Here is a 55,955-nt window from a genome sequence, read left to right on the forward strand (position 1 = left end):
CGCGGGCATTTCAGGATGAGTCAACGACTAGGTCCAGGCGGGCATCTGGGATGAGTCAATGCGCGGACACCCTCCACGTGCTTGGGGAGCATATGCTTTTATCGGACGAGGAACGCCGCCAACAGGCTGTTGACTCGCTTCACATCCTTGACACTCCGCCCGACGAAAGGATCGACAGAGTAACCAGGCTCGCTCAGGAGCTCTTTCAAGTTCCCATGGTCAGTGTCACTCTGATTGACCGGGAACGTCAGTGGCGTAAATCAGAAATTGGTTTGGGGGGTCCTGAAGCTCCGCGCAAGGATTCCTTCTGTGACGCGACTCTCCGCCGAGGCGGAAGTCTCGTCATCGAAGACGCTTCCCAGGACAGTGAATTCTCCACCAATCCTTTCGTGGCCGGCGATCCTCACTTGAGGTTCTACGCAGGCAACGCTCTTCACGCTCCCTGTGGCGAACAGGTCGGCACACTGTGCATTATGGACACTGCGCCCCGCGTTCTTGACCAGCGCCAGCGGGGCCTCCTTCAGGACCTCAGCCTATGGGTCCAAACCGAAATGGCCCGACAGTCTGAGCTCGATGACCTGGCTGTCATCCAGCGGACACTCAGACCACGAAGCATCCCGCATATCCCTGGTTACACAGTGGCCGCCGGGGCGCGCTCGGCCGGGGATATCGCCGGGGACTTCCATGACCTACACCGCTCCGACCGCGGGTTGCGTCTGACAGTAGCGGACGTCATGGGCAAAGGGATGGGCCCAAGCATTGTCGCCTCAGCTGTCCGTGCCGCACTGCGCACAGCACCGGACCGCCCACTTTCACGCGCTGTGAACGAGACCGACAAGCTCCTTGAAGAGGAAATCGGGGACTTGAACATCTTTGTTACTGCCTTTCACAGTGAACTTGACATTTCGACTGGGCAACTGACCTTCGTGGACGCAGGCCACAATCTCAGTTTCGTTTTACGAACCACGGGCGACCAGGAGCGGATCCGCACCGATGGTCTACCCCTGGGGATGGGCCTGGAAACGGCGCATCAGGAAGCCCAAATTCAGCTCAATCCTGGTGATCTTTTCATTTGCAGCAGCGACGGACTGCTGGACCTCATTGATCTCGAAGCCGGAGAGGATGAGATTGAACGTCTCTTCCGCGATACCGAACCAGAGACGGCAGTACAGCGGGTTCTCAACCTCGCAGAGGCGGCCAAAGCTACCGATGACGTCACCATCGTAGTTGTCAGGTGCGATTCATGACCCGGCGCATGATCATCATTCGCATCCTTGCTGTTCTCGCTGTTCTCACAGGTGTTAACTACGTCACGTGGCGGTGGCTTGAGTCTGTCAACTGGGAGGCGTGGTGGATAGCTGTTCCGCTGATCGTCGCGGAGACCTTTAGCCTGATAGACACTTTCCTCTTCGCGGCAACTATGTGGAAGTCTAAGGAGAGAGAGGGCCCCAAATCTGCTCCTGAGGGGACGGTGGATGTGCTCATCACCACATACAACGAACCGATCGAGATGGTGATGAAAACTGCCTCCGCGGCCCAGAAGATCACCTATCCGCATCAGACGTGGATTCTGGATGACGGTAACCGCTCGGAGATGGCCGACGCAGCGAAGCAAGCGGGAATTGGGTACATCACCAGGTCCCAGGACTGGAAGAACAAGCCTCGCCACGCCAAGGCGGGCAATCTGAACAACGCTTTGTTCCAGACGGACGGTGAGTTCCTCCTCATCCTGGATGCTGACCAGGTTCCCGACCCGCTCATTCTTCACCGGACCTTGGGTTACTTCGCCGACGACCCCAAGGTGGCTCTGGTGCAGACACCGCAGTGGTTCGTCAACGTTGATGAAGCTGACCCTCTGGGAAGTCAAGCACCGTTGTTCTACGGACCGATCCAGCAGGGCAAAGATGGGTGGAACGCAGCGTTCTTCTGCGGATCCAATGCTGTCCTGCGTCGGGATGCTTTGATGCAACTGGGAATCGTGGGATATGTCCACGACGTCCAGGAATCCACCAGACGCACCCTGCGCGCTGCCGAGAAGCTTCTAGGTCGTGAGGCAAAGCGCCACAGGGACGTCCCTGAGCTGAGCGAAGAGCTTCGACAGCTGCACGCCCTCACCGCGGATGCTCTTGCGGACTTCCGCCGAGGAGAGCCAGCAGCCGAAGTGGTCTACCGGGTTCAAGAAGCGGCCAAGGCAGCGTCTCGTCGCCTACTTGAGAACGACCTGGCCACTATGTACGCCGACCTGGAGTCTCTAGGTCACGTTCCTGTTCAGCGTGATGAGGTACTCGGGGCGGTCGTGATTGATCAGGCATCTCTTGATGCACTCACTGCTCAGGAACATTCACCGCTAGGGGCAGTGGAATCCGTCATGGCATTGCTCGAGCAGCTTAGAGTAGACCGGCCTGACGAAGCACAACCAGTCCAGCCGCTGGCCACTATCTCTATCACTGAGGATATGGCCACTGCAATGCAATTGCATTCGATGGGGTGGCGCAGCGTCTACCACCACGAAATCCTCGCCCGCGGTTTAGCGCCTGAGGACCTCAACACCATGCTCAAGCAGCGGCTGCGCTGGGCCCAGGGAACGCTCCAAGTCATGTTGCGTGACAACCCTCTGGTCAAGAAGGGGCTCTCCGCAGGTCAGCGTCTGATGTACTTCGGAACAATGTGGAGTTACCTCGCAGGATTCGCTGCCCTTGCCTACATGGCGGCGCCCATCCTATATCTGATGCTCGGTGTGATGCCGGTCAACGCGTGGAGCGTGGAGTTCTTCGCCAGATTCCTGCCGTACTTCCTGATTAATCAAGTGCTTTTCATCTACGTAGCCCGAGGTATGCGAACCTGGCGTGGCCAACAGTACTCTCTGGCGCTCTTTCCGCTGTGGATCAAGGCCTGCTGGACGACTTTCGCCAACGTCGTTCTCGGCAAACCCCTGGGATTCGTGGTCACGCGAAAAGACGGCAAAGCTGAAGGAGGCGTGCCGTGGCGCGAAATATGGCCGCAACTGACCGTGATGGTCCTTCTGGTCATTTCGCTCATCATCGGGGTGACACGTGTCATGCTCGGAACTCTGGACGGCACGGGTACTCTCATCAACACGGTATGGGTCATCTACATACTGATTGCCCTCAGCGTCATCATTCAGGCCGCCCGCTACCGTGGTCCGGCTGCGGCCCTCGAAAACCCAGAAGGAGACTCATGGATCTCAAAGTGAACACAATGCGCAACTACGCGGTGATCGCACCCCAAGGTCGCCTGACCGCGGTAGGCGCGCCTTCGTTGCGAAAGGCACTGAACCACCTTCTGGAGCAGGGCAATGTTCGCATTGTTGTGGACCTTTCAGAGACGGCGTTCATCGACTCATCGGGGCTTGGCGCACTCATCGGCGGACTGAAGGCTGCCCGTCTGGCGCAAGGGGACCTGCGCATCGCAGCTCCCACGCCAGCAGTCAGCAGTGTCCTAAAACTGACTAACCTCGACAAAGTTCTCAGGGCATATCCCTCCGCGGAGACTGCCTACCATGGCGGGTGAGTCCCAGAACTGCGTCGAGGTGATGGGACCGGCAGAGTTACAGATGGTGGAAAAAGTCCTCGATGCCTTTGATCGGTTGTGTGAGAGCACAGGCCGAGTCGCGGAAGAAGACCAGATGCAGTTCGCGCTAGCGGTCAGCGAAATCCTCACCAATATGATCACATACGGCCAGTCAACATCCGGTGCGGACCCTGTCAGTATTCACGCAGAGATCTGCGTGAATGATCACGAAATGTGCGCCTCCCTACGCGATACGGCAGAGCCTGTTCACGTTGCGCTTGATGATCTGTCACTGCCGGATGATCTGTTGGACGAATCCGGCCGGGGTCTCGCCATATCCGCAATGGTTCTGGACCGGCTCGAGCGTCAGACTGATTCCGGCAATGTATGGAGTTTGCAGCGTTCTCGACGGACCTAGGCTCACAAGCAGCACGCGAACCTGTCGCTCAGACGGTTTACCTCACCGTGACAGTCGGTTGGTGTGCTGCAAACGGCGCGGTGGCGAAGAACGGTTGACCCGATCTGGCTCAGACCCACAACGTGACGACGACAACACACCCACCGGCTAAAGCACGCAACGCCGTGGGCAGACAATCAACCACGCATGCACGGTCAATGATCTCAGCTCGGTGAGTTGCAGCGATGACAGTCGCCCCCTCATTCGCGAGGGACTCCACTTTCTGGATGAGCTCTTCCACCCGTTCGGTGTCCAGAGGGCGCTCTGGTTCATCGAGCAGGAGCAATGAGAAGGAACGGCTCAGGGCCAGCGCCAGTCCGAAGAGTCGCGACATCTCCTCGGAAGGGGACCAGACCAGATGTGGCGAAGAAAAAGGTCGCCTCAGGGAGAACGACAGAATCCTCAGTCCAGACGCCGAGACGTCGGCACTCAACAGTGACTGTCATCAGCCCATGAGCGGGCTGCCGACGAATGGGTCGATCCAGAGTCCGATGAAAAGCATGGTGAGGTAAAGAATTGAGAGGTGGAACAGCTTCATGGCGCGCTTATCCGTCAGTGACTCGTTCTGAGCACGCCGGTACAACACATGAGACTCGTAGATGAACCATGCTCCGGCGACGACTGCGAATGCGGAATAGGTAATACCCGCCCATCCGAGCGGGATGAGCATCAGTGAGCATGCGACGGTTGCCCAGGAGTACAGCACGACTTGGACCGAGACCGTCTTCGCAGAGGCGACGGCTCCCAGCATAGGAACATCCGCGTTTTGATAGTCCGTCCGGTACTTCATCGACAGGGGCCAATAGTGTGGAGGTGTCCAGAGGAAGATGATGAAAAATAAGACCACAGCTGGCCATTCGACCGCTTCGCGAACGGCGGCCCAAGCGATGAGGACGGGGAAGCAGCCAGCAAGTCCGCCCCAAATGATGTTCTGTTCGGTCCGCCGCTTCAGCACCATGGTGTAGATCACCACGTAGAAGAACATGGCCGTAGCGCCTAGGCCGGCGGCCAGAGGGTTTGCGCCAAACCACAGAATCGCTATGGCGGCGACTCCGAGCAATGAAGCGAAGACCAGCGCTTCCCGCGGAGAAAGTTCTCCTGTGACGAGCGGGCGTTTCTTGGTCCGGTTCATCAGCCGGTCCATGTCACGGTCGAGGTAGCAGTTGAATGCGCCGGAAGAACCTGCTGCGAAAGCCCCACCAACCATGGTCGCCAGAGCGAGCCAGAAATCTGGAAGCCCACCCTGGGCAAAGAACATAGTGGGAAGAGTCGTTACCAGAAGCAACTCGATGACCCGGGGCTTGGTCAGCGACAGATAGGCTGCGGCTTTGCGCTTGAAACCGAGTCTCTGCCCTGACGCTGGTGCCGCTAAGGCGGTCTTGTCGCCAGAGGTACGAGTGCTCAAATCGGTCACTGGGACAGTCTACCTTGTTCTACCGGCTGTAGAAATTGGTGCCATCTGCGTTACGCGTCGATCTTCTCGCGGTCCAAGGCAGCCGCTCCGTCGATAATGAATTCCTTGCGAGGCGCGACTACAGAACCCATCAGGAGGTCGAACACTCGCTCTGCAGCTTCAGCGTCCTGCACTCGAATCCTACGGAGCGATCGGTACACCGGGTCCATCGTAGTTTCGGACAGCTGGTCAGCGTCCATTTCTCCTAATCCCTTGTACCGCTGAATGGGCTCCTTATAGCGCTGACCCGACTTTTCAAGGTCCGCCAGAAGCTTGACGAGCTCAGTTTCGGAATAGGTGTATCGAACCTCGTTCGGCTTCTTGCCTGAGTGGATGATTTCCACCCGATGGAGTGGAGGCACCGCGGCAAAGACTCGACCGGCCTCAATCATGGGCCGCATATACCGGAAGAAGAGCGTCAGCAACAGAGTCCGAATATGGGCTCCGTCGACATCGGCGTCGGTCATGAGGACAACTTTTCCGTACCTAGCTGCATCAAGATCGAAACTCCGACCCGAACCGGCTCCGATGACTTGCAGCAATGCGGCACATTCGGTGTTTGACAACATGTCGGAAACTGAGGCTTTCTGCACATTGAGGATTTTTCCTCGGATAGGCAGAAGCGCCTGGAAGTCTGAGGAACGAGCAAGTTTCGCTGTACCCAGTGCAGAATCACCCTCGACGATGAAGAGCTCACTGGAGTCAACATCCTTGTTCCTGCACTCAACTAGCTTGGCCGGCATAGTGGAGTTCTCCAGGGCGTTCTTCCGCCGCTGAGTTTCCTTATGCTGCCGTGCCGCGATTCTGGACTTCATCTCAGCCACCACCTTTTCCAGAACTGCGGTGGCTTCTTGTTTGTCGGCCTTCTTAGGGGAGGTCAGGCGTTGCTCGAGCGCATCAGAGACTACTTTGTTAACAATCTGTTTGGCCGCTGGTGTGCCAAGAATCTCTTTGGTCTGACCTTCGAACTGCGGTTCCGCGATGCGGACGGTCATGACCGCTGTCAGACCAGCGAGGACATCATCTTTGTCCACTTTGTCATTCCCGGCCTTGAGTCGGCGGGCATTGGAGTCGATGACTTTGCGGAAGACTTTGACCAGTGCTTGTTCGAATCCCGTCACATGAGTGCCGCCTTTTGGGGTGGCGATGATATTTGCAAAGGATTTCACCGTGGTGTCATAGCCGACTCCCCACCGCAGCGCGATGTCGACTTCACAGTCTCGATCAACATCGGTCATCACACCCTCAACCGAAATGCGCTCGGTGAAGGCACCGTGACCTTGGATCCGCCAGATGTCCGTCACAGCTGAATCGGTAGCGAGGTGGTCGACGAACTCGCTGATGCCACCGTCGTACTGAAACACCTCTTCCAGATGCTCCACGCCGCGCTGATCATGGATCACAATGCGCAACCCCGGCACCAAGAAGGCGGTCTGTCGGGCGCGGTTCACCAATTCCTGCTCCAAGAACTGCGCCTCGGGGGAGAAAATCTCCCGGTCAGCCCAGTAGCGAACCGTTGTCCCTGTCAAACCTCGCTTCGCCTTCCCCGACACCTGCAACGGGGAGCCCTTCTCTGCGGGGGTAAAAGCGTCCGATGGCTTGTTTCCTGCAAAAGTTCCCGGCTCGCCGCGCCTGAAGCTCATCGTGTGGATCTTGCCGCCTCGGGTCACATGCGCGTCGAGGCGGGCGGAGAGCGCGTTCACCACCGAGGCTCCGACGCCGTGAAGGCCGCCAACAGCGTTGTAGGAGCCGCCACCGAATTTGCCGCCGGCGTGGAGCTTGGTGAACACCACTTCGAGTCCAGAGAGTCCGGTGCGCGGCTCGATGTCTACCGGGATCCCGCGACCGTCATCTGAGACCTCCACCGAATCATCGGCGTGGAGGGTGATGTGAATATTGGACGCATGACCGGCCAGCGCCTCGTCGACGGAATTGTCGATGACCTCCCAGACGCAGTGCATCAATCCACGAGAGTCGGTTGATCCGATGTACATTCCGGGACGCTTGCGGACAGCTTCGAGCCCTTCAAGAACCGATAGGTGCCGGGCGCTGTACTCGTCGCGCTGAGCCAACAGGTGCCTCCAGTGATTGGCGGAAAGAACTGAGTACCAGGCTACGACGATCTCCTGGTGCTTCCGCGCAGAAGCGCCGCTGACATTACGCCCTGATTCGCCGGTGGCGAAAGCCACGCCTTTGTCGGCGAAATCGCGAATGCGCAGCCCCATGACGTGGTTGTATAGGTGACACCATCACGTAACGCTAGGAGGCGAGAGCATGACAGCTACATCCGGCACCCTCGAGGCCACTCCCACGCTGACTGCCCTGGACCGCTGCGACCGCTGCGGAGCTCAGGCATATATTCGTGCTGTGCTCGCTTCTGGCGGCGCGCTTCTATTCTGCAACCACCATGGTCGCGATGTGGAGCCTAAGCTTCGCCCGCAGACTACCGAGTGGACTGATGAATCTGAAAGAATCAGCTGACTCACTCACCATTAGGGCACTGCCCTCATCTCGGTGACCTGTGATTCACACCTTTTCTCAGTTCAGATTTCTAGATGCATGAAAGATTCCCCAGGGGCAATCCCCCTGGGGAATCTTTCATTTGTGGTGTATTCAGTTGTTCGGGCCTATTAAGCCGGTGAGGTGCTACCCCTCACCACGACCATGGGGTGATTAGTCCAGGTAATCCCGGAGGACCTGGCTGCGGCTTGGGTGCCGCAACTTCGACATGGTCTTGGACTCGATTTGCCTTATACGCTCACGAGTCACCCCATAGACTTTTCCGATTTCGTCTAAAGTCTTTGGCTGTCCGTCAGTCAGTCCGAATCGCATCGCGACAACTCCGGCTTCACGTTCTGCCAGGGTGTCCAGCACTGAGTGGAGTTGTTCCTGCAGCAGGGTGAAGCTCACCGCGTCAGAGGGCACAACGGCCTCTGAGTCTTCGATGAGGTCCCCAAATTCGGAGTCCCCGTCTTCACCGAGTGGCGTATGCAGGGAGATCGGCTCCCGACCGTACTTCTGAACCTCTACGACCTTCTCAGGGGTCATATCCAGCTCGGCAGCGAGCTCTTCCGGTGCAGGCTCACGACCAAGATCCTGGAGCATCTGACGCTGCACACGAGCGAGCTTGTTGATGACTTCCACCATGTGAACCGGAATACGGATGGTTCGAGCCTGGTCTGCCATTGCGCGAGTAATCGCCTGGCGGATCCACCACGTGGCGTATGTCGAGAACTTGAAACCCTTTGTGTAATCGAACTTCTCGACTGCACGAATCAGACCCAAGTTTCCTTCCTGGATAAGGTCCAGGAAAAGCATGCCGCGTCCGGTATAACGCTTGGCCAAGGAAACAACGAGCCGGAGGTTAGCTTCCAGCAGGTGGTTCTTGGCCTTTCTCCCGTCAGCGACAACCAGCTCGTAGTCGCGCCTTAGCCGCTTGTCCTTCACCGTGTCGTTCTTGAGCTTATGCTCTGCGAAAAGCCCGGCTTCAATACGAAGTGCAAGGTCCACTTCTTGTTCGGCGTTCAGAAGCGCGACTTTGCCGATCTGCTTCAGATAGTCCTTGACTGGGTCTGCCGTTGCCCCGGCAGAGACGACCTGCACGGCAGGAGCGTCGTCATCATCAGCATTCGAGATGACGAAGCCGCGGCCAGAGCCGTCGTCCTCATTTGCGCCGGACTTCGGCTCCATGATTTTTTCTGCGTCCTCGCCGGACTCTTCTGCTTTTGCAACCGCCGTTTCCAGGGCCTCAGTCGGCGAGGCGGCTTCTTCTGCCAGGATCTCGTCGACTGGGTCAGCGGCTTTCTTGCGGCCTCCAGTCTTCTTGGCGGGGCCGGACGTTGATGCGGTGGACTTCTTGGCTGTCGATGTTGGACTGCTCTTATTTGCTGAGGAGGACCGAGATTTACCGCTTGCCTGGGAAGTCGTCTTCTTAGCCGTCGTCTTGGCAGACGAGGATCGAGTTGACTTCTTCTTGGTAGCGGGTTTCTCGGCTTCCTCAGCGGCGGCAGTCTCTTGTGTGGACTTCGACGCAGTAGTGGGCACGATGACCTTCCGTCTCGTTTACTGAGGTTCAAGCGCTCAACGCGCCTATGACCCTGTCAAGTCCCGATTCAGAGCAAGATCCTCCTCGGGCTGCAGGGTCTTACGGGGTCCAACAGTGCCATAGTCCGATACATTCCCCGGTCTGAGAAAAAATTATCTTCGGCCTAACCACCACGAGTAACTGGACTCTTTGACCCGCGCCAAGGGACACACGCCAAGGACTCTAATGCAGTGCAATACCCTGTGTGCCACAGGGGGAGCTGTCCGGCTGGCCCACAGTTCTGGGTGCTGTTGACGGACTGCATCAGCAAAGACGGTAGCCGTGCTTGCGCTTCCTCGGAGCCACTCCACCCAGGACCGTATGCCCAGGATCTCAGCGCGTTGGAGGTCTACAGCGTAGGGCAGCAGGTGATGGAGTAGCGCGGAGAGAGATTCAACCCGTTCCCACTGAGGGGGGTGGGATGACAATCCCCAAGCCAATTCCATGCGCATACCACTCGCACTTTCAGCTCCGAGTATGTCGCAGGTATCCCCCACAGTATCGAGGCTGCTCACAGTCACGGCCATCAGGAGTTCGACGTTCTCCGGCTTCTCCAGAGTCCGGAGAAGAGCTGAGGCCTGCTCTGGTGCCTGGTGAATCCAGGCTGCCTCAGTTCTGCTTCCATCATGGGCTTCTCGCATACATCGGCGCAACGCGGCGTCCCAGAGAGTGATCACTGCTTCTTCTCGGCTTGGTGGCGGGGCCGAGTGTTCTCGAACAACTGACTGCTGAGCCTCAGTTGCCAGCGGTGGAGTCGCCAGGAACTGTGCGAGAGACTCCGCGGGGCTGGATGCACGATTCCTGGCGAGTTCTGGGATGCGTTGAAGCGTGGCTTTCAGAGCCGAATCGGCGTCTTCTCCAGGAAACGATGTTGTCTCGCCAGTATCGGAGCATTCATAGTCACGAATGAGCCCTTGTCCTACACGCCAGATTTTAATCAACGCGGCCCCAGCCTGTTCGAGCAGTCCCTGTTCAAGTCGAGCCATCACAACGTCGTACTGATCCGGCGAGTCAGGATCGGGCCGCTCGGAGTCGAAAATGACAGCCATCGCCGCCTCAGGGGCTGGAGCCGCCTCGGGTCCAGCGATCCACGCCGCGCACTGAGCTCCCATGCGCTCTGGCTGTTCCAGAACTGGGGCGAGGTCCACCCGCAGATGTCCGCCTGTTGCTCCTGGACTGAGGCCAATGACAACTAAAGAGTCTTTGGGCAAATGACCGAAGGTATGCTGAACGAGCGCCAGTGCATCCCCGGGGCGGTCGATGCTCAGTCTTTGCGCCGAAGAAGACTCCGAGGGCTTTTTCGCGTTTGCTTGATCGGGTCTGTGGGACTTGGATGAATCGCTCATGCCACCAAGCTCCCGAATACTACGGGTCCACCGCTGGTGCCCTACCGGCGATTGGGGACCAACCGGCGTGTCAACACTGAACCTGGTGCGTTGGGGAAAACCTAATCCGTGGACTCCTCGGGCTGAGTGTCGTCGTCGGCTCCCGGCGCCTCGGGCCCTTCTGCTGAGCCAGGAATCACCTCATCGGGGCGGCTTCGGAGAAACTCCTCAACGGCTGCTCCCAACTCCTCGGCATCCGGCACCACATCATCCTGCCCGACGAGCAGGGAACGCTGAGCCGTGGAGGAATACTGGTCAAAGTTGGCCTCGAGCTTCTGGACCAGCTGCGCGATCTCGGGAGCCTGCTCCACCTGCCGTGACACATCGACCTCCACCGAACGTGCAGCCTCTCGCAGCTCATCAGTCGGCAGCATGAGTTCACAGGCGGCTCCTGCGTACTCGAGAGCCGCTACGGCTACCTGGGGATACCGCCCTGAGGCGAGATAGTGCGGCACGTGAAGGGTGTAGCCGACGACGTCTCGGCCAGCCTCATCGACCCGCAGCTCAAGCATCTGAGACAAGCCAGCCTCTATCTGTGCATTGGGTGACCACGTGGACATACCTTCGATGAGATCGCCTCGGTTGCCATGGGCAGTCACTCCCACGGGGCGAGTATGCGGAGTAGGAAGCCCTAAAGAGTCGACTGCCACAACCAGCTTCACATCCAGCTGTTCGATGAGATTCAACACCGTCTCTGTGACACGCTCCCACTGGAAGTCCGGCTCATCGCCAGTCAGGAGCAGGAAGGGACGATCCATGGCATCGCGGACTTCGTAGAGATCAAGCCGAGGTCCCCGGAAGTCGGAGAACCTGTTGTCCGTAAAAGTGACCTGAGGTCGACGTGAGCGGTAGTCAAACAACTCGTCAACATCAAAGCTAGCGACCTGCCGATGCGGAAGGGCACCCAATAGCCCCTCTGCGAGCTGCTCAGACAGTGAACCAGCATCCGTGTGACCGGCGACGGAGATCACCATGGGGCGGCGTGGTCCGCCACCGTGCTCACCGTGGAGAACCAGCTCCTTCTCGGATGACGTCTCCCCCGGTTCGTTATCAGGGTCCTCAGTATGGATGTGCAGCAGATCAAACTCATAGGGATTGCTCACCGGCTGTGGATCCTCCCTCCGGTGTTGTTGGGTGCCCATGGCACATGGATAAGTCTTCTGTGGAGTAACAGTTTCTCCATAGCATCCCATTCCCGCCGACGATGACATTCAGGCGGAGAATGTGGATAGGATCAGAGTTGTGATTAGTGAATTTGCTCCCACCGTGACCGCCGTTTCCTCCGCAATACAGAAAGTCGACGCCGACGCACTCGTGCTTGGTGTGGCAAAAGGTCCAGACGGACCGGTGCTGCTGCCCAACCCACTGGCTGAGAAGGCCGCTAAGGGAGTTTCCGACTCACTGACCGCGCTCGGTGCCTCCGGCGCCGCCGATCAGCTGCTGAGGCTGCCCGGCGTCGACGGCTACCAGTCGGAAACGCTGGTGCTGATCGGTGTGGGCAAGCTGACAGGTGAACCTGATGGTGGAGTGTCTTCGGAAGCACTGCGCCGAGCTGCCGGTTCCGCTGTGCGGCAACTGTCGTCTGCACAGTCTGTAGCACTTGCGCTGCCCGCCGCGACCGTAGAGCAGGTCGCCGCCGTTGCCGAAGGTGCAGCACTGGGTGCCTATAACTTCCCTCACTTCAAGGGCTCAGAGAAGGCCAAGTCGAAGACGCCAGTCTCAGAGATCGCGGTACTCACTGAGCTGCGTGACAAGCACACAAAGCCAGCAGTCGCTCGAGCAAACGTGGTGGCTGCGGCCGTGCGGGCGACTCGGGATCTGGTCAACACGCCGCCAAGCCACCTCTACCCTGAGTCTTTCGCTGATGTCGTGAAGACCAACGCAAAAGGAACCAAGCTCAAGGTCAAGGTCTGGGATCACAAGGACCTGGAAAAGGAAGGTTTTGGTGGACTTTTGGGGGTCGGCAATGGTTCGTCCCGCAAGCCGCGCCTGGTGCGCGTTGAGCACTCTCCCTCCCGCCCGGTGGCACATGTGGCGCTCGTCGGAAAGGGCATCACCTTCGATACCGGCGGGATCTCACTGAAGCCTGCCAACGCCATGACGACCATGAAACTCGACATGGCGGGTGCTGCCACTGTGGCAGCAGTTGTCCGAGCTGCCGCAGACCTAGATCTCCCTGTGAAGGTCACCGGTTGGCTATGCCTCGCCGAGAACATGCCTTCATCGACCGCCCAGCGCCCTGAAGACGTCATCACGATCTACGGGGGAAAAACGGTTGAGGTGCTCAATACAGATGCCGAGGGCAGGCTGGTCATGGCCGACGGAATTGTCGCCGCAGGCGAAGAGAACCCCGACGCGATCATTGATGTTGCCACCCTGACAGGCGCGCAGATGATCGCGCTCGGCTTGCGGACGGTCGGCGTGATGGGCCAGGAAGCACTCCGCGACAAAATCGTTGAAGCCTCCAATGACGCTGGAGAATCGCATTGGGCCATGCCCATCCCCGAAGAAGCCCTCACGAGTTTCGAATCCCCCATTGCCGACCTGACAAACTTGGGTGCCAGGGAAGGCGGGATGCTCAACGCAGCAGCCTTCTTGCGTGAGTTCGTTCCAAACCGGGCCGATTCCGATAGTGATGCTCTAGACCCGGAGGCCAATCGGATCCCTTGGGCGCACATCGACCTCGCCGGTCCAGCATTCAATGAAAAAGGCGCATACCACTACGTTCCGAAGGGCGGAACGGGTGTGACCGTGCGCACCCTCTTGTCATACCTCGAAGGCCTGACCCGCTGATAGTCTGACGATCAAGCAATGAAGCGACAAACGTCTCACCCCAAAGGAGCCTGACTCGTGGCCGAAGAATTCGACGTACTGGTCCTCGGAGGTGGCAGTGCTGGTTATGCCGCAGCCCTACGCAGCGTCCAGCACGGCTATTCCGTAGCACTTGTAGAAAAGAGCAAACTGGGCGGCACATGCCTACACACCGGGTGCATCCCGACAAAGGCCTACCTTCATGCGGCGGAAGTTGCCGACGAAGCTCGATCATCCGAGAAGTACGGCGTCAATGTCGACTTCAACGGTGTCGATATGGCCAAGATCAAGGAGTACAAGGACGGCATAGTCGCCGGAAAGTACAAGGGCCTCACCGGGCTGTTGAAGATGCGCAAAGTTCAGGTCATCGAGGGAGAAGGCAAGCTGGTCTCCCAAAATGAAGTCGAAGTCGACGGCACGAAATACAAGGCGAAGAACATCGTGATCGCCACAGGCTCCACGTCGAAAACCTTCGGTCTGCCTCTTTCGGACAAAATCATCACCTCAACAGAAGCGCTCGAGCTTGACTACACACCGAAGTCAGCCATCGTGCTCGGCGGTGGAGTCATCGGCTCAGAGTTCGCCTCTGCCTGGAACTCCTACGGCGTCGACGTCACCATCATTGAAGGGCTGCCCAACCTCGTTCCGAACGAGGACCCTTCGATCATCAAGATCATGGAACGCACTTTCAAGAAGCGTGGCATCAACTTCAATGTAGGCACCTTCTTCAAAGACGTCGAAGAAACTTCCGATGGCGTCAAAGTCACTCTCGAAGACGGTAAGACCTTCGAGGCTGAGATTTGTCTGGTCGCTGTCGGACGTGGCCCCGTCACGGAAGGGCTGGGGCTCGAGGAACAGGGCATCACACTCGACCGCGGCTTCGTCATGACGGATAAGCGACTGCACACCGGCGTCGGCAACATTTACGCCATAGGTGACATCATCCCCGGCCTGCAACTAGCTCACCGCGGCTACCAGCATGGGATTTTTGTGGCTGAGGAGATCGCCGGGAACAACCCGATGATTGTTGAGGACATCAACATTCCCAAGGTCACCTATTCCGAGCCTGAAATCATGTCTATTGGGTACACGCAGCCCATGGCTGAAGAGAAGTTCGGTAAGGATGACATCGAAGTTATCGAATACAACCTTGCCGGCAACGGAAAGTCCTCTATCCTGGGCACTTCCGGAATCATCAAGATGATCTCCGTCAAAGACGGTCCGATCGTTGGAGTTCACGGCATCGGAAGCCGCATTGGGGAGCAGATCGGTGAGGCTCAACTCATCGTCAACTGGGAAGCTTATCCAGAGGACGTCGCGACGCTCCTCCACGCACACCCAACCCAAAACGAAGCACTCGGAGAGGCCGCCATGGCTCTCTTCGGTCACCCCCTCCACGGCTGAGAAGCATCCAAGAGAATTCATGAGTAGGAGCCGGACCTATGTCTGAGACCATCAATCTTCCCGCACTAGGTGAGTCAGTCACCGAAGGCACTGTCACCCGTTGGCTCGTTGAGGTCGGAGAGGAGGTAGAGGTCGACCAGCCGATCGTGGAGGTCTCCACTGACAAAGTGGACACTGAGGTCCCTTCACCGGTCGCCGGCACCGTCGAGGAGTTGCTCGTCGCCGAGGACGAGACCGTTGAGGTCGGCGCACCGCTCATCAAGATCGGAGATGGTTCCGGCGGGGGTGGAACAGATTCAGACGAAGGCGACGCCGCAGCGGAAGAGGCCGCTTCTGAGGCTGAGCAGCCCGAAGAGACTCAGGAGGCCGTTGAGGAAGAAGCCCCTACTCCCGCAGCCGGTGAGTCCGCCGGTGGTGAGGCAACTCCGGAGGAAGTAAGCCCTGCTGAAGACACCGGAGGCGAAGCTCAGGAGGTCACTCTTCCTGCGTTGGGCGAATCTGTCACCGAAGGAACTGTCACGCGGTGGCTGGTCGAAGTCGGCGACGAGGTCGAAGTCGACCAACCACTTTTGGAAGTGTCCACCGACAAGGTGGACACTGAGGTCCCCTCTCCGGTCGCCGGCACCGTCCAAGAACTGAAAGTCTCGGAAGATGAAACGGTCGAAGTCGGCGCTGTGTTGGCACTAGTCGGTTCGGGCGCTGCAGGCTCCACCACATCAGAGGAGCCCACACCCGAGGCTGAGGAGGCCTCAGAACCTGAGCCAGAAGCTTCAGACCCCGAACCCGAACCTGAGGAGCCTCAGAGCACTGAAACTTCCTCGGAGCAGGAGCCCAAGGAGAAGAGTGGCAAGGCCGAGCCACAGTCCGAATCGCCGGCTCAACCGAAGTCTGAGGCTGAAGAGGACACTTCAGCTGAAGGGTACGTCACTCCCCTAGTGCGTCGTCTGGCAAAGAACGAAGGCGTAGACCTCTCCACCGTCAAAGGCACAGGTGTGGGCGGGCGGATTCGGAAACAGGACGTCCTCGACGCGGCAGAAGCGAAGAAATCAGAAGCTCCGGCCGAAGCCACAGCGAAGTCGTCCAAGGACACTCCAGAAGTAAAGGTCGATACCACCAAGCGCGGCACCACGGAGAAAGCTCCGCGCATCCGCCAGGTCATCGCCCAGCGCATGAACGAGTCACTGGACATTTCGGCACAGCTGACCCAGGTCCACGAAATCGACATGACTCGGATCGTCAATCTGCGAGCCAAGGCGAAGAACGCATTCAAAGAGCAGAACGGTGCGAACCTCACCTACTTGGCCTTCATCGCGGTAGCGGTCACCGAAGCCCTCAAGCAGCATCCGGTGCTCAACGCTGAATACAACCAGGACCAGAAGCAGATCACGTACCACGATTCGGAGCACCTGAGCTTCGCAGTCGACACTGAAAAGGGACTCATGGTCCCGGTGATTGCTGATGCAGGGGACCTGTCCCTCGCTGGTATGGCCAAGAAGATCTCGGATGTAGCCAAGCGGACCCGCGAGAATAAAATCAGCCCGGAAGAGCTCTCCGGAGGCACTTTCACCATCACGAACCTCGGCTCCTTCGGCGCCCTGTTCGATACTCCGATCATCAACCAGCCACAGGTCGCCATCCTCGGACCAGGTGCCATTGTGAAACGCCCCATGGTCGTCACAGACGCTGACGGGCAGGAAAGCATCGGCATCCGCCACATGATGTATCTGTCACTGACCTACGATCACAGAATTGTCGACGGGGCAGACGCAGGCCGGTTCCTGCAGACCCTAAAGGGCCGTCTGGAAGAAGGCAGCTTTGAGGCACAGCTCGGCCTGTAGAACCGGAGCCTGAGCAAGCACTACGCTCTGCGACTGAGGACTCTATGTTTGGGGATCCGCCTTCGGGGGGATCCCCAAACATGTTTGCGCAGACGCCGAACCATACGCTTCAGGGCACCGGGCTCTGGGCTGCTGAGCCTCGCCCCAGGAAGTACCGTTGGCACCTCGGTCAGGGCGTGATCATCCACTGCCGAAAGTATGTTGAGCGGTGAGGGTGTGGCACACTCGTAGAGATCTGCCGCGAACTCTCTGGCTAGCGGTCGCTGGGACGCAGAGGGGCTCAGGGCCGCTTCGAGGAGCTCTGTGAGCTCATCAGATATTTCAGGGACCAGACTTTGCAGTGGGGCCCTTCGCTCAGCATCCTCGGGTTCCCTGCCCGTGAGACAACGCCATGCCACAGCAGCCAAAGACTGCACATCCGATTCAGGGGTTCCGTGAACGCTGTCCATACCCAGGAGTATGGAATCTCCGAGGTCTCCCAAGGCCGGGCGACCCTCTGGAGTCAGCAGCACATTGGCCGCAGTGACGTCGCCATGGGCTGCGCCAGATTCGTGAAGATGAGCCAGCGCCTGGGCGACCGGGCTCAGAGCAGTCACACACTCCCCCGCGCTGAGCACACCCACAGACCGTTGCAGTTGGGCTAGTGACCCTGCGGTGAAAGGCTGCAGCAGCAGTCCCGCTTGGCCGGCTGAGGTTCGCCCCACTCCCCAGGGCCGAACGAGATGCCCATGCATCAGTGGAAGCATCGCTTCCAATTCACGCTGCGCCGAACGCAGCGGCGGTGCGCTCCGGGCAACCTTCAGGGGCACTTTCAATGCAAGAGTTCTCGGAGGATCTTCGCCGACCCACGTAACAGTTGAAGGCCCCGTGTTTCTGCGGTGCACCAGCCAGACTGAGCTGCGGCCCCCTACTCCGAGGAGTCGATCAACAACCAGACCCTCGATATGTGGCGGTTGTTGGGGCACAAGCGAGAGTTCTCGCCGCGAGGCAGCGTCGTCGTCCTGATGCATAGTGTCAGCATGCACTGAATCCTCATCGCGTGCAGAAGTTATCCACAGGTGGCATCTGAGGACCCATGGCTGTCATGTTCGCAGCGAGAGGCTACGCTATTGAGATGACCGTTTTGCATACCCGGTACCTTGGGTTCGACCCAGAGCTCGTCGACTACTCACAAGCCTGGGAGCTCCAACGCCGGCTCCATGCCCAGATCCTCGCCGGAGAATCCGACTCCACGCTTCTTCTTCTGGAGCACGCGGATGTGTATACAGCTGGCAAACGCACGGAGCCACAAGACCGTCCCGCCGACGGCACACCCGTCATTGACGTTGACCGCGGCGGAAAGCTCACCTGGCACGGTCGCGGTCAACTGGTGGGGTACCCCTTGCTGCACCTGCAGGATCGAAGCTCAGTAAAGGACTACGTGTGCACCCTTGAGAATGTGATCATCAAAATCTTGGCCGAGGACTACAGCATCAGCGCCACGCGCGTCGAAGGGCGCTCCGGTGTTTGGCTGACGGACAATCACAATGTCCGGAAAATTGCCGCAATAGGCATCCGGGTGCACCGTTCAGTGACAATGCACGGCTTCGCGCTGAACTGTTCTAATGAGCTGGCACCCTTTGGGAATATCATCCCCTGCGGCATCAGCGACGCTTCTACGACGACAATCAGCGCCGAACTCGGACGGACCATTACTCCCGCCGACATAGCCCCCCGAATCGCGGAGGAATTACAGGCAGTACTGCCGCGTTATGTCTCATCACGAGCAGATGCGGCCAGTCCCGATGCCACCGACTTGCTCGCTGCCAGCAAAGAGTCAACGCTCAAGGAAGAGGTCTCACGGTGAGTGGATGCGCCCCAGCAGCTGCAGGAACTGGAACTATAGCCCCGGAGGGCCGCAGGATGCTCCGGGTAGAGGCCAAGAATGCCGCCGTGCCGGTGGAACGCAAACCTGAATGGATGCGCACCAAGGTCAAGATGGGACCTGAATTCGCTGATATGAAAAAAAGGGTGGGCGGAAAGGGACTCCACACGGTCTGTGAAGAAGCAGGCTGCCCCAATATCTTCGAATGTTGGGAGGACCGAGAGGCAACATTCCTCATAGGCGGTTCCGCCTGCACCCGGCGGTGTGACTTCTGTGAGATCGATACTGGCAGGCCTGCCGCCCTGGATGAGTCAGAACCGCTGCAAGTTGCCGAGTCAGTCCGTGAGATGCAGCTGCGCTACGCCACGGTCACCGGTGTTGCTCGTGATGATCTCCCTGATGAGGGAGTCTGGCTCTACGCAGAGACCATTCGAAAGATCCACGAGCTCAACCCAGGTACTGGAGTTGAGATTCTCATTCCTGATTTTTCTGGCCGGCCCGAAAACATCGCTGGTATCTGCGAGGCTAAGCCTGAGGTCTTCGCGCACAACGTCGAAACGGTGCCGCGTATTTTCCGTCGCATTCGGCCGGCCTTCCGTTACGAGCGGTCGATGGATGTGCTGACGCAGGGACGTAGCCACGGCATGATCACCAAGTCCAACCTCATCCTCGGTATGGGTGAAACCCGCGACGAAATATCAGAAGCACTTCAGGACCTGCACGACGCCGGCTGCGACCTGCTCACCATCACACAGTACTTGAGGCCAACCCCGCGCCACTTGCCCGTGGATCGATGGGTGAAACCCCAAGAATTCTTGGAGATATCCCAAGAAGCTGAGGAGATCGGATTCCTCGGAGTAATGTCCGGCCCACTGGTTCGTTCCTCCTATCGCGCAGGCTCCCTGTGGGCAAAAGCCATGCAGAAAAAGGGCTGGCCAATTCCCGAAGAGCTCTCCCACATCGAACCTTCCGGTCAGACGAAACAGGAGGCCGCGACCCTGGTCGCCGCCGGTTTCTAACGGTACAGAGCGCGGCTGCACGGTGATCAGCACGCCCCGGCACCGGCGGAATTGACCCTGAGAACCACGGCGAATACAGATCTCCCCTGCGGTAGACTGGACGTATCATGGCAGATTCCAGAATTTCCAAACAGCAGGCCAAGGCTGAGCTGAAGAAGCTCCGCGAGCAGCAGAAGACCGAGAAGAAGCAGCGTAAAGCGTCCCGGAAGGCCAAGAAGGCCTCAGGGGAAGGCTTCTTCTCCCGCATCAAGCAGGTCTTCAATATGACCCGCACCTACGACCCAAACATCGCGTGGTGGATGCTGCTTGCCGCCGTCATCACCTTCGCGGTGTCATTCGTGGTCACACAATTCCTGTTCCACTGGATTGTGTCTCTGATTGTGTCACTGCCGTTCGCACTGCTGGCTGCGATGATCATCATGAATCGACGCGCAGAGAAGGCCGCCTTCTCGCGCATCGAGGGACGGCCCGGTGCGGCGGCGGCAGCACTCAACACGCTGCGCCGCGGATGGGTTGTCACCGAAGAGCCCATTCAGATGGACCCTAAGACTCAAGACGCGGTGTTCCGGGCAATCGGCAAACCAGGCGTCGTGCTCGTCACCGAAGGTCCGCCGGCGCGAGCTAAGAAGTTGGCCAGCAAAGCCCAGAAGCGGCTCCGCCCGGTCCTCAGAGATGAAGTGCCCGTGCATATTGTTCAGAGTGGACGCGGACACGACCAGGTCCCGCTATCCAAGCTCACCAAGCACATCAAGAAGCTGGACAAATCACTGAACAAGCATGAAGTCCACGAGGTAGAGCGGCGACTGTCCACTCTCCCCATTGGCAAACCGCCAATTCCCAAGGGCGTGGACCCGTGGCGCGCTCGTCCTGATCGCAAGGCATTGCGCGGCTAACACTGTCTCATCACGCCCAGGTTGGACGACCAGCTCCGCTATCTTTGATAGACTCACTGTTTGTCTGGCAGGCGAATGTGAAACATTCGCCGTAGTTCACGAGCACCCGGCAGCTCGGACTCTCCTCAGTTTTCCTTCGGAGGCCAGGTCATGTCATGCCACTGCCATGACAAAGAATAAATACACATGCCGAAAGCAGAAAGAAGCATCGTTTTATGCCAAAAACTCCTTTGCGTGCGCGCCGCACAGTCAAGGCCTCCCGGGCCCTTGGCATTGCGCTGACGCCCAAGGCCCAGAAGTACCTGGACCGCCGCCCCTATGGCCCCGGCCAGCATGGCCGTACACGGCGTCGCACCGACTCTGACTACGCAGTGCGTCTGCGTGAAAAGCAGAAGCTGCGCGCCCAGTACGGTATTCGCGAGGCTCAGCTGACTCGTTACTACGAAGAAGCCAAGCGCCAGAGTGAAGGCCTGACCGGTGAAAACCTGATCGAGCTCTTGGAATCCCGCCTGGATGCCCTTGTGCTGCGTGCAGGGTTCGCCCGCACCATTGCCCAGGCGCGCCAGTTCGTGGTGCACCGCCATATTCTCGTCAATGGTAAGCGCGTGGACCGTCCGTCGTTCCGCGTCAAGCCCGGCCAGATGGTGCACGTTCACGAGCGCAGCGAGAAGTTCGAGCCATTCCAGATCGCCGCCGCAGGCGCTCACCAGGAAGTTCTCCCGGCAGTGCCGGGCTACCTGAAGGTGGACCTGGATTCTCTGCAGGCAACTCTCGTCCGCAAACCAGAGCGCGCCGAGGTTCCGGTCACCTGCGAAGAGCAGCTGGTCGTCGAGTACTACGCACGCTGACCGGTTCGGGGCCAAGCGCCCACGGAGCGTGGTGTGATCTGCTCTGCGGATCTACACACTCCACAGAACCAACGCAGAGCCCGTCGTGTCCCCCGGTGGATGCGGCGGGCTTTCTGCGTACTCCACCTCACGTAAACTGAGCCGGGCGCCAAACGCACTTGGCGCACCCCGTCGTCGTTTAGTCTGACCCGCAGGAGAGAACCACCGATGAAGTCGCAGGACATCACCCGCACCTGGTACGACTACTTCAGCGCGAAGCAGCACACCCCCGTGCCGTCAGCCTCGCTGGTGTCCCCCGAACCCTCCCTGCTGTTCACCATCGCAGGCATGGTGCCGTTCATTCCCTACTTCACCGGTGCTGAGACCCCTCCCTACCCCCGAGCGGTATCGGTCCAGAAGTGCATCCGGACTGAGGACATCGAAGAGGTGGGCAAGACGGCGCGCCACGGAACGTTCTTCCAAATGTGCGGCAACTTCAGTTTCGGCGACTACTTCAAAGAGACGGCAATCCCCATGGCATGGGAACTGCTCACCACCCCAGCAGCAGGCAACCCGGAGACGGGTCTGCGCGGATTCGGTTTGGATCCCGAGCGGCTATGGGTCACTGTCTACGAGCACGACGACGAGGCCTTCCAGATCTGGCGAGACACAGTAGGTGTGCCGGAGGACCGCATCCAACGGTTCGGCCCAGAGGACAATTACTGGACCACCGGCCAACCAGGTCCTGGGGGACCCTGTTCAGAGATCTACTACGACAGGGGCCCGGCGTATGGCGCCGAAGGCGGGCCAGCCGCCGATGAGGACCGCTATGTGGAGATCTGGAACCTGGTCTTCATGCAGTACCGTCTCTCAGCTGTCCACTCGAAATCCGAGTTTGAGGTAGCTGGGCCGCTGGAGAACAAGAACATCGACACCGGACTCGGGCTCGAACGTCTCGCGATGATCCTTCAGGGCGTCGAGAACATGTACGAAACTGACCAGGTCCGCCCCGTGCTGGACCGAGCTGCCCAGATGGCCGGTGTTACTTACACATCCACTGAAGATCCCGCCGATCCCAACCACGCAACTGATGTGCGGCTGCGAATGATCGCTGACCATACCAGAAGCGCACTCATGCTCATCTCCGATGGTGTCCGACCATCCAATGAGGGTGGCGGCTATATCCTGCGCCGACTCATCCGCCGTGTCATCCTCGGCATGCGCCTTCTGGGTGTCGAGAATCCAGTATTCGGTGAGCTCATCTCGATGTCCAAAGACGCCATGAAGGGCGTCTATCCGGAGGTCGCCGAACGTTTTGACATCATCCATGCGACTGCGGTGAAAGAGGAGCAGGCTTTCCTGCGAACGATCAGTGCTGGCACTGCAAGGCTGGAGTCAGCTGTGGCAGCCGCGAAATCAACAGGGACTCCTCTTGCCGGTGATGACGCTTTCGCTCTGCATGACACCTACGGCTTCCCCATTGACCTCACCCTGGAAATGGCTGAGGAGGCGCAGGTTCAGGTAGATCAAGAGACATTCCGCAAGCTGATGGCGGAGCAGCGCAAACGTGCTCAGGCTGATGCGAAGGCCAAGAAGTCAGGACATGCGGATACTGAGGTTTACCGGCAGCTGTTGGGTGATTCACCCACGCACTTCACGGGGTACACCGAGCATGCCACAGAGGCCAAAGTTCTCGGAATACTCGCCGCTGGCCAGCCTCGGTCAAGCGCAGCAGCCGGCCAAGAGATTGAACTCGTACTGGATGCCACGCCCTTCTACGCTGAGGCTGGCGGCCAAGCAGCCGATACCGGTCGAATCACCGGCGACGGATTCGTCATCGACGTCCAGGACGTTCAGTCACCCATCAAGGGTCTTTCAGTTCATCGAGCGAAAGTCATCGAAGGTGAAGTGTCAGTAGGGGCACGGGCGCTGAGCTCCATTGATGTGAGGCGGAGGCTTGACGCGCAGAAAGCCCATACCGCCACACATATCGTTCATGCGGCCCTTCACGATGTCCTAGGGCCCGACGCCGTCCAGGCTGGGTCCTTCAACAAGGAAGGCTACCTGCGCTTCGACTTCACCCACGATGACGCCCTCTCCCCCGGCGCCCGCCAGGAGTTGGAAGAAATATCGAACCTCTCGATCAGGGATAACCATGCCGTGGAGACCAAAACGATGGCACTGGAAGAGGCCAAAGCACTGGGCGCCATGATGCTCTTCGGTGAGAAGTACAGCGATGAGGTCCGAGTCGTGGAGGTCAATGGACCCTGGTCCCGCGAGCTTTGCGGCGGCACTCACGTGACATCAACCGCCGAAATCGGCACGCTCGCCCTGCTTTCGGAGGCCTCTGTCGGTTCCGGCAACCGTCGTGTTGAAGCCCTGGTGGGGCTCGATGCATTCAAGCACTTCGCAGCGGAACGGACCCTGGTGAACCAGCTGACTGAAATGCTCAAAGTCCCCGCCGATCAGGTACCGGATCGCATATCCTCCACACTTCAGAAGCTCAAGGAGGCCGAACGAGAGCTTGAACGGCTCCGATCCGAGCAGCTTCGCCACCAGGCAGGACAGCTCCTCGATCAAGCAGTAGATGCCGGTGGAGTCCGAGTGCTCACCCATCATGCGGGGTCAGCAGACAGTGACGACCTGCGGCAGCTCGCCATGGACCTGCGTGGTCGTTTCGGGGCACAATCGGCAGTGGTGGCTGTCGCAGGTGAGGCCAAAGGTCGACCGGTCATCGTCGTGGGCACAACGGAAGCCGCACGCAGCGAGGGCCTGTCTGCAGGTGATTTGGTTAAGCAGGCCTGTGCCGTGCTCGGCGGTGGCGGAGGTGGAAAACCGGACCTGGCCCAGGGCGGCGGACAGGATCCAGCCAAGATCACGGACGCGTTGGATTCCGTACTGTCCTCCGTTCAGAACCGGTGAAAGCCCTCCTATGAGCTCCGAACGCGCAGGCGTCCGCCTTGGCGTTGATGTCGGTGACACTCGAGTGGGACTGGCGGCCTCAGACCCGGACGCCTTACTGGCAACTCCAGTGATGACACTTCGCCGAGACAAGAACCAGGGCTCTGACCTGCGGATGATCACTCGCATCATCAAAGACCGTGGGTGCAGGGTGGTCTATGTGGGACTTCCGCTCTCACTCTCAGGCGTGGAGACCGCTTCCACTCAGAAGGCACGCGACTTTGCCCAGTCGCTGGCAGTCAGCTGTGCTGAAGAACTGCCCGAAGTGCAGGTCAGACTCATCGACGAGCGCCTCTCCACTGTTTCCGCCTCAGAGAAGATGCGCGCTTCGGGCGTCGAAGCACGCCATCAACGCTCAGGCATAGATCAGGCCGCGGCAGTGGAGATTCTCACGCACGCCCTGGACATGCGCGCCGCTTTGGGAACAGAGCCCGGCACCCCAGTTATCCACAGCTCCACGTAGGCCCTTGTGGCCATGCCCGGGCGAAGGCCATGCTGGCACTATGAAAGCAACCTCAGAAGTGCTGGACCACTTGTACCGTCCCGGAGGCACCTTTACTTCTAGCGAATTGCAGACGATGACCCACCAAGGAGTCATGCGGCACCTGATTGCCGATGTGTATGCAGAGGTTTTTGTCCCTGACTCGCCCGCGCTGCGAGCCGCAGGAGCACGAGCTCTGCTGAACCCCTCCTTGGCCGATACATCGACGCTCTGCGGTGAGAGCGCCGCCTGGGTTCACCTGGGCACCTCTCCCCCAGAGCGGATCGCCGTCATCGCCGGGCGAAGTGGTGTGTGCCATTCGTCCCCATTCGGGGTGCAGGTACATCGGGCTGCGCTCACGGAGGATGAGACACAGGTCTGCGGTCCACTGCACTGCACAACGCCGCTCCGCACCGCTGGAGACCTCTTTTGTGGGATCGGGGTGCGCCACCTACGACGAGCAGTCGACACCCTATTGGACGTCAAAGCCCGCCCTGAGCGGATCCTCCAGCAATGGCCAGCAGCCCAGGACCCTCTTCTGGGCAGAGACGATGACGTCGTCACCCTTGGGGCCGAAGATGAGAGCATTCTGCATCAGCGCTGGCATCTCATTGCCCAGCTGATGCAGAAGAGCGGCTCCAGCGCTGACGAGCTGGCGGATCTGGTGATGCAGATCGTCTCCCGCACCAGTTGGGACCATCACCGCAGAGAAAGAGTCCGGCAGTTAGCGGATCAGTGCGTTTCGCGCCGTTTGCCGACGGTTCGGTAGACGTCATAGACCCCGTCAATGCGCCGCACCGAATTCAGCACGTGGTTCAAGTAGCGCGGATCGCCCATCTCGAAGCTGAAACGCGAAACGGCCACCCTGTCTCGTGAAGTTTGAACGGTCGCGGAGAGGATATTCACCTGAGACTCCGCCAGCGTCCGGGTCACGTCTGATAGTAGGGACTTACGGTCGAGAGCCTCCACCTGGATCTCCACCAAAAAGACCGAGGATTTGGTGGGCGCCCAATCAACTTCGACGAGACGACCGGGCTGTTCCCTGAGCTGTTTGACGTTTCGGCAGTCGGCGCGGTGCACCGAGACTCCCTGGCCCCTTGTGACGAATCCTTCGATGTCATCTGGAGGAACCGGGGTGCAGCATCGCGCCAGTTTGGCCAACACATTGCCAGCACCTCTGACCGTCACACCGGCATCGGAATACTCCGATGGCCGCGTGGAGGGCGATGTGATGGGCGTGATGTCATGTTCCTCAGACTCTTCCTCGTCTGTGTCGAACAGCGAGCTCAGATGATCAAGGACGTTTTGGATGGACACGTGCTCTTCGCCGATTCCAGCGTAGAGGCCGGAAATGTCGGTGTAGTGAAGCTCTTCAGCAACTGTCAGCAGCACATCAGGATTCATGACCTTCTGCAAGGGAAGGTTTGACTTCCGAGTAGCCTTAGTGAGCATTTCCTTGCCGCGCTCAATGGATTCTTCGCGGCGTTCTTTCGAGAACCAATGACGGATCTTATTCCGAGCCCTGGCCGATTTCACGAACATCAGCCAGTCATTTGAAGGTCCTGCCCCCTCAGCCTTTGAGGTGAAGATCTCGACCCAGTCACCATGGTTGAGCTCGGAGCTCAGGGGAACCAGTTTGCCGTTAACGCGGCCACCAATGGTCTTGTGTCCAACGTCAGTATGGATCGCGTAGGCGAAGTCCACCGGAGTGGCCCCTGCCGGAAGCGAAATGACCTCGCCCTTCGGGGTGTAGACGAACACTTCTCGGGTGTTGATCTCGTTTCGCAACGATTCCAGGAATTCGTCTGGATCGGTGGTTTCGGACTGCCAGTCCACCAGGGAGCGCAGCCAGCCGATGTCCTCGGTCGCTTGTGACTGCTGGGTGGCTCCCTTTGCCATGGAAGCCGAGACGGCGGCGTCGTCCTGTTTGGCTCCCTGGCTGGGTCGCTGGTCTTGCTTGTACTTCCAATGAGCCGCAACGCCGTACTCGGCTCGCCTGTGCATCTCATGAGTGCGGATCTGCACTTCTACAGGTTTACCTGCCGGGCCCAGCACCGTGGTGTGGAGCGACTGATACATGTTGAACTTGGGCATGGCGATGTAGTCTTTGAACCTGCCCGGCAGTGGGGACCACCTGGCGTGAAGCGCACCCAGAGCGGCATAGCAGTCCCGGACGGAATCGACGAGGACTCTGACGCCCATGAGGTCGTGGATGTCGTCGAATTCCTTACCCCGGACGATCATCTTTTGGTATATCGAGTAGTAGTGCTTGGGTCGGCCCGTGATGGTCGCCGCAATACTTGACCCATTGAGGTCATCGGCAATGGTCTCGCGAACTTGGGAGAGGAACTTCTCCCTCTGAGGGGTTCGATCACCGACTAGCCGGACGATCTCCTCATACACTTTCGGGTAGAGGGCCGCGAAGGACAGATCCTCCAGCTCCCACTTCAGGGTGTTCATGCCGAGTCGGTGGGCCAGTGGGGAGAAGATCTCGAGGGTCTCTTTTGCCTTGCGCGCACTCTTCTCCGGCGGCACATAGCGCCAGGTTCGTGCATTGTGGAGCCGGTCGGCGAGCTTGATCATCAGCACCCGTATGTCCTTGGCCATGGCCAGGACCATTTTGCGCACAGTTTCTGCCTGAGCGGCGTCACCGAACTTCAGTTTGTCGAGCTTGGTGACCCCATCCACCAGTTGACTGATCTCTTCACCGAATTCCCGGGTGAGCTCTTCCAGGCTGTAGTCGGTGTCCTCGACGGTGTCGTGAAGCAGAGCGGCAGCAAGGGTGGAGCCGTTGAGGCCTAGTTCGGCAAGGATAGTGGCTACTGCCACAGGATGGGTGATGTAGGGGTCGCCCGATTTGCGCTTCTGACCTCTGTGGTGGTGCTCTGCGGCTGCGAACGCCCGACGAATCAGGGGGAAGTCGTTCTCTGAACGGTTTGCCCTTACCGCCCTGAGCAGGGGTTCCAACAGCGGGGAGTCCTCAGACTGGGCCAGTGATCCGACAGCGCGCGACCGGCGAACGGGTGCCGTGTGGCTACCCGCTGCTGTGGTGGGGTCCTGTGCGGAGGTTGTGGCCGCCGTCCCCGTAGCCGGTGCGCTGTTACTGTTCACGCTCGTGGTGCCTGCTCCCTCATGACAATTGGCATGCAATGTGGAGTCAGTCTAACGCTGTTCATCGCCTGAAGATTCCGGCGTGTCGCCACTGACGACCAAGTCCCAATCCAGGATCTCCACATCCTCCGCTTCATCAGGTTCATCCGCCTCGGGCAGCGGGGGAAAAGCGACTGGTCTTCCGTCCTCGTCCAGCGGAGTACCCGAGTACGTGACAACACCGACACCGCGCTCTTCGCGCAGGCTCAGGACAAGGTCTGTATGGGCCACGACGTCAGCGTCACCACGCCGCATTCGGGCATACAGCGGAGCCTGGACAAAAATGGTGGCAATGGTGCCGACAATGATGCCGGTGAACAGCGCAAGCGCAATGTCCCTCAGTGTGCCGGCTCCGAGCAGCCAGGAACCGATGAAGAGGATTGAGCCGACCGGCAGGATACCCACCACTGAGGTGTTGATCGATCTGACCAGTGTTTGGTTGATCGCCAGGTTGACCCGCTCCGTGAACGTCTGGTCCTTCTGATCCTGCAGCGGGCCCACGTTCTCGCGTATCTTGTCGAAGACGACCATGGTGTCGTAGAGAGCGTAGGACAGGATGGTCAGGAAACCGATGATCGCACTTGGTGTGACCTCGAAACCGGTGGCTGCGTAGATACCGACCGTGACCACCACAACGAACGCGAGACCAGCAATGGCCGCCACGGACATCTTCCACGTTCGGAAGTACAGGGCCATATAGACCGAGACCAGCAGCAGGAAGACGCCTAGGCCAATCATCATCTGTTGGGAGACATGCTCACCCCACACCGGGCCAATGAAAGTTGAGGAGACCTGGTCGGGGCCAACTCCGTAACCGTCCTGCAGTGCTTGACCGACCTCTAGAGTCTGGACGTCATCAAGCTCTTCGGTCTGAACACGGATTGTCTGATCAGTGATCTGGGTCACCACTGCGTCCTGGCCTGAGGCCTCTTGGACTGCGTCTTCACCAATCCCGATGTCAGTGTTCTCTGTCTGCGAGATTGTGAACTCACTGCCTCCGGTGAATTCGATTCCGAAGTTGAATCCCCCGCGGAAGAAAGGGACGGCGATGGCAATGGCCACCAGCAGCGCGGCGATGAGGAACCACAGGTTCGAGCGCTGCACGAACGGGTACGACCGTTCACCGGTGTAGAGCTGGTTGCCTGCTGTGGCGAATCCGGCGGCCATCAGCGATCAGCCCCTTCCGTCAGTGACCGTTCTTGGGCTTGGCGGCGATCTTCTCGAGCTTTGCGCCGCTCAGCGATCGTCATACTTGCCCACTCTTCGTCGGGGATATCGGGAACGTCACGTCTTGAATCGGACCGGGCATCATTTCCGGCGGCCCCGGGCGGAGCGGAATCGGATTCACCTACACTGCCGACGACGGCGGCAGCAGCATGGTCGGAGTAGACCACCTGAGAGCGTGCGAAACGCCCGGCCCCCTTGTACAGAACGTCCACGCCGAGCTCTCTTGCGCTCAGTCCAGAGAAGCGTTTACCGGCGGCGAAGAACTTGCGCCGGGCAAGTAGCTGCATCAGCGGGTGTGTGAAGAGGAAGACGAGAATCACATCGATCAGTGCCGTGAGCCCAAGGGTGAATGCAAAACCGCGCACATTTCCTACAGCCACCAGGTAGAGAACCACGGCGGCGATGATATTCACAGCCTTAGAAGCAAGAATCGTCCGACGAGCTCGGGACCAGCCCGCTTCGACCGCTCCTGCGAGAGACCTGCCCTCACGCAGTTCATCTTTGACGCGCTCGAAGTACACCACAAAGGAGTCCGCGGTCAGACCGATCGAGAGGATCAACCCCGCGATACCTGCCAGGGAGAGTCGGTATCCGTCTGACCACCCAAGGAGCGAGATGGCCCACCACGTGATGAGACCCACCACAATGAGAGAGGGAATGGTCACCGCCAGGGCCAGTGTTCGGTATTGATAAACAGCGTAGGCGGCCGTGAGGATCAGACCGATGATGCCGGCCAGAAGGCCCATGCGGAGTTGTTCGGAGCCGAGGGTGGCGGAGATTTGCTGCTCAGACTCAATTTGGAACGAAATTGGCAGTGAACCGTAGCGGAGCTGCTCAGCGAGGTTTCGGGCTTCCTCGTCGGTGTAACCGCCCGTGATTCGAGCATTTCCGTCGGTGATGGGGCTGATCATATTGGGGGCCACCACCACCTGGCCGTCCAGCACAATGCCGAATCGGTTCTGGGGGCTTCCCTGCTCATAGCCGAAGAGCCGTGTGGAGGACTCCCGGAACTGTTCAGTACCGTCGGCGTCAAAGTGGATGACTGTCTCATAGGCGCCCGTGGGGGTGCCGTCTTGGCGAGACTCGGTGCCCCAGCTGGCGTCGTCTATATTGTCACCATCGACGTCAACCGGACCCAGCAGCAGCACTTCGCCCGTGTCTGGGTTGCAGGTAATCAGTGGTTGATCAGGCTCCTGAGCTTCTCGCTCGGCAAGAGGCAGATCTCGCGTGCATTCGTAGTTCTGAAACTCAGCCGCGAGCTCGGGGGTGATCCAGTTCAGGTCAGAGTTGTCCTCCGGCTCGGCACTGGGCTCATCGAAGTCTTCAGGCCGAGCCTGCTCGTCTTCAGCGAAATCCTCATCCTCCTCCAGCGCCTCGACCTGGCTGAGGATCTCTTCACGCTCTTCATCTGTCAGATCCGGGTTCTCGGAGAGCTCTTCGATGCGCATCTCTTCGACGTAGCTTGTGTCGAACCGGGCATCCAACAGAGGCCTGAATTCCATAGCAGCACTGGCCTGGATAAGCTCGCGGGTCTCCTCATCGGGCACCCCGGGCATACCAACAACGACGTTCTCAGCGCCCTGGACTGCGATTTCTGCCTCGGCCACACCTGTGCCGTCAACGCGTTGGCGGATGATCTCCACGGCTTGCTCGAGCTGGTCGTCGTCGATCTCCTCACCGGTTTCCACCTGAGGTGAGAGCACCATTTGGGTCCCGCCCTCCAAGTCGAGGGCCAGTAGCGGGGCCCACTGGGCCTGTCCCTGCTGGACCCCATAAGCGAGTCCGCCGCCCATGCCGATGAGCAGCAGAAAGAGAACGACGAGTGCGGCCCGAGCCCTCCGCACGGGTTTGGATGCGGCCATAAGGTGTGCTGCTACCGAGGATCGGAGTTGTCAGGCGCGGTGGGGTCAGTATCGGTCTGATCCTGATCCAGCGCATCAATGTCAGACTCCTGGCCGGGAACAGGCTCGACGACCTGCTGGACGGCCTGAAGGAGGAAGTCGATGCGGTCTCCATTGGAGAATTCCAGTGTGATGCGCTGACGTTCGTCATCTCGGCTCACCACACGGCCCACGATGCCGCCTGCGGTGACTACTTCAGCGCCGACTACGGCTCCCTCATTGGCTTTGCGGACGTCCTCACGCATCTTTCGGCTACGCCGCCAGGTCGCGAAGATGAACAGGGCCAGCAGGCCGAACATCAGGAGCATGAAGATGGCGCTACCGCCAGTTTCACCGGCTTCTCCGCCGGCGACGGGGGCGTTTGCGGCCACGGTGAACAGGTGCAGTGTCAGGGAGTCAATCACAACCGGCTACCCTAACAGCACAAGCTGGACATTCACTCATCCCAGAGCGGGGAAGTCTTCTCATCAGTCTGCGGCGGAGGCGTGAGTCCCAGGTGGTGCCAGGCAGCTTCGGTCGCAACGCGGCCTCGTGGGGTTCGTGCTAGGAGGCCTTCGCGAACCAGATACGGCTCTGCGACAGTTTCCACGGTCTCTGTCTCCTCTCCCACTAGGATCGCAAGCGTCGACAGGCCGACTGGCCCTCCACGGAACTTCTTACACAGGGCTTCCAGCACGGCACGGTCCAGCCGGTCCAGGCCAAGTGAATCCACCTCGTAGGTATCAAGGGCCCGGGAGGCTGCCTCCAAGTCCACGAGGTCTACGCCGTGCACCAGCGCCCAGTCCCGAACACGCCGAAGAAGACGGTTGGCGATGCGAGGTGTGCCTCGCGACCGGGACGAGATCTCAACGAATCCTTCGGAGGTCACCTTCATGTCGAGCATTCCTGCGGAACGGCGCAGCACCTTCTGCAGCTCTTCCGGGCTGTAGAACTCCAGGTGGCCGGTGAAGCCGAACCGGTCCCGAAGAGGTCCGGGGAGCAGACCTGCCCGGGTTGTTGCGCCAACAAGTGTGAAGGGAGAGAGTTCGAGTGGGATTGATGTCGCGCCAGCTCCCTTTCCCACGATGATGTCCACACGGAAGTCTTCCATGGCGATGTAGAGCATCTCTTCGGCAGGCCTGGACATTCTGTGAATTTCATCGATGAACAGCACCTCACCGTCGGTCAACGAGGACAGAATGGCTGCCAGATCACCAGCATGCTGGATAGCGGGACCCGATGTGATGCGCAGAGCCGCCTGCATCTCAGCTGCGATAATCATGGCCAGCGTAGTTTTGCCCAGACCCGGCGGACCTGAAAGCAGCACATGGTCAGCCGCTGTGTTCCGCATACGTGATGATTGCAGAACCAGAGACAGCTGAGTGCGGACGGTGGCCTGTCCCACAAAGTCATCGAGAGCTTTGGGACGCAGGGCTGCTTCGAGAGCCTTCTCTTCTACAGCAGGGGCTGCTCCGACCAGCTCCCGTGGATCAGTGCCGCTCACAATCCTCCTCAGCCGCTGTGGTGGTTTCTGACTCTGGGCCTCGCGTCACGCTCATCCGGAACTCACCTTCGCCGTGCCCAAAGACCTCAGTACCGTGCGCAGCACGACGGATGTGCCTGAGTCGATCAGTTCCGGATCAGCTGAGAGCGCATCATCGAGTGCCTTGGTGGCATCCTTTTCGGTCCACCCCAGCGAGGTCAGTGCGGCCCGGACTTCTGCCTTAGTAGCGTCAGCCGGCGAGGCAATGGCGGCCTGTCTTTCCCCCTGCACAGGCGCTTCTGGGTCGATGATGAGCTTGCCTGCCAGTTCCAGCAGGATGCGCTGGGCGGTCTTCTTTCCGATGCCCGGCACTTTCGTGAAGGCGGATGTGTCGGAGTCGCGGATCGCGAGACGCACCTCATGAGGTGTGTGGACACTCAGCACGGCCAGCGCCAACCGGGGTCCTACGCCGGAAATGCCGAGCAGTGTGGTGAAAATCTCGCGTTCATCCGAATCAGCGAAACCGAACAGCAATGGAGCATCGTCCTGCCTAGGCACGAAGTTGGTGAACAGGAAAGCCTGCTGGCCGGTGCCCAGACCGCCGAGAGTCTGGGGGGTAGCGTGAACGGTCAGCCCAAAGCCTGAGACCTCCACGACTGTTCGGTCAAGCCCCACATGGAGCACCTCACCACGGATACTGGAGATCATCGGTCACCTCATGTGAATCGGACGCAGCGGAATAGAACGTATCTTCGACTAGCGTAGCGGTTCGCCGCCCATCGAGGGTGAATCAGCGCCGCGTGGCGCGCCGCTCGGCCTCCTGCCAGGCACGTTGCGCCGCAGTCAGTCCCCCTGCAGTGTTTTCCGCCGCTTTCTGGAGCGCAGTTCGTGATCCTTGGTGGGTCTGGGTTGTGGCGGTCATGCTGTACTTCGCCCCCACCCCAGAACGCCATCCGTGGCATATGGCCACAGCGTAGGCATCGGTCGCATCCACGGGCTTCGGCAACCCCGGCAGGCCGAGGATCTTCTGCACCATCCTGGCTACTGCCCCTTTTTCGGCGCGGCCGTCGGAGGTGACTGCAGCTTTGACCTCGGATGGTGTATGCCAAGCAACAGGGATACCCCGTGCAGCCGCGGCAGCGATCACCACACCGGAGGCCTGAGCTGTGGCGATCGCCGTCGGTGCGTTCGACGAGGAGAAGACCCGCTCAATGGCGAGAACGTCCGGAGCGAATCGGTCCAGCAGAGCTTCTGCTGCACGTTGGATCTCCAGAATCCGCACTGCCAAATCCTCGGCGCTGCTGGTCCCTTTGACCTCCACATGCAACGACTCCCCTGAACGGTTCGGCTGCATCTCGACCACAGCAAACCCGCAGCGGGTCAGCCCCGGGTCAACGCCCATGATCCGCTGCGCCACATGGGATGTCCCAGCGGTGGAGGCGACGCGTCGGACTGCGATAACTCAGCCCCTAGCTCTCTGCCTCAAGAGCCGCGAGAGTCTCGGAGCTGAGGTCAGCGTTGGTATGGATGCTCTGAACATCGTCGAGGTCATCCAATGCGTCGTGGAGCCGAATGAATTTCTTTGCATCGTCGAGCTCAAGGTCGATCTTCATCTCTGAGACGAAAGCAACGTCATCGGAGTCATACTGAATGCCTGCGTCGTCAAGGCCCTTGACGACATCTTGAAGATCACTGGGCTCAGCGTGCACCTCAAAGTGCTCCTCATGTTGAAGGACCTCTTCCACTCCGGCCTCCAGAACGGCCGCGAGGAGGTCATCCTCAGTCAGACCCTCTGCAGTAGGAACCGTGACGACGCCCTTGCGTTGGAACATATAGGCCACCGAGCCGGGGTCTGCAACCGTGCCTCCGGAGCGAGTGACTGCGGTGCGCACCTCCGCGGCCGCACGGTTGCGATTGTCGGTGAGGCATTCCACCAGAAGCGCAGATCCTGCCGGACCGCGTACCTCGTAGGTAATTTCCTCATACTCAACGGCATCGCCTGTCAGCCCAGCGCCACGCTTGATCGCCCGGTCGATGTTGTCATTTGGCACCGACTCTTTTTTTGCCTTTTGGACAGCCAGTGCAAGCGCTGGATTTCCCTCGACATCGGGGCCACCGTTGCGGGCTGCCACTTCGATGTGTTTGATGTACCTGCCATTGATCTTGGCGCGCTTGGCATCTACTGCGGCTTTGCGGTGTTTGGTATTGGCCCATTTGGAGTGACCGGCCATAGTTCTCCTTGTGCATTTTGGTTGCAACAGGCAACGTTTCGGTAGTCTGATTTCCAGACTACTCGTAACAAAGGAGATGCTGTGGCAGAGACACCTTGGACGCGCACGCTGGATTACGACTATCCGGATATGACCACGGTGGACGACGACGCCTGGGCGCCGGCCCGCAAAGCCGCTGTGGAAGCTCAACGCCTTCGAGTCGAGGAGATCGCCGCCACGACCCAACCGGCGACCGTTGACAATGTGTTGCGCGCCTTCGCGCTGTCCGGCCGGGAGCTGGACCGGCTCCAGCGCGCCTTTGGGGTTGTGACAACTGCTGACGGCACCGAGTCACGGCAGCAGGTCCGAGCAGAGGCGGCCCCAGAGCTCGCCGCTCACGCAGACTGGATCACGTTACATCCTGGGCTCTTTGCTCGTTTTAAGCAGCTCCGAGAACGCATCGACTCCGGGCAGGAGGACTCAACGGATGAGCAGAGGTGGTTCCTGCGTCAACTCATTCTGACAGCGAAGGTGGCTGGCGCGGATCTCAACGATGCCGATCAGCAGGAGCTGAAAGGTATCAACCAGCAGTTAGCTCAGGAGGAAACCGCATATTCACGCCTCCAAGTCCGTGAGGCTGCCGAGTCTGCGGTGCTGATCGAATCAGCTCGGGAACTCACCGGACTCAGTGAAAGCAATATATCCGCGGCGCGCGCCGCGGCCCAACAGGCGGGTCATGAGTCCGGCTATCTGCTGAACCTCACCATGCCGGCTCAACAGCCACTCTTAGCCTCTCTGACGCATCGCGAAACACGGAGGAAGGTTCATCAAGCATCCGTGTGTCGCGGTTCGCTAGCAGGTGAGGACGGCAGAACCACCCGCCAGATCGGTGCTCACATCGCGGTGCTGCGTGCCAAGAAGGCAGGATTGTTGGGGTATGAGAATTTTATGGAATCTGTCCTGCCTCTGCGTACCGCGCCGAGTCGTGATGCGGTGGAGTCGATGTTGCGCCAGATCGCTGCCGGGGCGGCAGTCCGCGCCCAGAAGGAAGCGCAGCGCATCGCAGAACATATGGGGCATGACCCCGAGCCCTGGGATGTGACGTTTGGGCTTGAACAGGTCCGTCGATCTCAGCGCACAGACGAACCGTCTGCTGACCTTCCCCTTGATGAAGCGCTCGACCGGCTTTTCAACGCAGCTCGCCGAACCTACGGCATCACTGTGGTGGAAAGGCACGACCTGCCCGGATATGTTTCGGGTGCCCGCAGCTTCGAGGTTTTCGATGGCGAAGCCTTAACGCCAGGTTCTGGGCTGGGGCTTTTCCTATTGGATGTCTACACTCGGTCCACCAAATCGGGCGGCGCTTGGATGAACGGATTCTCTGTTCCGTCGTCGCTTATGGGCTCGAAGGCTGTCGTGACCAACAATATGAACGTCTCCCCACCTGCTGAGGGTGAGCAGACAGTACTGACCAAGGGCGAGCAGCGCACACTCTTTCATGAGTTTGGCCACGCCCTGCACGCCCTGCTGGCTGAAGCGGAGTTCCCCCAGCTGTCCGGAACAGCTGTCCCCAGGGACAATGTGGAATTTCCCTCGCAGGTCAATGAGGTCTTTCAAGAGTTGTTTCGAGACCCAGTTCCGGCCGGGGCAGTGCCCTCCGAGGAACAGCTTTGGGGCAAGGGCACCTCTACTGCCGAGCATGTGGCCGCTGTTGTGATCGACATTGCGTGGCATACGCTCTCCCCCGATGAGGCTGAGGGTGCTGCCCAAGACCCACAAGGGTTCGAAGAACGCGTGATGGCTGACTGGGGGCTCGACCTACCCCTGGTCCCTCCGCGGTATCACGGCGGATGCTTCAAACACATCTTCGCAAGCGCCGGCTATGCAGCCGGCTACTACTCGTATTTGTGGGCCGAGGTCCTGGCAGAAGACTCCAACGAGTGGTTCCGCGAGGTTCTCACCGACGAGGACGCCCTCGCCGAGCGAGGCGCCCATTTCCGCCGAGAACTGCTCTCTCGCGGCAACACACGCGATCCGTTGGAATCCTTCCGCGCGGTCCTGGGACGGGACCCGAACTCCGAACCGCTCCTGCGGACTCTGGTTCCGGAGGTTATGCCGTCGAGCCAATGAAACTCCCCAAAAAAGCCAGACTGGCACTGAGTCAATTCGCGTCACCCATCCTTTGACATGTGACCAATTGGTCACCTATTGTGATGTGTGTGACCGATCATGACCTCGTCTTCAAAGCTCTCGCAGACGGCACCCGTCGTCTAATGCTGGATGCACTGCATGAGCAGGGCGGACAGTCTCTGGGCGCCCTGGAGGAGATCGTCGCCGGCCACACGGATATGTCACGTTTTGGTGTTTCGAAGCATCTGAAGGTGCTGGAAGCCGCTGATCTCGTGATCGTCCGCAAACAAGGGCGGCAGAAGCTGCACTACCTCAATCCCGTACCTATTCGTGTCCTCTACGACAGGTGGATCGACAAGTACACCGAGCCTCAGGTGCGGGCACTCACTGTTCTGAAGCAGAAAGCGGAGAATCACCATGAATGATCTGACCACTCAGGTTCACGGCATCTATATCGATGCCCCTGCGGAGAAAGTCTGGGCGGCGCTGACGTCCTCCGAGTACAGCAACCGGTATGGATACGGGGGAGACATCGAGATGGATCTCGTACCCGGAGGCGCTTTTCGCCATCTGACGACTGATGTGATGAAGAAAATGGGCATGGGAGATGTGGCTGTGACCGGCACTGTGGTGGAGGCTGACCCGCCGAATAAGCTGGTCTTGGATTGGTCTGCAGTCTGGCATGATGAGCCGCCGAGCCGGCTGACGTACGAGATCGTTGAAGGACCCTCGGGCCTCACCCGAGTCACCCTGACGCACGAGCTTCCGCAATCACCACAGACCGCAAAGGACGTGGCCGGCAACGGAGATGCCGAAAACGGCGGCGGCGGGTGGCCATGGGACCTCTCGAGCCTGAAGACGCTGCTGGAGACCGGGAAGCCGATGACCACCGCGGGCGCTTAGCGGGCTTGACGGATGACCGTGGCGATTCGCTGGATGACGGTGATGAGCGACGCCGCCGCGAGAAGAGTCAGCACCACCAGCAGTGCTGTTTGCGGAACACCGAGACCGATGAATCCGGTGAAGACCAGAGTCAGCACCATACGCTCAGGCCGTTCTGCGATTCCGGTGTTCGCGTCGTATCCGAGAGACTCAGCTCGGGCCCGAATGTAGGACACCAGCAGTCCGAGGATGAGGCAGACGCTGGCGGACACCCCGATCCAGTAGTCGTCACCGGTGCCGAAAAACCACAGCATGAGTCCCAGGAAGACGGCGCTGTCTTGGATTCTGTCAAAGACGGAGTCCAGGAATCCGCCGATTTCGCTCTTCTTATCCCCGAGCCGCGCCATGAGGCCGTCAACGAGGTCGCTGAACACGAAGAGCGTGATGACGACGGTTCCCCAGAAGAGCTGGCCGAGGGGATAGAAGATCAGGGCTCCCAAGCTCACACCGGCTGTTCCGATCACTGTCACGGCATTCGGCGTCAGGCCCAACCTGAGCAGAAGCCGGGCCAAGGGGGTGAAGACGGTGGAGAAGAACGTTCGCAAGTACCGGAGCATCAGGCGCCAGCTCCCTCCGACCATGCTTCAGCCACCAGGCTTCGAGTCTCTCCCAGGGTCGCGGAGAGGTTTTTGGTCTGGGCCACGATGGGCAAGAAGTTCGTGTCCCCGCCCCAGCGCGGAACAACGTGCTGGTGTAGGTGGGCGGCGATGCCCGCGCCTCCCACCTTGCCCTGGTTGATCCCCAGGTTAAAACCTGCCGGCTGCGCGACTTGGCGAAGCACGCTCATCGCTGTCTGCGCCAGGGTGATGAACTCGACGGCTTCCTCTTCTGTCAGATCAGTGAGGTCCGGTACATGCCGGTAGGGACAGACCAGCAGATGCCCTGGGTTGTACGGATAGAGGTTGAGCAGTACGAAGCAGGTCACCCCTCGGTGAACAATCAGGGACTGCTCGTCGCTGCGCCGGGGCCCTTGGCAGAAGGGGCAGTTGCCCTCATCGGTGACTTGGTCCTGACCTCGCGTCTGGTAGGCAGCCCGGTGAGGGTTCCACAAACGTTGGAAAGCGTCAGGCACCCCGGCCAGTTCTGATTGGTCCTGGTACTGGGGCTCTGTCACGCCGCTTCAGGCTTCCCGGCTCTCGATCGCCTGCACAATGCGCTCAACCGCCTCATCGATCGGGACTTGGTTCTCCTGGCTGCCGTCACGGAACCGGAAGGACACCGCATGAACCTCGACATCGTCTCCGCCGGCAATCAGCACGAACGGTACCTTGTCCTTGGACGCTGTACGGATCTTCTTGGGGAAACGTTCAGTGCTGTCGTCCAGCTCGGCGCGCACCCCGCGATTCTTCAGTTGCTCCACCACATCGGCGAGGTAGTCATTGAAGGGTTCTGCCACGGGAACCCCGCGGACCTGAACAGGGGAAAGCCACGCGGGGAACGCTCCGGCATAGTGCTCTAGGAGGATGGCCGCGAAACGTTCGATGGAGCCGAACAGTGCCCGGTGGATCATGATCGGTCGCTGCCTGGTGCCATCTGCGGCGGTGTATTCCATTTCGAACCTCTCAGGAAGGTTCAGGTCGACCTGAACAGTCGATAACTGCCACTTGCGACCGATGGCGTCGGTGACCTTGAGGTCGATCTTCGGCCCGTAGAACGCCGCCTCACCTGGGATCTCGGTAAGCTTCAGGCCCGAGTTCCGACCAACATTGCGTAGCGCGTTCGTCGCAGCCTCCCAGTGCTCCTCTGAACCGATCCACTTGGACTTCTCCTCATCCTTCATGGACAGTTCGAGCTCAAAGTTCTCCAACCCGAAGTCGCGCAGCAGAGAAATCACGAACTCCACAACGCCTTGGATTTCATCCTCTAGCTGGTCAGCGGTCACAAAGAGGTGGGCGTCGTCTTGGGTGAAGCCGCGAACCCTTGTCAATCCGTGCAAGGCGCCGGAACGTTCGTTGCGGTACACGGTCCCGTTCTCGGCAAGCTTCATCGGCAGGTCACGGTAGCTGCGGCCGCGTTCCTTGTAGATGAGGATGTGCATGGGACAGTTCATGGGCTTCAGGAAGTATTCCTGGCCCTGTTTGGTCACATTGCCGGCCTCGTCGCGCTCTTCGTCCATCTTGATGGGCGGCCAAATGTCTTCCTCGTAGGTGGGAATGTGGCCGGAGCGCTCGAAGAGGTCTCGCTTGGTGATGTGGGGGGTGTAGACGTAACTGTATCCGGCGGCAAGGTGGCGGCGTCGGGCGTGCTGCTCCATCTCTCCGCGCAGAATGCCGCCATTGGGATGCCATACGGACAGGCCCGAACCAATGTCTTCGGGGAAGCTGAAGAGGTCCAGCTCTTTGCCGAGCCGGCGGTGATCGCGCCGCTCAGCTTCAGCGAGCCGTTCCTTGTAGGCTTTGAGGTCGTCCTTAGTGGCCCAAGCAGTGCCGTAGAGGCGCTGCAGCTGCGGGTTGGTTTCCTTGCCGCGCCAGTAGGCGCCGGCTGCACGCATCACAGAGTAGGCATTGGCTATCAGCTTGGTATGCGGCAGGTGGGGGCCCCGGCAGAGGTCGCTCCACACTCGCTCTCCGCGCCGGTCGACGTTGTGGTACAGGGTGATGGTGTCGCCACCAACTTCCATGGCGGCGCCTTCTGCGGCTTGCTCAGCCTCATTGCGCACGCCAAGCAGTTCCAGTTTGTACGGCTCGTCGGACATCCGAGCTTTGGCTTCTTCAAGAGTGACGACTTCACGCTCGAAAGTCTGCGTCTGGTTAATGATTTTTTGCATCGACTTTTCGATCTTCTTCAGATCGTCCGGCGTGAAGGGGTTCTCCACATCGAAGTCGAAGTAGAAACCATCAGTGATGTAGGGACCAATTCCCAGTTTGGAACCGGGGAAGAGCTGCTGCACTGCCTGCGCCATGACATGGGCGGTCGAGTGTCTCAAAACGTTGAGCCCGTCCTCTTCTGAGATGTCGACAGGCTGAAGGTCCGCGTCGGCGGGAATCTCGCGCGAGAGGTCCCAAAGATCACCGTTGACCCTCATCACCACAACTGTTGGTGAGTCTTCGAAGAACGTGGTGCCTGTGGTGCCCGCCTCAAGGGTCGTGGGTGCGCCGTTGAGGGTGATGCTGATCTGCTCGGACACGAGTCTTCGAATCTCCTACAGTTGGTGAAAAACACTGACCCCGCGATTCTACGCGCTAGCAGTGCTCTGCGACGACGGTGCTAGCGGACTTGGCAGCCGGGGCACCAGTAGAGTCGACGCCCTTGAAGCTCCCTCATAAGGATGGTCTCGCCGCACCGCAGGCAGGGTGAACCCTGGTGGCGATACACCCAATGGGCTCGCACTGCGGCGGCACTCCTGCCAGGGCGTGCACGGCGGCTGTGGTGAAGGTCGGCCCCGCGAAGCCCCAGTTCGGGGTCTTCCGGCCGAAGAGTGCGGATTGAGCCTTCGCGGACACCGGTATGGAGCTGTTCAGTGATGGTTGCCCAGAGTGAATCGCACTGCTCAGCGTCCAGGCTCTGGGATGGCGTGTCAGGGTTGATGCGTTCCACGAACAGCGATTCCGCCCGGTAGATGTTTCCGACCCCAGCGATCACCGCTTGGTCCATCAGCGCTGCGGCAATGCTGATGCGCCGTCGGGCCAGGTTGCTTTGGAAGCTTGCGAGCAGCTCAGGATCGATCTGTCCGCTCGTTTGGCGCAGCGGGTCAGGTCCGAGCCTGTTGACCAGCGCCTCGTACTGCATGGAGTTGAGAATGCGACATTTGACGGGACCCCGCAGGTCAGCCCACCCGTGGGTCACGTGGATCCGTGTCCGGACGGCTCCCTTGGGAGCATCAGGAATGATCCACCCGGCGTGGTCGTACTGTGGGGCGGTCACGCGTGAAACGGGCCGCTCCTCCCCCAGCACATCGGCGGTGACAAAGCTGTCGTCGCCACGGAATCCGAACGAGCCGTAGAGTCCCAGGTGCACCTGCCAGATATCGGCGTCAATGTGCACCAGGAGGTGCTTGCCCCAGGCTTCTGCACGTTGGGGCTTGCGATCATTCAGGCGCGCGGCGCCCGCGTCGAACCGGCCCTGCGGGGAGCTGACCCGCCAGGGCTGTCCTACGAAGAGTTGTTGGATCCGGCCAGCGAGCCGGTGAATGGTGTGACCTTCGGGCACAGGGTGGACTCAGTCCAGGATTTCGCCGGTGGTTTCGTAGTGGCTGATCTTGCCGATGCGCCGGCTGTGCCGATCCTCACCCGACCACTGCGCGCTGAGGAACTCCTCGACGATGCCCACAGCCTCGTCCAGGCTGTGCTGACGGCCCCCGATGCCCACCACATTGGCGTTGTTGTGCTCACGCGCCAACCGGGCAGTCTCGCGGTTCCACGCCAAAGCTGCCCGGATACCCCTCACTTTGTTCGCTGCGATCTGCTCACCGTTTCCGGAACCGCCGAGCACGATACCCAGCGCTGGGGCTGTGTCCGAACCGGGGGCGCCGTCGTACTGTGACCACTCCTCGGCAACCGCCTCCGCTGCCCGGAGGCAAAAACCTGGGTAGTCATCCTGGGCGTCATATTCGCGCGGCCCATGGTCTATGACCTCATATCCTTTGGCGGTCAGGTACTGGACCAGATGCGCGGAAACTTCCATACCGGCGTGGTCGGTGGCTATGTGGACGCGCATGGTCAACCCTCTCTGACAACTTCGGGAACAAGCGCTGACCATCATATGCTGAAGAGACTATGACCGACGAGCAGAACGACGACGCCTCAGCACCCAGGGAACCGCAGTTGCCTAAACTCTCCCGCCGGTTGGGAGCACCGATTGCGACAGTCCGGCCAGCTGGCAAACCAGCTTCGCGCGTGACTGGACGGCCTGGAGCCTCCGATGGGCCGGCGGTGCCTCACCAACCGGGACCTCCTTTGCCGAAAGACCTGGGACATATGCCGGGGCCAGATGGGCGCCCGGTCCCCCAGGAGGCGGATCCGGACGCGGTGGATCCCCACAGCTTCTACGCCCAGGTGGGCGGGCGTGAGACGTTTCAAAAGATCGTCGATGTCTTCTATGACCAGGTCGCCGAGGATGATGATTTCAAGGCCTTGTACCCGGAAGAGGATCTCGGTCCCGCCAAGGAGCGGCTGCTGATGTTTCTGGAACAGTACTGGGGCGGTCCGCGCCGCTACCAGGCTCAGCGCGGACACCCCCGCCTGCGTATGCGTCACCTGCCGTTTCGGGTCGATGCTGCTGCCCGCGATACTTGGCTGAGGTACATGCACAACGCGGTGAAAGCCGTAGAGCTTTCGCCGATGCACGAAGCTGAGCTCTGGGACTACCTGGAACGGGCCGCGCACTCGATGGTCAACAGCTGACGGTAGGATGTACTGTCGGATCGCCTGCGATCCATGCCCGAGTAGCTCAGGGGATAGAGCAGCGGCCTTCTAATCCGCCGGTCGGGGGTTCGAATCCCTCCTCGGGCACCCCGTGGTCCCCAACGTCGTCGAAAGCACCGCATGCCCATTGAGTCCGGAGCCGGCCCCCAGGCGGCGGCCCGACGTGTGGTGATGCTCAGTCTCCACACCTCGCCTCTAGCTCAAGCCGGCACTGGTGATGCCGGTGGACTCAACGTCTATGTCAACGAGCTGGCGCACGCTCTCGCAAGCCGAGGTACTGCAGTGGACATCGTCACCACTGATCTCGACGGTGGATGCGCACAGGACAGCTCAACTGCCCATGAGAACAGCGGGGACCGAGTCAGCACCCTGCAACCAGGGTTGAGAGTCCACGTGCTGCGCGTGTGCAAGCGGTGCCGCGAGGATAAGTCCCGGCTTCTGCAATGCATCGAAGACCTCTCCAGACGGGCCCTGGCTTCACTTCAAATGGTCGACCCCCAGCCAGTTGACCTGGTTCACTCCCACTATTGGATCTCTGGCCTGGCAGGCATCAGCCTCGCAGACTCACTCAACGCTAAGCTCGTGCACACAATGCACACCATTGGAGCAGTGAAGAAGGAGCGGGACCCCGACTCTACGGAGGACCCCCGCCGGCATGAAGCCGAGCAGCTCATCACCGCGACAGCCGCTACTCTGACAGCCAATACTCGCCGTGAGGCCGAGGACTTAGAGCGAATCTTTGACCTGCCAGTTCACCGCATTGCCATGGTCCAGCCAGGCACAGCGCTGGAGACCTTTCACCCGCCTGAGGGGGATGATCCCCGGGTAGAACCTCCAACGCGCCGGCCCCTGCGCCTGACGTTCGCCGGGAGGCTTCAACCCCATAAGGGTCCCCAAGTCGCCGTGGCGGCAGTCGGAAGACTGCGCAAGCTGCTGCCAGGACTCTCCGTGGAGCTGACTGTCGCAGGCCGACAATCCGGTCTCGACAGCGTCGACATCGCAGACCTTGCGGAGAAGGCGGGAATCACCGACATTCTTGAACTGAGGACACCGCTCCCCCACCCGGATCTTGCAGACCTTTTTCGCGCCTCAGACGCGCTGCTGGTGCCTTCCTACAGCGAGTCATTCGGGCTGGTCGCACTGGAGGCCAAAGCCTGCGGCACTCCCGTCCTGGCGCATAACGTGGGAGGCCTGGCGGAACTTGTAGACCACGGCACTACGGGCATCCTCATTGACACCCTAGATCCAGACCAATGGGCTGCGGCCATCCACGGGCTCGTCAGCGACTGGGGCCGGTGGAAGGCCTTCAGCGAGGCCGCTGCGCAGTTGGCCCGAAGCTACTCTTGGGACTCCACCGCGAAGCAGGCACTTCAGGCCTACTCAGAAGCACTCAACCCATATAGCGCGATCGCCACGCAGCCTTGTACTTCTGATTAAGGTCCCTTTGGGCTTTGCCCGCTGACACGGCACGCTGCTGGACCTTCTCGCGAAGCATGGATTTCAGCCCCTGTGGTGGACGTATCATGCCTTCCTGGGCAACTGTCGCCACCAACTCCCCGGCACGAGTGTAGATAGCTCCGGTGCCCAACCCGCGTGAACTTTGCGCAGAGGGGCTGTCCTTGACATAGAGCAACCAATCATCGGCACGCGCCGACCGATGCCACCACATGGCGTGGTCAAGGGAAGCGATCTTCATCCCTGGTTTAGCCCAGTAGTAACCGTGCTGACGCAACACGGGCTCCAGCAGGGTGTAGTCAGAGGCATAGAGAATAGCAGCCCGGTGAACATTGGGGTCATCGGGAAGCGGGGCTTTAGTTTTCATCCACACTGCCGACGCCGGACGCCGGTCACGGTCTGCCTCCAGGTAGATGGGCCGATCAATGTGACGCAGCTCGAAAGGACGCCCGCGCCCCCACTCACGCATCACGGGGTGGTCGATGTGCCCCAGCAGCTCATCCGGAGTCGGCAGTTCCTCAGGGTCAGGGATAGCGACCGGCATCGTGTCCTGGTGGACTGGCCCGCCTGAGGGTTTCTGGAAGCTGGCGATCATGGACAGGATAGGTGTGCCGTCCTGATAGGCCTGAGAGCGACGGGCTGAGAATGATCCACCATCACGCAGCCGTTCGACTCTGACCTCAATAGGCTTTGTGGCGTCACCAGGACGGAGGAAATACCCATGGACTGAATGCACCACCCGGCCAGGCTCCACGGTGCGCATCGCCGCCGTGGTCGCCTGACCAAGGACCTGGCCACCAAAAACCCGCCAGAACGCCTGCTCGAACACAGGAGCTATGAACCGGTCCTCGCTGCCCCCGTCATCTGGCAACTCCTCCAGGTCAAGCATGCCGACCAGCCGGTCGACCGCCTCCTCTGGGGTCGGGACTCGGTACTCTCGTTCCGCCATCGCCGGCTCCTCCACTAATCTGTGCATGAAACAATGAACATCCTATGACCCAGCACCTTCACTTTGCCGAAGCAGCCATCCTCCAGGACTTGAACACCTACATTTCACGCGGTCGCCGAATCAACGAACAGGGAATTCGACTGCAGGCTTTGGGCAAAGTCCTGGCCGCGTGGCTTCCCGTCATGACCCCCTCCACGCTGACCTCCCGCATCCCGGCCGTCCTTGGCCTGCGCACTATGGCACTGGCCGAAGAATCTCAAGCTGATATCACAGTGGAACTGTCCTCTGTGACCGAACGACTAGCTCGAATGAACCCCGTCGAAACCACTCTGGCGCTACCCCCGAGCCGCATTAACGCTCCCTGGGCTGCCGTCACCCCGCCGCGCAGCGGTTGGGCGCTGCGGGGAACTATGAGGGACGCTGATTTACGCCAAGTGGCGCAGGAGGGCATCGCAGAGGTGGCGGAGGCCGTGCCACAGACCGCTGGCCCACATGTGGTGGAGCAGGTCCGGGAACACATCTGGAGCCTTCCTCTGGAACACAGAATGCCCAAAGGAGCTGCCTTCGGCGCTCTCTCTATGGGCTTCTTGCAGGACGGCGAGGACGCCACAAGCACGATCCACACTCACGGCAAGTGGGTGAGGCTGACATCAGCCGGCGGGTTTATCCTCTCCAGAGCTTCCTAGAGCCTCCGGGATCGTCCACAGAGACCCACCCGGGCACACGGCTCGCCGAGGAGTCCACAGGGTCTCAGGCTGCCAGTCTGGCCAACTTCCTCGCCCGGCAGACTCGACACATGAGTCGGATGCGATTGATCACGGCCCGCCCCGGCTCTCCTCAGAGTCTGGCCGTGGGATACAAGGAGTGATCAACGTCATGACCGAATCCATTACTGTGCGGGGTTTCGCCGGCACGACCCCCGAGGTGAAGAACCCCGATTCCGATAATCCTGTTGCCACGTTCAGGTTGGGGGCGACGCCTCGGTGGCGCAGCGGTCAGACTGGTGAATGGACATCCGGGGAGACCAATTGGTACACCGTGGCGTGTTTCGGGCGACTTGCTCTCAACGTTGCAGACTCGTTGCACAAGGGCGATCCCGCGGTGGTTGTTGGACGGCCTAAGGTTCGGACGTGGACAACGGATCAGAACGACTCTGGTGCCGAGATCGAGATCAGCGCCCAGAGCGTCAGTCACGACCTCAAGTTCGGAACGACTCAGTACCGCAAGGTAAGTCGTCACGACCCCGCCCCTACGGAAGAAGAGACCCAGCCCCCGGCAGCCGGTGACGCGAATCCAGAACAGGACTCCGCGCCACCGAATCGCCAGGACGGGGAATCGTCAGCGCTGTGGCAGGGGGAACCGGCCCTTCACAACGCTGCTTGATCAGACTGCGGCTCAGTCGCGCGTCAAACGCCGGTGGGTGACCCGGCTTGGCCGTGCTGCGTCAGCTCCCAGCCGCTCAACCTTGTTCTGGGTGTAAGACTCGAAGTTGCCCTCGAACCAATACCAGTTGGCGGGGTTATCCTCTGTGCCCTCCCAAGCAAGCACGTGGGTGGCCACGCGATCCAGGAACCACCGGTCGTGGGAGATGACAACGGCACAGCCGGGGAACTCCAGCAAAGCATTCTCCAGTGAGCTCAGAGTCTCGACGTCAAGGTCGTTGGTGGGCTCATCAAGAAGGAGGAGATTGCCGCCCTGCTTGAGCGTCAGAGCCAGGTTCAGTCTGTTGCGTTCACCACCGGAGAGAACACCAGCGCGCTTCTGCTGGTCAGGGCCTTTGAACCCGAAGGAGGAGACGTAAGCACGTGAAGGCATCTCCACGTTCCCAACTTTGATGAAGTCCAGGCCGTCGGAGACGACCTCCCAGAGGCTCTTATCGGCGTCGATACCGGCACGTGACTGGTCCACATAACTGATCTTGACCGAATCACCGATGGTGAGATCGCCGCTGTCTAGGTCTTCCATTCCGACGATGGTCTTGAACAGAGTGGACTTGCCGACACCGTTGGGCCCGATGACCCCGACGATTCCGTTACGAGGCAGCGAGAAGGACAAACCGTCAATGAGTATGCGATCTCCGTAGCCCTTTCGCAGGTTCTTGGACTCAATGACTTGAGTGCCCAGTCGGGGGCCCGGTGGAATCTGGATCTCTTCGAAATCGAGTTTCTTGGTCCGCTCAGCTTCAGCAGCCATTTCCTCATAGCGGGCCAGTCGGGCTTTGGACTTTGCCTGGCGGCCCTTGGCGTTGGACCGAACCCACTCGAGTTCCTCAGTCAGCCGCTTGGCAAGTTTGGCGTCCTTCTTGCCCTGGACCTGCATGCGGGACTGCTTCTTCTCCAGGTAGGTCGTGTAGTTGCCTTCGTACGGGTAGAGCCGACCTCGGTCGACTTCACAGATCCATTCGGCGACGTGGTCGAGGAAGTACCGGTCGTGTGTGACGGCCAGGACAGCACCCTCGTAGGAGGCGAGGTGCTGCTCCAACCAGAGCACCGATTCTGCGTCCAGGTGGTTGGTTGGTTCGTCCAGCAGCAGCAAATCGGGCTTGGACAGCAGGAGCTTACACAGAGCGACTCGGCGTCGTTCACCACCGGAAAGGTGCGTCACCGACTCGTCTCCGGGTGGGCAGCGAAGAGCATCCATCGCCTGATCCAATTGGGAGTCGATGTCCCAGGCATTGGCGGCGTCGATCTCTTCCTGGAGCTTACCCATTTCTTCCATCAACGCTTCAAAGTCAGCGTCCGGGTTGGCCATCTCATCGCTGATCTCGTTATAGCGGACCACCTTGGTGTAGACCTCGCCCAAGCCTTCCTGGACATTACCCAGGACCGTCTTGTCCTCATTGAGAGGAGGCTCCTGCTGGAGGATACCCACGGAGTACCCCGGGCTGAGCCGGGCCTCACCGTTGGAGGGCTCGTCCATCCCAGCCATGATCTTCAGGATCGTCGACTTACCGGCGCCGTTGGGGCCCAGCACGCCGATCTTAGCTCCCGGATAGAAGGACATCGTCACGTCATCGAGGATGACCTTGTCGCCCACCTTTTTGCGTGCTCTTACCATCGAGTAAATGAATTCAGCCATATTCAGAAGCCTATCGGAGTTTGGCGGCGACTCGTTGGTGTCGCGGCATCACGTAGAGCCACGCCGTCCACGGCCGAACCCACACGAGAACAAGGGTGAGAACCAGCGATACCACTGTCATGAGGAAAACCTGAACACCTGTTGTGAGGTCCATCGTTGAGAAGACGTGGTCTCTGAGCAGCACAATGATCGGGAAATGAGCCACATAGACCACCACCGAGCTGCGACCGCACCACTCCACGAATCGGACCGGTCGGCCCCGCGGCAGCCGGGGTGCGAGCCAAATGACCACTGAGATTCCCAGCACGGAAATACCGGCCGCTGCCAGAGATCCGATCCGTAGACTGCGATCGTCGACTCCCATATGGGCAAAGGCGGCGACAGCGACCATGAGCGGAACTACCAGCACCCAGTGCATTCTCACCCAACGATCGACCTGGGGTGCAGCCCACGCGCCGAGGAAAAAGAACGCTCCGTACCAGAATGTGCTTCCAATCAACCCACCATGGACCGCTGTTGTTGAGACGTAGGTCCCGATCATGGCGGCGAACATTGCCAGATAGGCCCAACTATGGCCTGCCGGAGCCCGCGCTACCATGGGTTTGAAGATCATCGCCGCTGTGTAGCAGAGCAGCAGCGCCATCAGAAACCACAGATAGTCTCTGTGGAACTGCCACTCCAAGACATTGGGAACGCCGACGCCTTCGCGGACGAAGAACCCATAGAGGCACAGCCAGACCAGGAGTGGCCAGGCGATTGCAGCGACCTTTCCCCATATGTACAGCGGCAGTGGCTTCACCAGAGACCGGTAGAGGAGCATTCCTGACATAAACATCAGCAAGGGCATCCGGAACGGCGTCAAATGCCGGTTGACGTCTGCCCACCACTCAACACTGGCGCCGGCGATGTTCTGACTGTTGGCGTGCAAGACCACGACCAGCAATACGGCGAGACCGCGCAGGAAGTCCATCCACTGCATCCGCGGGGCTTGAGTTTTCACGGGGTACAAGACTAGTTCACGAAGTCAGTGCAGGTTTGGTCATTGGGAATATCTCGGTAAAGCACCCAGAGGCCCTCATCGTCTTGGGCGACCGTCTCGAACCCCAGGCGCCCAGCGCGCGCGAAGGCTTCATCAGGACTGAGCGGGTCATTGCCCCCCAGTTCCTCCGCCCAGGTGTCGATGATGAGCCAGTTGACCCGCGAGTCATCGATGGTGCCCGCTAGGCCCACATAGGAGTGACCAGTCAGATGTGGAACCGCAGTATCGGCCGCTTCGACACATGACCCCTCGGGGATGAGATCCACTGCTCGCTGATGAGCATCAGCGCGCTCAGGCATCTGCCAGTTCTGTCCCGTATAGGTCCAGTGCAGAGGAAAGATCTGGTTGTCACGATCCGTAGCCCACTGCACGACAGCACCACCCACCACTGACAACACCATCAAGCTCACCGGCAATACAACCGCGGGCAGGAAAGTCTTCTTGCTGTGGGTCCGGCCCCGGATCCTGCGCAGCGTGTCGAAGGCCGCCAGGAGGAAGATGACCGCCAAGGCCGCGTCATAGTGGTACACCAGCCCCCAGACAGTCAGCCGGTCGTTGAAAAGCCTGGACAGGAGCATCGGCAGCGCAATGACGGTGTAAGGCGAGGCGAGCGGCAACAACCACAGGGGCACCAGGTGAGCGGTGAGCAGTGCGATCTTCAGCGGATGATCCACCAGGATCGGCAGTGCGTTCCACGGCTGCGTCAGCAGGAAGACAGCCGCAGCGCCTGCACTGGGTCCGAGCGCGGTGTAGTCCCAGTAGGAGAACTCGCCGTCCGGGGCGAAATGAGGAATGACGACGCCCACTGCGACCCACAGCCCAACGAGGCCCAGAATGGTCAGGACACCCGCTTGAACCCAGTGCCTTCTGATCAACAGCACCGCGGCGATCGCCAGGCAAGTGGCACCCATGTCTTCGCGCACCAGAAGCAGCACAGCGGACAGCAGAACAACTGTCCATGCTCGCTGGCGTTCAAGCGCCCAGATCACCCACCCGAGAATGGGCACTCCGAAAGCGATTTCGTGGAAGTCCCAGTTGATAAAGGCCTGAAAAGGCCACCACAGCAACAGGGCCGCGGCCGCAAGGAGACCGACGCGGTGACTGAACCACCCACGCACCACCAGGTACACCGGAATAGCAGCCGAGACGAGCAGTACCACTAATGCGATATTCAATACCCGCGGGTCATCCCATAGCCAGTAGAGCGGAGCTAAGGTAGCGATGATCGGATGAAAGTGATCTCCGAGGAGATGGAAGCCATCTCCCTTGATCGGGACGATGGGGGCATCGAACTGTGCGTAGCGGCGCACCGCCTGGTCGAAGATTCCAAGATCGTAGCCGCGGGCCTCGAAATTGCGGAACCGGAGAAACGAGTGGGCCAGGTAGAGGGCGGCGAATCCGGAGATCACAGCAACAAGGCCTAGGGCTTGCTGCGCCGAGACGCGAGTCACTTCGGGACCCTGCGCTGATCGCCTAACACCGGTAGTTCTCCGGTATGGAGTTGCTCCGCAGTTTGTGCGGGCGGACTCTCACCTCGGTTCGGATCGAGAGTCTCCAGATGAATGCCGTCATAAGTGTGCAACGCGTAGGTTTGACTGCGTCCTGGTACGCGCAAAAGTAAGGGAGAGGCCAACCAGCCGCGGGTCCACACCCATCGACCAGAGGGCAGAAGCGCTATCACCGTCATACACACCACTGAGGTAGCAAGTGAGAGCCGGAGCATGTCCTCATCAAGGTTGAGGAACTCCCAGACTGACAACTGGTCCTGAGCGCCGTAACAGATGAAGAAACCAACGGTAAAAATGACCCACTTGGTCTGCCAGTCGTTTCGGATACCAATCGCAGCGAACAGCGGCAGCAGCCATAGCAGGTACCACGGGTGAATGATCGGAGACAGCACTACAATCGCAGCAAAGGCCCACGTCATGCGCTGCATCAGATGCCGGTCCCGGCCCAGGAACATCAGTGCCACCACAATGAGTACGCTGGCGAGTCTGCCAATAAGCCGGAGAGTATCCAAGGTCCACTCCGCGTCCTGCCCGAAAGCATGCAGGATGTTGGTCAGGGTGTCATCGACAATCCCCAGTGGCGACCAGAATGACTTGCCCGTATCGCCTGTGCCCGCCAGTACCATCAGCCATCGGATGCCGTAGCCGTTGACCCACCCCACAGCCAGGAGAACAACACCAGCTATTCCAGCGGTGAGGAACCAGTACTTGAACTTGCGCCACCAGCCGGTCTCACCATCCCCCCTGGATGCGGCCCATAACAGCGCCACAAAAGGAAGTAGGACCAGGGAGATAATTTTCATTCCCACCGATACTGTCACCAGCAGTGTGGCAACCACTCCCCTGGACCAGTGTCTGTTGGCGGTGGTGGCAGCGTAGATCCCGGCGAGGGCAAACCCCATCATGAGAGCGTCGTTATGCGCGCTGGAGATGAAGCTGATGATGAACAGGGGGTTGGCGCATGCCAGCCACTGCGCGCGCCCTCCGTGGACACCAAAGTGCTCCGCCAGTTTGGGCACATAGACCATGATCAGAACGACGCCGGCGACGCAAGCCAATCTGAAGAGCAGAACTGCCGTATCCACATGATTATTGGTCACCCACATAACCGCCGCTTCGATCCAAAGGAACATGGGACCGTAGGGGGTCTCCGATTGGGCCCACATAGGGTCTGTGCCGAAGTGGAACCAATTTTCCAGTTGGGACACACCCTCCTGGTAGGGGTCGCCACCTGCCAGCACCAGACGTCCTTGATTGAGATAGGCGAAGACGTCTCTAGAGAAGATAGGCACACAGAACAAATGGGGTACCGCCCACACCGCCGTGGCGATGTTCACCACCCGCAGGCTTCCAGGTTGCCAACTCTGCCGGTCAGCTTCACGGAGTGCACGGCCCAGCAGCAGCCAGGCGTGAAACATCACCCAGCACCCGAGAGTAAGCGCCACAGTCGAGACGGCGACGCCCCAGGGTTCCGTACGAAGTGGGATCACCCAAGACCATCGGTTGATGTCTGATCCGTTTGCGAGCCACCCCACTCCGAAAGATCCGAAGAGCACGAGAACGGAACCGAGGAAACCCTGGATCAGAGCACGTCGGATTCCCGGTGTTCTCAGGGGAGGCTTCTCAACTTCGCCTTCTGGTGGGGCAAGACTGGGCACCTGAAGAAACTACCACTGCGCCGCTTAGAGTCGCGGATACTTGGGCGGCTCGGACTGGGCGATGTGCTCAAGCACACGAACCACCTGAGCCGAGTAGCCAAACTCGTTGTCGTACCAGACGTAGAGTATCGCCTGCTTACCGTTGACGATCGTGGCCAAACCATCGACCACACCTGCGGCAGTGGAGCCGACAAAGTCCGTCGAGACCACCTCAGCTGAATCGATGTAGTCGACCTGTGAGTGCAAGGGCCCCTCCAAGGACTGCTTGCGCAGAAATGTGTTGAGCTCATCTTTGGTCGTTGGTCGCTCCAACTCCAGATTAAGGATCGCCATGGACACATCCGGGGTCGGAACTCGGATGGCATTACCAGAGAGTTTCCCGGCAAGCTGCGGAAGTGCCTTCGCTACCGCTTTAGCCGCACCTGTCTCAGTGAGCACCATGTTCAGCGCTGCGGAACGTCCTCGCCGCTCCCCCTTATGGAAGTTGTCGATCAGGTTCTGATCATTGGTGTAGGAGTGCACTGTCTCCACATGTCCATGGTCAATTCCATAGTGATCCTGCATGAGTTTCGCGACCGGGGTGATGGCGTTGGTGGTGCAACTGGCCGCTGATAGCACCGCTGAATCGTCGTCGATCTGTGAGTGGTTGACACCGTAGACGATGTTCTTGATGTCGCCCTTGCCCGGGGCGGTCAACAGCACGCGGCTGGCGCCTTCAGACTGGAGATGTTTGCTGAGACCGTCACGATCGCGCCATATACCAGTGTTATCTACGACGACGGCGTCCTGGATGCCATAGTCGGTGTAGTTGACCTCTTCAGGGCTCGAAGCGTAGATGACTTGAATGTAGGTGCCATTGGCAATGATGGCGTTGTTCTCTTCATCGACTCTGATTGAACCGGCGAAGGGGCCGTGTACAGAGTCTCTGCGCAGCAGCGAGGCACGCTTGGCCAGGTCGTTCTCCTTGCCCTGTCGGACCACAATTGCCCGCAGCCGCAGTCCAGTAGCAGAAGAAGCATGCCCAACAATGATGCGGGCTAGCAGCCGGCCGATGCGCCCGAAACCGTAGAGCACCACATCCTGAGGTTCAGCGCGCCCCTGACCCTTCTTGCCTATGACATCGGCGAGCTCTTCTCTGAGGAACGCATCGAGGTCAGCGGTCGTGGAGGCTTTGAAACGGTTGTTGAGCCTGGCGATGTCAATGCTGGCAGCGCCTAAGTCCAATGTGTGCAGTGCCTGGATCAGCGGGAGCGTTTCGGAAATCGGAAGCTCGACCTCATCCACCTGGCGGGCGAACCGATGGGCCTTCAGAATGTCGATCGCGGATTGGTTGACCAGCTGGCGTCCGTAGATGCTGGTGACCACGTTGTTCTCGCGGTAGAGCTGGCCGATTAGAGGGATCATAGCCTCTGCCTGGGCTTCGCGGTCGATCCATTCGTTGAGGTGTTTACTCACTGCGGACATGGAGGAGGGAGGTCCTTTCGACTAAGACGTCTTTGTCTTGCTGACTGCTCTACTCTATACAAGCCTGCGGGGTGGGCCGGCCGATAAGCCGGGTTCTGTCGTGGACCATCATCCATCTGGGTACCGCGTTGCCGCGGTCCTCAAGCGGTCAACCCGAATACTCGGGCGGGCAACCCTCATACGTATCCTGCTCGACCTTGCTCCGGATGGGGTTTGCCTAGCCGCCCCAGTCACCTGAGGCGCTGGTGGGCTCTTACCCCACCGTTTCACCCTTACCCGCGCTGGAGACCAGCGACGGGCGGTCTATTTTCTGTGGCACTGGCCTGCGGGTCTCCCCGAGTGGGCGTTACCCACCATCCTGCCCTGCGGAGCCCGGACTTTCCTCGACACTGCGGTGCCGCGATGGTCTGGCCGACCCACCCCTGCGAACCATCCTACTCCGAGGTCTGCGTCAGCTGGACGGCAGTGGAGCTTCCGGGGAGATCAGGCCCTGGTCAAGAAGCTCATCCCAGAAACTGCGTGGGATTTCAGCAGCCATGGCTGAGACGTCTTCTGCTATCCGACCTGGTCGGCTCGATCCGGGAATAACGGCCGCAACTGCGGGGTGGGCGCTCGAGAACTGCAGGGCGGCGTCTTTAAGGCGGACCCCGTGGCGATCGGCGACCTCACGCAACCGGCTCACCTGATCCTTTATGTGTTCAGGGATCTCCGCGTAGTCGAAGTGCTCCCCACCCAGCAGCGCCCCGGAATTGAAAGGTGCGCCCACAATGATGCCCACGTCTTTCTCCTGGGCGGCCGGCATCACTCGCTGCAGTGCGCGTTTGTGTTGAAGCAGAGTGTATTGGGTGGCGGTGAGACTCATCGTTGGTGCGTTGTGGTCCATGTCGAGTGCCAGCTCGATGGGCTCCACGGTGTTGAACCCGAGTCCCCAACCGGATATCACGCCTTGCTCCTGAAGTTCAGAAAGCACTGGGAAGGCGCCGTTCCGCGCTTCGTCAAACCGTGTGATCCATTCGTCGCCGTGGAAGTCACGTGAGATGTCGTGGACGAAGACATAGTCCAACGTATCGGTCTGCAGACGCTGCAGGCTTTCCTCGATGGAGCGTTTCGTGGCGTCGGCCGAATAATCGTTGGCCAGCTGATTGGGGCGCCCATCCTCGAACAATCCTGACTTCTGCTCGTGATCTTCCAGGATGAGCCGGCCCACTTTGGTGCCGAGGGCATAGTCACCGCGCGGACGTTCCTTCAGCACTTCTCCCAGCCGTGACTCGGCCAGTCCCGCCCCGTAGAAGGGGGCGGTGTCAAAGTAGCGGACCCCGGCTTGCCACGCCGCTTCCACAGTCTTTAGAGGTTGCGCGGGTAGGCGGGGTGTCGTTGGTTCCCGCGCTCGGGTGTGTCGCTGCAGGCTGAC

49 protein-coding genes, 1 tRNA gene and 1 other RNA gene are annotated in these 55,955 nt (G+C 59.8%); 23 read left to right on the plus strand and 28 right to left on the minus strand.

All coding sequences use genetic code 11. The features are described 5' to 3' along the window. Positions 1-92: 92 nt before the first annotated feature. The 4 genes from FEF26_RS08805 to FEF26_RS08820 are packed head-to-tail and all read left to right on the plus strand — an operon-like array spanning position 93 to position 3,949. The gene (locus tag FEF26_RS08805) at positions 93-1,247 is read left to right on the plus strand and encodes a PP2C family protein-serine/threonine phosphatase (protein ID WP_166432978.1); all 1,155 of its coding nucleotides are present in this window, start codon (positions 93-95) and stop codon (positions 1,245-1,247) included. Beyond that, positions 1,244-3,214: a glycosyltransferase family 2 protein gene (locus FEF26_RS08810; protein ID WP_138253172.1), complete on the plus strand. Its 1,971-nt coding sequence runs from the start codon at positions 1,244-1,246 to the stop codon at positions 3,212-3,214. Before FEF26_RS08805 ends, FEF26_RS08810 begins: the two co-directional genes overlap by 4 nt. Beyond that, on the plus strand, positions 3,199-3,531 hold the full coding sequence (locus FEF26_RS08815; protein ID WP_138253173.1) for an STAS domain-containing protein: 333 nt from the start codon (positions 3,199-3,201) through the stop codon (positions 3,529-3,531). Before FEF26_RS08810 ends, FEF26_RS08815 begins: the two co-directional genes overlap by 16 nt. Further along, entirely contained in the window at positions 3,521-3,949 is a 429-nt protein-coding gene (locus FEF26_RS08820; protein ID WP_138253174.1) for an ATP-binding protein, read from the plus strand. The genes FEF26_RS08815 and FEF26_RS08820 overlap by 11 nt, the downstream gene beginning before the upstream one ends. Positions 3,950-4,058: 109 nt before the next feature. Here the strand turns inward: FEF26_RS08820 and FEF26_RS08825 are convergent, their stop codons facing one another. The 3 genes from FEF26_RS08825 to FEF26_RS08835 are packed head-to-tail and all read right to left on the minus strand — an operon-like array spanning position 4,059 to position 7,513. After that, entirely contained in the window at positions 4,059-4,421 is a 363-nt protein-coding gene (locus FEF26_RS08825) for an AAA family ATPase (protein ID WP_166432979.1), read from the minus strand. 12 nt (positions 4,422-4,433) lie between these two features. Then, on the minus strand, positions 4,434-5,393 hold the full coding sequence (locus FEF26_RS08830; RefSeq protein ID WP_138253213.1) for a heme o synthase: 960 nt from the start codon (positions 5,391-5,393) through the stop codon (positions 4,434-4,436). Positions 5,394-5,452: 59 nt separating this feature from the next. Next, positions 5,453-7,513 carry a DNA gyrase/topoisomerase IV subunit B gene (locus FEF26_RS08835; protein ID WP_138253214.1) on the minus strand — a complete coding sequence of 687 codons (2,061 nt, stop codon included), beginning with the start codon at positions 7,511-7,513 and terminating at the stop codon, positions 5,453-5,455. 202 nt (positions 7,514-7,715) lie between these two features. Between FEF26_RS08835 and FEF26_RS08840 the strand changes: the two genes are divergently transcribed. Next, positions 7,716-7,922: a DUF7455 domain-containing protein gene (locus FEF26_RS08840; RefSeq protein WP_138253176.1), complete on the plus strand. Its 207-nt coding sequence runs from the start codon at positions 7,716-7,718 to the stop codon at positions 7,920-7,922. A 192-nt stretch (positions 7,923-8,114) separates the two neighbouring features. On the opposite strand, the gene FEF26_RS08845 is transcribed toward FEF26_RS08840, so the two are convergent. From FEF26_RS08845 to FEF26_RS08855, 3 genes are all read right to left on the minus strand, one after another. Beyond that, on the minus strand, positions 8,115-9,485 hold the full coding sequence (locus FEF26_RS08845; protein ID WP_138253177.1) for an RNA polymerase sigma factor: 1,371 nt from the start codon (positions 9,483-9,485) through the stop codon (positions 8,115-8,117). A 153-nt stretch (positions 9,486-9,638) separates the two neighbouring features. Beyond that, positions 9,639-10,871: a DUF4192 family protein gene (locus tag FEF26_RS08850; RefSeq protein WP_138253178.1), complete on the minus strand. Its 1,233-nt coding sequence runs from the start codon at positions 10,869-10,871 to the stop codon at positions 9,639-9,641. Between the two features lie 101 nt (positions 10,872-10,972). Beyond that, positions 10,973-12,013: a PAC2 family protein gene (locus FEF26_RS08855; RefSeq protein ID WP_166432980.1), complete on the minus strand. Its 1,041-nt coding sequence runs from the start codon at positions 12,011-12,013 to the stop codon at positions 10,973-10,975. Between the two features lie 139 nt (positions 12,014-12,152). Here FEF26_RS08855 and FEF26_RS08860 point away from each other — a divergent pair, with 139 nt between their 5' ends. Genes FEF26_RS08860 through sucB form a run of 3 tightly spaced genes read left to right on the plus strand, consistent with a single transcriptional unit; the run spans position 12,153 to position 16,963 of the window. Continuing rightward, a complete protein-coding gene (locus tag FEF26_RS08860) occupies positions 12,153-13,703 on the plus strand; it encodes a leucyl aminopeptidase (protein WP_138253180.1) in 1,551 nt (516 codons plus the stop codon). A 57-nt stretch (positions 13,704-13,760) separates the two neighbouring features. Continuing rightward, complete coding sequence (lpdA, locus tag FEF26_RS08865; RefSeq protein ID WP_138253181.1) at positions 13,761-15,125, plus strand: dihydrolipoyl dehydrogenase; 1,365 nt, start codon at positions 13,761-13,763, stop codon at positions 15,123-15,125. A 38-nt stretch (positions 15,126-15,163) separates the two neighbouring features. Beyond that, entirely contained in the window at positions 15,164-16,963 is a 1,800-nt protein-coding gene (sucB, locus tag FEF26_RS08870) for a 2-oxoglutarate dehydrogenase, E2 component, dihydrolipoamide succinyltransferase (RefSeq protein WP_138253182.1), read from the plus strand. Positions 16,964-16,983: 20 nt separating this feature from the next. Here sucB and FEF26_RS08875 read toward each other — a convergent pair whose 3' ends face one another. Further along, positions 16,984-17,988: a protein kinase domain-containing protein gene (locus FEF26_RS08875; protein ID WP_138253183.1), complete on the minus strand. Its 1,005-nt coding sequence runs from the start codon at positions 17,986-17,988 to the stop codon at positions 16,984-16,986. Positions 17,989-18,077: 89 nt separating this feature from the next. Between FEF26_RS08875 and lipB the strand changes: the two genes are divergently transcribed. The 7 genes from lipB (at position 18,078) to FEF26_RS08910 (ending at position 25,777) form a co-directional block, all read left to right on the plus strand. Continuing rightward, entirely contained in the window at positions 18,078-18,809 is a 732-nt protein-coding gene (gene lipB, locus FEF26_RS08880; RefSeq protein WP_138253184.1) for a lipoyl(octanoyl) transferase LipB, read from the plus strand. A 56-nt stretch (positions 18,810-18,865) separates the two neighbouring features. Beyond that, positions 18,866-19,846 (plus strand): lipoyl synthase, encoded by a 981-nt coding sequence (gene lipA / locus FEF26_RS08885; RefSeq protein WP_138253185.1) that lies wholly within the window; start codon positions 18,866-18,868, stop codon positions 19,844-19,846. Between the two features lie 107 nt (positions 19,847-19,953). Continuing rightward, positions 19,954-20,739, plus strand: a complete 786-nt coding sequence (locus FEF26_RS08890; RefSeq protein ID WP_138253186.1) for a DUF4191 domain-containing protein — start codon at positions 19,954-19,956, stop codon at positions 20,737-20,739. A 215-nt stretch (positions 20,740-20,954) separates the two neighbouring features. Next, positions 20,955-21,587 (plus strand): 30S ribosomal protein S4, encoded by a 633-nt coding sequence (gene rpsD, locus FEF26_RS08895; protein ID WP_138253187.1) that lies wholly within the window; start codon positions 20,955-20,957, stop codon positions 21,585-21,587. A 207-nt stretch (positions 21,588-21,794) separates the two neighbouring features. After that, positions 21,795-24,488 (plus strand): alanine--tRNA ligase, encoded by a 2,694-nt coding sequence (gene alaS, locus FEF26_RS08900; protein ID WP_138253188.1) that lies wholly within the window; start codon positions 21,795-21,797, stop codon positions 24,486-24,488. Between the two features lie 10 nt (positions 24,489-24,498). Beyond that, positions 24,499-24,990: a Holliday junction resolvase RuvX gene (ruvX, locus tag FEF26_RS08905; protein ID WP_138253189.1), complete on the plus strand. Its 492-nt coding sequence runs from the start codon at positions 24,499-24,501 to the stop codon at positions 24,988-24,990. Positions 24,991-25,030: 40 nt separating this feature from the next. Further along, entirely contained in the window at positions 25,031-25,777 is a 747-nt protein-coding gene (locus FEF26_RS08910) for a hypothetical protein (protein WP_138253190.1), read from the plus strand. Here FEF26_RS08910 and FEF26_RS08915 read toward each other — a convergent pair. From FEF26_RS08915 to FEF26_RS08950, 8 genes are all read right to left on the minus strand, one after another. Further along, a complete protein-coding gene (locus FEF26_RS08915; protein ID WP_138253191.1) occupies positions 25,741-28,119 on the minus strand; it encodes a RelA/SpoT family protein in 2,379 nt (792 codons plus the stop codon). The genes FEF26_RS08910 and FEF26_RS08915 overlap by 37 nt on opposite strands. A gap of 51 nt (positions 28,120-28,170) precedes the next feature. Next, entirely contained in the window at positions 28,171-29,325 is a 1,155-nt protein-coding gene (secF, locus tag FEF26_RS08920) for a protein translocase subunit SecF (RefSeq protein ID WP_138253192.1), read from the minus strand. Beyond that, positions 29,325-31,247, minus strand: coding sequence for a protein translocase subunit SecD (gene secD / locus FEF26_RS08925; RefSeq protein ID WP_138253193.1), 1,923 nt, complete (start codon positions 31,245-31,247; stop codon positions 29,325-29,327). The genes secF and secD overlap by 1 nt, the downstream gene beginning before the upstream one ends. A gap of 11 nt (positions 31,248-31,258) precedes the next feature. Then, complete coding sequence (yajC, locus tag FEF26_RS08930; protein WP_138253194.1) at positions 31,259-31,690, minus strand: preprotein translocase subunit YajC; 432 nt, start codon at positions 31,688-31,690, stop codon at positions 31,259-31,261. Positions 31,691-31,722: 32 nt separating this feature from the next. Next, positions 31,723-32,745: a Holliday junction branch migration DNA helicase RuvB gene (gene ruvB / locus FEF26_RS08935; RefSeq protein ID WP_138253215.1), complete on the minus strand. Its 1,023-nt coding sequence runs from the start codon at positions 32,743-32,745 to the stop codon at positions 31,723-31,725. Positions 32,746-32,820: 75 nt separating this feature from the next. Continuing rightward, entirely contained in the window at positions 32,821-33,456 is a 636-nt protein-coding gene (ruvA, locus tag FEF26_RS08940; RefSeq protein WP_138253195.1) for a Holliday junction branch migration protein RuvA, read from the minus strand. An 82-nt stretch (positions 33,457-33,538) separates the two neighbouring features. Continuing rightward, a complete protein-coding gene (gene ruvC, locus FEF26_RS08945) occupies positions 33,539-34,165 on the minus strand; it encodes a crossover junction endodeoxyribonuclease RuvC (protein ID WP_341805145.1) in 627 nt (208 codons plus the stop codon). A gap of 52 nt (positions 34,166-34,217) precedes the next feature. Then, complete coding sequence (locus FEF26_RS08950; protein WP_138253196.1) at positions 34,218-34,979, minus strand: YebC/PmpR family DNA-binding transcriptional regulator; 762 nt, start codon at positions 34,977-34,979, stop codon at positions 34,218-34,220. A gap of 81 nt (positions 34,980-35,060) precedes the next feature. Between FEF26_RS08950 and FEF26_RS08955 the strand changes: the two genes are divergently transcribed. The 3 genes from FEF26_RS08955 (at position 35,061) to FEF26_RS08965 (ending at position 37,991) form a co-directional block, all read left to right on the plus strand. Next, positions 35,061-37,088, plus strand: a complete 2,028-nt coding sequence (locus FEF26_RS08955; RefSeq protein WP_138253197.1) for a M3 family metallopeptidase — start codon at positions 35,061-35,063, stop codon at positions 37,086-37,088. Between the two features lie 83 nt (positions 37,089-37,171). Continuing rightward, positions 37,172-37,513, plus strand: coding sequence for an ArsR/SmtB family transcription factor (locus FEF26_RS08960; RefSeq protein ID WP_208012881.1), 342 nt, complete (start codon positions 37,172-37,174; stop codon positions 37,511-37,513). Continuing rightward, complete coding sequence (locus FEF26_RS08965; protein ID WP_138253199.1) at positions 37,506-37,991, plus strand: SRPBCC domain-containing protein; 486 nt, start codon at positions 37,506-37,508, stop codon at positions 37,989-37,991. The genes FEF26_RS08960 and FEF26_RS08965 overlap by 8 nt, the downstream gene beginning before the upstream one ends. On the opposite strand, the gene pgsA is transcribed toward FEF26_RS08965, so the two are convergent. The 5 genes from pgsA to FEF26_RS08990 all read right to left on the minus strand — a co-directional run bounded on the left by pgsA (position 37,988) and on the right by FEF26_RS08990 (position 42,686). Further along, complete coding sequence (pgsA, locus tag FEF26_RS08970; protein ID WP_138253217.1) at positions 37,988-38,590, minus strand: phosphatidylinositol phosphate synthase; 603 nt, start codon at positions 38,588-38,590, stop codon at positions 37,988-37,990. The two genes, FEF26_RS08965 and pgsA, sit on opposite strands and share 4 nt — an antisense overlap. Continuing rightward, positions 38,587-39,144: an HIT family protein gene (locus FEF26_RS08975; RefSeq protein ID WP_138253200.1), complete on the minus strand. Its 558-nt coding sequence runs from the start codon at positions 39,142-39,144 to the stop codon at positions 38,587-38,589. The genes pgsA and FEF26_RS08975 overlap by 4 nt, the downstream gene beginning before the upstream one ends. A gap of 6 nt (positions 39,145-39,150) precedes the next feature. Beyond that, positions 39,151-41,157 (minus strand): threonine--tRNA ligase, encoded by a 2,007-nt coding sequence (gene thrS, locus FEF26_RS08980; protein WP_138253201.1) that lies wholly within the window; start codon positions 41,155-41,157, stop codon positions 39,151-39,153. Positions 41,158-41,237: 80 nt separating this feature from the next. Beyond that, positions 41,238-42,179: an Fpg/Nei family DNA glycosylase gene (locus FEF26_RS08985; protein ID WP_138253202.1), complete on the minus strand. Its 942-nt coding sequence runs from the start codon at positions 42,177-42,179 to the stop codon at positions 41,238-41,240. Positions 42,180-42,188: 9 nt separating this feature from the next. Next, positions 42,189-42,686, minus strand: coding sequence for a ribose-5-phosphate isomerase (locus tag FEF26_RS08990; RefSeq protein WP_138253203.1), 498 nt, complete (start codon positions 42,684-42,686; stop codon positions 42,189-42,191). Positions 42,687-42,946: 260 nt separating this feature from the next. Here FEF26_RS08990 and FEF26_RS15735 point away from each other — a divergent pair, with 260 nt between their 5' ends. The 3 genes from FEF26_RS15735 to FEF26_RS09005 all read left to right on the plus strand — a co-directional run bounded on the left by FEF26_RS15735 (position 42,947) and on the right by FEF26_RS09005 (position 44,830). Next, complete coding sequence (locus FEF26_RS15735) at positions 42,947-43,372, plus strand: globin (protein ID WP_208012882.1); 426 nt, start codon at positions 42,947-42,949, stop codon at positions 43,370-43,372. 35 nt (positions 43,373-43,407) lie between these two features. Continuing rightward, a tRNA-Arg gene (locus FEF26_RS09000) sits at positions 43,408-43,480 on the plus strand. Positions 43,481-43,513: 33 nt separating this feature from the next. Next, positions 43,514-44,830: a glycosyltransferase gene (locus FEF26_RS09005; protein WP_138253204.1), complete on the plus strand. Its 1,317-nt coding sequence runs from the start codon at positions 43,514-43,516 to the stop codon at positions 44,828-44,830. Here FEF26_RS09005 and FEF26_RS09010 read toward each other — a convergent pair. Continuing rightward, positions 44,784-45,797, minus strand: a complete 1,014-nt coding sequence (locus FEF26_RS09010) for an acyl-CoA thioesterase (RefSeq protein ID WP_138253205.1) — start codon at positions 45,795-45,797, stop codon at positions 44,784-44,786. The genes FEF26_RS09005 and FEF26_RS09010 overlap by 47 nt on opposite strands. Before the next feature lie 44 nt (positions 45,798-45,841). On the opposite strand from FEF26_RS09010, the gene FEF26_RS09015 reads away from it, so the two are divergent. Next, positions 45,842-46,483 carry a DUF8185 domain-containing protein gene (locus tag FEF26_RS09015; RefSeq protein ID WP_138253206.1) on the plus strand — a complete coding sequence of 214 codons (642 nt, stop codon included), beginning with the start codon at positions 45,842-45,844 and terminating at the stop codon, positions 46,481-46,483. A 190-nt stretch (positions 46,484-46,673) separates the two neighbouring features. Continuing rightward, entirely contained in the window at positions 46,674-47,180 is a 507-nt protein-coding gene (locus FEF26_RS09020) for a single-stranded DNA-binding protein (protein WP_138253207.1), read from the plus strand. Between the two features lie 12 nt (positions 47,181-47,192). Here FEF26_RS09020 and ettA read toward each other — a convergent pair whose 3' ends face one another. The 7 genes from ettA to FEF26_RS09055 all read right to left on the minus strand — a co-directional run. Beyond that, positions 47,193-48,875 (minus strand): energy-dependent translational throttle protein EttA, encoded by a 1,683-nt coding sequence (gene ettA, locus FEF26_RS09025; protein WP_138253208.1) that lies wholly within the window; start codon positions 48,873-48,875, stop codon positions 47,193-47,195. 10 nt (positions 48,876-48,885) lie between these two features. Next, positions 48,886-49,875: an acyltransferase family protein gene (locus tag FEF26_RS09030; RefSeq protein WP_138253209.1), complete on the minus strand. Its 990-nt coding sequence runs from the start codon at positions 49,873-49,875 to the stop codon at positions 48,886-48,888. An 11-nt stretch (positions 49,876-49,886) separates the two neighbouring features. Next, on the minus strand, positions 49,887-51,365 hold the full coding sequence (locus FEF26_RS09035) for a DUF2079 domain-containing protein (RefSeq protein WP_243730493.1): 1,479 nt from the start codon (positions 51,363-51,365) through the stop codon (positions 49,887-49,889). Next, positions 51,362-53,080, minus strand: coding sequence for a polyprenol phosphomannose-dependent alpha 1,6 mannosyltransferase MptB (gene mptB, locus FEF26_RS09040; RefSeq protein ID WP_138253210.1), 1,719 nt, complete (start codon positions 53,078-53,080; stop codon positions 51,362-51,364). The genes FEF26_RS09035 and mptB overlap by 4 nt, the downstream gene beginning before the upstream one ends. Positions 53,081-53,104: 24 nt before the next feature. Beyond that, the gene (locus FEF26_RS09045; protein ID WP_138253211.1) at positions 53,105-54,544 is read right to left on the minus strand and encodes a glyceraldehyde-3-phosphate dehydrogenase; all 1,440 of its coding nucleotides are present in this window, start codon (positions 54,542-54,544) and stop codon (positions 53,105-53,107) included. A 68-nt stretch (positions 54,545-54,612) separates the two neighbouring features. Beyond that, positions 54,613-54,963: RNase P RNA component class A (gene rnpB / locus FEF26_RS09050), an RNA gene on the minus strand. Between the two features lie 32 nt (positions 54,964-54,995). Beyond that, positions 54,996-55,955: aldo/keto reductase (locus FEF26_RS09055; RefSeq protein WP_138253212.1), on the minus strand; the 960-nt coding region annotated here is incomplete at its 5' end.

Source organism: Nesterenkonia salmonea (assembly GCF_005771525.1).
Lineage (GTDB): Bacteria > Actinomycetota > Actinomycetes > Actinomycetales > Micrococcaceae > Nesterenkonia > Nesterenkonia salmonea.

What these genes read in the sequence shown, in the direction of transcription:
- FEF26_RS15735 (WP_208012882.1), top strand. Translation starts at nt 42,947, where the DNA reads ATGCCGGGGCCAGATGGGCGCCCGGTCCCCCAGGAGGCGGATCCGGAC.
- FEF26_RS08960 (WP_208012881.1), top strand. Translation starts at nt 37,172, where the DNA reads ATGTGTGTGACCGATCATGACCTCGTCTTCAAAGCTCTCGCAGACGGC.
- sucB (WP_138253182.1), top strand. Translation starts at nt 15,164, where the DNA reads ATGTCTGAGACCATCAATCTTCCCGCACTAGGTGAGTCAGTCACCGAA.
- lipB (WP_138253184.1), top strand. Translation starts at nt 18,078, where the DNA reads ATGACCGTTTTGCATACCCGGTACCTTGGGTTCGACCCAGAGCTCGTC.
- FEF26_RS09045 (WP_138253211.1), bottom strand. Translation starts at nt 54,544, where the DNA reads ATGTCCGCAGTGAGTAAACACCTCAACGAATGGATCGACCGCGAAGCC.
- FEF26_RS08965 (WP_138253199.1), top strand. Translation starts at nt 37,506, where the DNA reads ATGAATGATCTGACCACTCAGGTTCACGGCATCTATATCGATGCCCCT.
- ruvX (WP_138253189.1), top strand. Translation starts at nt 24,499, where the DNA reads ATGAGCTCCGAACGCGCAGGCGTCCGCCTTGGCGTTGATGTCGGTGAC.
- FEF26_RS09015 (WP_138253206.1), top strand. Translation starts at nt 45,842, where the DNA reads ATGACCCAGCACCTTCACTTTGCCGAAGCAGCCATCCTCCAGGACTTG.
- FEF26_RS08805 (WP_166432978.1), top strand. Translation starts at nt 93, where the DNA reads ATGCTTTTATCGGACGAGGAACGCCGCCAACAGGCTGTTGACTCGCTT.
- secF (WP_138253192.1), bottom strand. Translation starts at nt 29,325, where the DNA reads ATGGCCGCCGGATTCGCCACAGCAGGCAACCAGCTCTACACCGGTGAA.
- secD (WP_138253193.1), bottom strand. Translation starts at nt 31,247, where the DNA reads ATGGCCGCATCCAAACCCGTGCGGAGGGCTCGGGCCGCACTCGTCGTT.
- FEF26_RS08890 (WP_138253186.1), top strand. Translation starts at nt 19,954, where the DNA reads ATGGCAGATTCCAGAATTTCCAAACAGCAGGCCAAGGCTGAGCTGAAG.
- FEF26_RS08950 (WP_138253196.1), bottom strand. Translation starts at nt 34,979, where the DNA reads ATGGCCGGTCACTCCAAATGGGCCAATACCAAACACCGCAAAGCCGCA.
- FEF26_RS08990 (WP_138253203.1), bottom strand. Translation starts at nt 42,686, where the DNA reads ATGCGCGTCCACATAGCCACCGACCACGCCGGTATGGAAGTTTCCGCG.
- FEF26_RS08820 (WP_138253174.1), top strand. Translation starts at nt 3,521, where the DNA reads ATGGCGGGTGAGTCCCAGAACTGCGTCGAGGTGATGGGACCGGCAGAG.
- FEF26_RS08815 (WP_138253173.1), top strand. Translation starts at nt 3,199, where the DNA reads ATGGATCTCAAAGTGAACACAATGCGCAACTACGCGGTGATCGCACCC.
- FEF26_RS09010 (WP_138253205.1), bottom strand. Translation starts at nt 45,797, where the DNA reads ATGGCGGAACGAGAGTACCGAGTCCCGACCCCAGAGGAGGCGGTCGAC.
- FEF26_RS09020 (WP_138253207.1), top strand. Translation starts at nt 46,674, where the DNA reads ATGACCGAATCCATTACTGTGCGGGGTTTCGCCGGCACGACCCCCGAG.
- rpsD (WP_138253187.1), top strand. Translation starts at nt 20,955, where the DNA reads ATGCCAAAAACTCCTTTGCGTGCGCGCCGCACAGTCAAGGCCTCCCGG.
- FEF26_RS08910 (WP_138253190.1), top strand. Translation starts at nt 25,031, where the DNA reads ATGAAAGCAACCTCAGAAGTGCTGGACCACTTGTACCGTCCCGGAGGC.
- FEF26_RS08840 (WP_138253176.1), top strand. Translation starts at nt 7,716, where the DNA reads ATGACAGCTACATCCGGCACCCTCGAGGCCACTCCCACGCTGACTGCC.
- ruvA (WP_138253195.1), bottom strand. Translation starts at nt 33,456, where the DNA reads ATGATCTCCAGTATCCGTGGTGAGGTGCTCCATGTGGGGCTTGACCGA.
- alaS (WP_138253188.1), top strand. Translation starts at nt 21,795, where the DNA reads ATGAAGTCGCAGGACATCACCCGCACCTGGTACGACTACTTCAGCGCG.
- FEF26_RS08810 (WP_138253172.1), top strand. Translation starts at nt 1,244, where the DNA reads ATGACCCGGCGCATGATCATCATTCGCATCCTTGCTGTTCTCGCTGTT.
- lipA (WP_138253185.1), top strand. Translation starts at nt 18,866, where the DNA reads ATGCTCCGGGTAGAGGCCAAGAATGCCGCCGTGCCGGTGGAACGCAAA.
- ettA (WP_138253208.1), bottom strand. Translation starts at nt 48,875, where the DNA reads ATGGCTGAATTCATTTACTCGATGGTAAGAGCACGCAAAAAGGTGGGC.
- FEF26_RS09005 (WP_138253204.1), top strand. Translation starts at nt 43,514, where the DNA reads ATGCCCATTGAGTCCGGAGCCGGCCCCCAGGCGGCGGCCCGACGTGTG.
- FEF26_RS08850 (WP_138253178.1), bottom strand. Translation starts at nt 10,871, where the DNA reads ATGAGCGATTCATCCAAGTCCCACAGACCCGATCAAGCAAACGCGAAA.